49 protein-coding genes (1 of these 49 running past the window's edge) are annotated in these 56,939 nt (G+C 70.9%); 28 read left to right on the top strand and 21 right to left on the bottom strand.

Annotated elements, in window-relative coordinates:
- Both B2W79_RS06110 and B2W79_RS06105 read left to right on the top strand, forming a co-directional pair.
- Nucleotides 1-32 carry the end of an amino acid ABC transporter substrate-binding protein/permease gene (locus B2W79_RS06110; RefSeq protein ID WP_292787909.1) on the top strand. It extends 1,453 nt beyond the left edge of the window, so only the last 32 of its 1,485 coding nucleotides appear in the window; the start codon falls outside the window, past its left edge; it ends in the stop codon at nt 30-32.
- Nucleotides 29-757 carry an amino acid ABC transporter ATP-binding protein gene (locus tag B2W79_RS06105; RefSeq protein WP_060922441.1) on the top strand — a complete coding sequence of 243 codons (729 nt, stop codon included), beginning with the start codon at nt 29-31 and terminating at the stop codon, nt 755-757. The genes B2W79_RS06110 and B2W79_RS06105 overlap by 4 nt, the downstream gene beginning before the upstream one ends.
- Before the next feature lie 69 nt (nt 758-826).
- Here the strand turns inward: B2W79_RS06105 and purD are convergent, their stop codons facing one another.
- Together purD and B2W79_RS06095 are read right to left on the bottom strand one after the other, a co-directional pair.
- Nucleotides 827-2,104 carry a phosphoribosylamine--glycine ligase gene (gene purD / locus B2W79_RS06100; protein ID WP_292787907.1) on the bottom strand — a complete coding sequence of 426 codons (1,278 nt, stop codon included), beginning with the start codon at nt 2,102-2,104 and terminating at the stop codon, nt 827-829.
- A gap of 47 nt (nt 2,105-2,151) precedes the next feature.
- A complete protein-coding gene (locus tag B2W79_RS06095) occupies nt 2,152-2,826 on the bottom strand; it encodes an NUDIX hydrolase (protein WP_062766139.1) in 675 nt (224 codons plus the stop codon).
- A 49-nt stretch (nt 2,827-2,875) separates the two neighbouring features.
- On the opposite strand from B2W79_RS06095, the gene B2W79_RS06090 reads away from it, so the two are divergent.
- Nucleotides 2,876-3,244: a sterol carrier family protein gene (locus tag B2W79_RS06090; RefSeq protein WP_292787904.1), complete on the top strand. Its 369-nt coding sequence runs from the start codon at nt 2,876-2,878 to the stop codon at nt 3,242-3,244.
- Here B2W79_RS06090 and B2W79_RS06085 read toward each other — a convergent pair.
- The 3 genes from B2W79_RS06085 to B2W79_RS06075 are packed head-to-tail and all read right to left on the bottom strand — an operon-like array spanning nt 3,241 to nt 6,190.
- Complete coding sequence (locus tag B2W79_RS06085) at nt 3,241-4,014, bottom strand: heme ABC transporter ATP-binding protein (protein ID WP_071327798.1); 774 nt, start codon at nt 4,012-4,014, stop codon at nt 3,241-3,243. The two genes, B2W79_RS06090 and B2W79_RS06085, sit on opposite strands and share 4 nt — an antisense overlap.
- The gene (locus tag B2W79_RS06080; protein ID WP_292787902.1) at nt 4,011-5,084 is read right to left on the bottom strand and encodes a FecCD family ABC transporter permease; all 1,074 of its coding nucleotides are present in this window, start codon (nt 5,082-5,084) and stop codon (nt 4,011-4,013) included. Before B2W79_RS06080 ends, B2W79_RS06085 begins: the two co-directional genes overlap by 4 nt.
- The gene (locus tag B2W79_RS06075) at nt 5,081-6,190 is read right to left on the bottom strand and encodes a heme/hemin ABC transporter substrate-binding protein (protein WP_292787900.1); all 1,110 of its coding nucleotides are present in this window, start codon (nt 6,188-6,190) and stop codon (nt 5,081-5,083) included. Before B2W79_RS06075 ends, B2W79_RS06080 begins: the two co-directional genes overlap by 4 nt.
- 163 nt (nt 6,191-6,353) lie before the next feature.
- Here B2W79_RS06075 and B2W79_RS06070 point away from each other — a divergent pair, with 163 nt between their 5' ends.
- Both B2W79_RS06070 and B2W79_RS06065 read left to right on the top strand, forming a co-directional pair.
- Complete coding sequence (locus B2W79_RS06070; RefSeq protein WP_292787898.1) at nt 6,354-9,416, top strand: HtaA domain-containing protein; 3,063 nt, start codon at nt 6,354-6,356, stop codon at nt 9,414-9,416.
- A gap of 94 nt (nt 9,417-9,510) precedes the next feature.
- Complete coding sequence (locus tag B2W79_RS06065) at nt 9,511-9,846, top strand: potassium transporter Trk (RefSeq protein ID WP_292787896.1); 336 nt, start codon at nt 9,511-9,513, stop codon at nt 9,844-9,846.
- Here the strand turns inward: B2W79_RS06065 and B2W79_RS06060 are convergent.
- Entirely contained in the window at nt 9,843-10,448 is a 606-nt protein-coding gene (locus B2W79_RS06060) for a zinc-binding alcohol dehydrogenase (RefSeq protein WP_083391632.1), read from the bottom strand. The two genes, B2W79_RS06065 and B2W79_RS06060, sit on opposite strands and share 4 nt — an antisense overlap.
- Before the next feature lie 456 nt (nt 10,449-10,904).
- Here B2W79_RS06060 and B2W79_RS06055 point away from each other — a divergent pair, with 456 nt between their 5' ends.
- Nucleotides 10,905-11,189, top strand: a complete 285-nt coding sequence (locus B2W79_RS06055; RefSeq protein ID WP_292787893.1) for a hypothetical protein — start codon at nt 10,905-10,907, stop codon at nt 11,187-11,189.
- A gap of 63 nt (nt 11,190-11,252) precedes the next feature.
- Here the strand turns inward: B2W79_RS06055 and B2W79_RS06050 are convergent, their stop codons facing one another.
- The 4 genes from B2W79_RS06050 to B2W79_RS06035 all read right to left on the bottom strand — a co-directional run bounded on the left by B2W79_RS06050 (nt 11,253) and on the right by B2W79_RS06035 (nt 16,410).
- A complete protein-coding gene (locus B2W79_RS06050; RefSeq protein WP_071327792.1) occupies nt 11,253-12,047 on the bottom strand; it encodes an enoyl-CoA hydratase/isomerase family protein in 795 nt (264 codons plus the stop codon).
- 5 nt (nt 12,048-12,052) lie between these two features.
- Nucleotides 12,053-13,345: a hypothetical protein gene (locus tag B2W79_RS06045; RefSeq protein ID WP_292787891.1), complete on the bottom strand. Its 1,293-nt coding sequence runs from the start codon at nt 13,343-13,345 to the stop codon at nt 12,053-12,055.
- Entirely contained in the window at nt 13,342-14,868 is a 1,527-nt protein-coding gene (locus tag B2W79_RS06040; RefSeq protein ID WP_292787889.1) for an amino acid adenylation domain-containing protein, read from the bottom strand. Before B2W79_RS06040 ends, B2W79_RS06045 begins: the two co-directional genes overlap by 4 nt.
- A 144-nt stretch (nt 14,869-15,012) precedes the next feature.
- A complete protein-coding gene (locus B2W79_RS06035) occupies nt 15,013-16,410 on the bottom strand; it encodes a DUF5979 domain-containing protein (RefSeq protein ID WP_292787887.1) in 1,398 nt (465 codons plus the stop codon).
- A 304-nt stretch (nt 16,411-16,714) separates the two neighbouring features.
- On the opposite strand from B2W79_RS06035, the gene purM reads away from it, so the two are divergent.
- From purM to B2W79_RS06020, 3 genes are read left to right on the top strand one after another with little or no spacing between them, the layout of a single operon-like run.
- Nucleotides 16,715-17,827: a phosphoribosylformylglycinamidine cyclo-ligase gene (gene purM, locus B2W79_RS06030; protein WP_292787885.1), complete on the top strand. Its 1,113-nt coding sequence runs from the start codon at nt 16,715-16,717 to the stop codon at nt 17,825-17,827.
- A gap of 6 nt (nt 17,828-17,833) precedes the next feature.
- Complete coding sequence (gene purF / locus B2W79_RS06025) at nt 17,834-19,306, top strand: amidophosphoribosyltransferase (protein WP_071327787.1); 1,473 nt, start codon at nt 17,834-17,836, stop codon at nt 19,304-19,306.
- Entirely contained in the window at nt 19,306-20,628 is a 1,323-nt protein-coding gene (locus B2W79_RS06020; RefSeq protein ID WP_292787883.1) for a CynX/NimT family MFS transporter, read from the top strand. Before purF ends, B2W79_RS06020 begins: the two co-directional genes overlap by 1 nt.
- Before the next feature lie 9 nt (nt 20,629-20,637).
- On the opposite strand, the gene B2W79_RS06015 is transcribed toward B2W79_RS06020, so the two are convergent.
- Complete coding sequence (locus tag B2W79_RS06015; protein WP_071327785.1) at nt 20,638-21,672, bottom strand: LacI family DNA-binding transcriptional regulator; 1,035 nt, start codon at nt 21,670-21,672, stop codon at nt 20,638-20,640.
- Between the two features lie 93 nt (nt 21,673-21,765).
- Here B2W79_RS06015 and B2W79_RS06010 point away from each other — a divergent pair, with 93 nt between their 5' ends.
- From B2W79_RS06010 to B2W79_RS06000, 3 genes are all read left to right on the top strand, one after another.
- Entirely contained in the window at nt 21,766-23,583 is a 1,818-nt protein-coding gene (locus B2W79_RS06010) for a glycoside hydrolase family 35 protein (protein ID WP_292787880.1), read from the top strand.
- A gap of 184 nt (nt 23,584-23,767) precedes the next feature.
- A complete protein-coding gene (locus B2W79_RS06005; protein ID WP_292787878.1) occupies nt 23,768-28,951 on the top strand; it encodes an endo-alpha-N-acetylgalactosaminidase family protein in 5,184 nt (1,727 codons plus the stop codon).
- Nucleotides 28,952-29,106: 155 nt separating this feature from the next.
- Nucleotides 29,107-29,340 (top strand): hypothetical protein, encoded by a 234-nt coding sequence (locus tag B2W79_RS06000; protein ID WP_292787876.1) that lies wholly within the window; start codon nt 29,107-29,109, stop codon nt 29,338-29,340.
- Nucleotides 29,341-29,366: 26 nt separating this feature from the next.
- On the opposite strand, the gene B2W79_RS05995 is transcribed toward B2W79_RS06000, so the two are convergent.
- From B2W79_RS05995 to B2W79_RS05980, 4 genes are all read right to left on the bottom strand, one after another.
- Nucleotides 29,367-30,287, bottom strand: coding sequence for a carbohydrate ABC transporter permease (locus tag B2W79_RS05995; RefSeq protein ID WP_071327783.1), 921 nt, complete (start codon nt 30,285-30,287; stop codon nt 29,367-29,369).
- Nucleotides 30,284-31,258 carry a carbohydrate ABC transporter permease gene (locus B2W79_RS05990; RefSeq protein ID WP_083391629.1) on the bottom strand — a complete coding sequence of 325 codons (975 nt, stop codon included), beginning with the start codon at nt 31,256-31,258 and terminating at the stop codon, nt 30,284-30,286. The genes B2W79_RS05995 and B2W79_RS05990 overlap by 4 nt, the downstream gene beginning before the upstream one ends.
- A gap of 89 nt (nt 31,259-31,347) precedes the next feature.
- Entirely contained in the window at nt 31,348-32,661 is a 1,314-nt protein-coding gene (locus B2W79_RS05985) for an ABC transporter substrate-binding protein (protein WP_292787873.1), read from the bottom strand.
- A gap of 289 nt (nt 32,662-32,950) precedes the next feature.
- Nucleotides 32,951-33,142, bottom strand: a complete 192-nt coding sequence (locus B2W79_RS05980) for a DUF3073 domain-containing protein (protein ID WP_025104705.1) — start codon at nt 33,140-33,142, stop codon at nt 32,951-32,953.
- Nucleotides 33,143-33,291: 149 nt separating this feature from the next.
- Here B2W79_RS05980 and B2W79_RS05975 point away from each other — a divergent pair, with 149 nt between their 5' ends.
- The gene (locus B2W79_RS05975; RefSeq protein ID WP_025104704.1) at nt 33,292-33,834 is read left to right on the top strand and encodes a universal stress protein; all 543 of its coding nucleotides are present in this window, start codon (nt 33,292-33,294) and stop codon (nt 33,832-33,834) included.
- Nucleotides 33,835-33,897: 63 nt separating this feature from the next.
- Here the strand turns inward: B2W79_RS05975 and B2W79_RS05970 are convergent, their stop codons facing one another.
- Both B2W79_RS05970 and B2W79_RS05965 read right to left on the bottom strand, forming a co-directional pair.
- Nucleotides 33,898-34,524, bottom strand: coding sequence for a PadR family transcriptional regulator (locus B2W79_RS05970; RefSeq protein ID WP_292787870.1), 627 nt, complete (start codon nt 34,522-34,524; stop codon nt 33,898-33,900).
- Nucleotides 34,521-35,360 (bottom strand): DUF4097 family beta strand repeat-containing protein, encoded by an 840-nt coding sequence (locus B2W79_RS05965; RefSeq protein WP_292787868.1) that lies wholly within the window; start codon nt 35,358-35,360, stop codon nt 34,521-34,523. The genes B2W79_RS05970 and B2W79_RS05965 overlap by 4 nt, the downstream gene beginning before the upstream one ends.
- Nucleotides 35,361-35,574: 214 nt before the next feature.
- On the opposite strand from B2W79_RS05965, the gene B2W79_RS05960 reads away from it, so the two are divergent.
- The 3 genes from B2W79_RS05960 (at nt 35,575) to B2W79_RS05950 (ending at nt 37,716) form a co-directional block, all read left to right on the top strand.
- On the top strand, nt 35,575-36,408 hold the full coding sequence (locus B2W79_RS05960; protein ID WP_071327777.1) for a MerR family transcriptional regulator: 834 nt from the start codon (nt 35,575-35,577) through the stop codon (nt 36,406-36,408).
- A gap of 113 nt (nt 36,409-36,521) precedes the next feature.
- The gene (locus tag B2W79_RS05955) at nt 36,522-36,905 is read left to right on the top strand and encodes a hypothetical protein (RefSeq protein WP_071327776.1); all 384 of its coding nucleotides are present in this window, start codon (nt 36,522-36,524) and stop codon (nt 36,903-36,905) included.
- 4 nt (nt 36,906-36,909) lie between these two features.
- A complete protein-coding gene (locus tag B2W79_RS05950) occupies nt 36,910-37,716 on the top strand; it encodes a nitroreductase family protein (protein ID WP_071327775.1) in 807 nt (268 codons plus the stop codon).
- A 1-nt stretch (nt 37,717) separates the two neighbouring features.
- Here the strand turns inward: B2W79_RS05950 and B2W79_RS05945 are convergent, their stop codons facing one another.
- A complete protein-coding gene (locus B2W79_RS05945) occupies nt 37,718-39,247 on the bottom strand; it encodes an FAD-dependent oxidoreductase (protein WP_071327774.1) in 1,530 nt (509 codons plus the stop codon).
- Nucleotides 39,248-39,334: 87 nt separating this feature from the next.
- On the opposite strand from B2W79_RS05945, the gene B2W79_RS05940 reads away from it, so the two are divergent.
- The 9 genes from B2W79_RS05940 (at nt 39,335) to B2W79_RS05900 (ending at nt 49,491) form a co-directional block, all read left to right on the top strand.
- On the top strand, nt 39,335-39,709 hold the full coding sequence (locus B2W79_RS05940) for a FluC/FEX family fluoride channel (protein WP_292787864.1): 375 nt from the start codon (nt 39,335-39,337) through the stop codon (nt 39,707-39,709).
- Nucleotides 39,706-40,065, top strand: coding sequence for a fluoride efflux transporter FluC (locus tag B2W79_RS05935; protein ID WP_292787862.1), 360 nt, complete (start codon nt 39,706-39,708; stop codon nt 40,063-40,065). The genes B2W79_RS05940 and B2W79_RS05935 overlap by 4 nt, the downstream gene beginning before the upstream one ends.
- 113 nt (nt 40,066-40,178) lie before the next feature.
- Entirely contained in the window at nt 40,179-41,441 is a 1,263-nt protein-coding gene (locus tag B2W79_RS05930; RefSeq protein WP_071327771.1) for an ABC transporter substrate-binding protein, read from the top strand.
- 4 nt (nt 41,442-41,445) lie between these two features.
- Complete coding sequence (locus tag B2W79_RS05925; protein WP_292787860.1) at nt 41,446-42,408, top strand: carbohydrate ABC transporter permease; 963 nt, start codon at nt 41,446-41,448, stop codon at nt 42,406-42,408.
- A complete protein-coding gene (locus B2W79_RS05920; protein WP_292787858.1) occupies nt 42,401-43,291 on the top strand; it encodes a carbohydrate ABC transporter permease in 891 nt (296 codons plus the stop codon). The genes B2W79_RS05925 and B2W79_RS05920 overlap by 8 nt, the downstream gene beginning before the upstream one ends.
- A gap of 3 nt (nt 43,292-43,294) precedes the next feature.
- A complete protein-coding gene (locus tag B2W79_RS05915; protein ID WP_292787856.1) occupies nt 43,295-44,350 on the top strand; it encodes a LacI family DNA-binding transcriptional regulator in 1,056 nt (351 codons plus the stop codon).
- 40 nt (nt 44,351-44,390) lie between these two features.
- Nucleotides 44,391-45,578, top strand: a complete 1,188-nt coding sequence (locus tag B2W79_RS05910) for a Gfo/Idh/MocA family protein (RefSeq protein ID WP_292787854.1) — start codon at nt 44,391-44,393, stop codon at nt 45,576-45,578.
- A gap of 168 nt (nt 45,579-45,746) precedes the next feature.
- Nucleotides 45,747-46,334 carry a TetR/AcrR family transcriptional regulator gene (locus B2W79_RS05905; protein WP_292787852.1) on the top strand — a complete coding sequence of 196 codons (588 nt, stop codon included), beginning with the start codon at nt 45,747-45,749 and terminating at the stop codon, nt 46,332-46,334.
- A 16-nt stretch (nt 46,335-46,350) separates the two neighbouring features.
- Nucleotides 46,351-49,491: an efflux RND transporter permease subunit gene (locus tag B2W79_RS05900; RefSeq protein ID WP_292787850.1), complete on the top strand. Its 3,141-nt coding sequence runs from the start codon at nt 46,351-46,353 to the stop codon at nt 49,489-49,491.
- A gap of 96 nt (nt 49,492-49,587) precedes the next feature.
- Here B2W79_RS05900 and B2W79_RS05895 read toward each other — a convergent pair whose 3' ends face one another.
- Nucleotides 49,588-50,484 carry an aldose 1-epimerase family protein gene (locus tag B2W79_RS05895; protein ID WP_292787848.1) on the bottom strand — a complete coding sequence of 299 codons (897 nt, stop codon included), beginning with the start codon at nt 50,482-50,484 and terminating at the stop codon, nt 49,588-49,590.
- A gap of 273 nt (nt 50,485-50,757) precedes the next feature.
- Here B2W79_RS05895 and B2W79_RS05890 point away from each other — a divergent pair, with 273 nt between their 5' ends.
- Nucleotides 50,758-52,824 (top strand): DEAD/DEAH box helicase, encoded by a 2,067-nt coding sequence (locus B2W79_RS05890; protein WP_292787846.1) that lies wholly within the window; start codon nt 50,758-50,760, stop codon nt 52,822-52,824.
- A 70-nt stretch (nt 52,825-52,894) separates the two neighbouring features.
- On the opposite strand, the gene B2W79_RS05885 is transcribed toward B2W79_RS05890, so the two are convergent.
- Both B2W79_RS05885 and B2W79_RS05880 read right to left on the bottom strand, forming a co-directional pair.
- The gene (locus B2W79_RS05885) at nt 52,895-53,434 is read right to left on the bottom strand and encodes a YaeQ family protein (protein WP_292787844.1); all 540 of its coding nucleotides are present in this window, start codon (nt 53,432-53,434) and stop codon (nt 52,895-52,897) included.
- A 43-nt stretch (nt 53,435-53,477) separates the two neighbouring features.
- Nucleotides 53,478-54,572: an Rv2578c family radical SAM protein gene (locus B2W79_RS05880; protein WP_292787842.1), complete on the bottom strand. Its 1,095-nt coding sequence runs from the start codon at nt 54,570-54,572 to the stop codon at nt 53,478-53,480.
- A gap of 74 nt (nt 54,573-54,646) precedes the next feature.
- On the opposite strand from B2W79_RS05880, the gene B2W79_RS05875 reads away from it, so the two are divergent.
- Together B2W79_RS05875 and B2W79_RS05870 are read left to right on the top strand one after the other, a co-directional pair.
- Nucleotides 54,647-55,576, top strand: coding sequence for a M15 family metallopeptidase (locus tag B2W79_RS05875; protein ID WP_292787840.1), 930 nt, complete (start codon nt 54,647-54,649; stop codon nt 55,574-55,576).
- Between the two features lie 162 nt (nt 55,577-55,738).
- The gene (locus B2W79_RS05870) at nt 55,739-56,902 is read left to right on the top strand and encodes an acyl-CoA dehydrogenase family protein (RefSeq protein WP_292787839.1); all 1,164 of its coding nucleotides are present in this window, start codon (nt 55,739-55,741) and stop codon (nt 56,900-56,902) included.
- Nucleotides 56,903-56,939: the final 37 nt, after the last annotated feature.

Here is a 56,939-nt window from a genome sequence, read left to right as displayed (position 1 = left end):
CGAACCGCCTGGAGAGGAAGGCCAACGCATGAGCAAGATCGAGGTCAGGGACCTGCACAAGTCCTTCGGCGACAACGAGGTGCTCAAGGGCATCGATCTCACGGTCGAGGACGGCGAGGTCATCGCCGTGATCGGCCCCTCCGGCTCGGGCAAGTCGACGCTGCTGCGCTGCCTCAACAAGCTCGAGGAGCCGACGTCGGGGCACGTGATCATCGACGGGGTCGACCTCACCGACAAGAGCGTGAAGCTGGATGAGGTGCGCCAGCGCATCGGCATGGTGTTCCAGCACTTCAACCTGTTCCCGCACATGACCGTGCTGGAGAACATCACGCTCGCCCCGGTCGAGCTCGGCCGCATGACGAAGGCCGAGGCCCGCGACCGCGCTCGGTCGCTGCTCGAGCGCGTCGGCCTGTCGGAGAAGGCGGACGCGAAGCCCGCGTCGCTCTCCGGCGGTCAGAAGCAGCGCGTGGCCATCGCCCGTGCACTCGCGATGGACCCGGAGATCATGCTGTTCGACGAGGCCACCAGCGCCCTCGACCCGGAGATGGTCGGCGAGGTGCTGCAGGTCATCCGCGACCTCGCCGAGGGCGGCATGACGATGGTGCTCGTGACCCACGAGATGGGCTTCGCCCGCGAGGTGTCCGACCGCACGGTGTTCATGGACGGCGGCGTCGTGGTCGAGGAGGGCACTCCCGCCGACCTGTTCGGCGCCCCCAAGAACGAGCGCCTCCAGGACTTCCTGTCGAAGGTTCTCTGACCCCGTTCGAGTCGCTCAAATGGCTGCATTCCCGGCTGGGATGCAGCCATTTGCGCTACTTCAACGCGGTCAGCGAGCGACGCGGGCAGCGATGTCGGTGCGGTGGTGGGACCCCTCGAGGCGGATGCGGCCGAGGGCGTCGTAGGCGCGGTCGCGGGCGGTGCGGAAGTCCGGGGCCACGGCGACGACGTTCAGCACACGGCCACCCGTCGCGATGAGCGAACCCCCCGGGGCGTCGGGACTCGCGGTCGCGGCGTGCACCAGTCGGACCCCCTCCACGGCGGCCGCATCGTCCAGACCCTCGATGGGACGCCCGGTCTGCGGCGCCTCCGGATACCCCTCGCTCGCCAGGACCACGGTGACCGCGACCTCATCGCGGAACACCGGCTCCGGCTGGTCCTCGAGGGTGCCGGAGGCGGCGGCGAAGAGGAGCTGCGACAGCGGGGTCTCCAGTCGCGGCAGCACGACCTGGGTCTCCGGGTCGCCGAAGCGCGCGTTGAACTCGATCACCCGCACGCCCTGCGGGGTGAGGATGAGACCGGCGTAGAGGAGGCCGATGAACGGGGTGCCCTCGGCGTCGAGCTGGCGGACGACCGGAAGGGCGACGTCGCGGGTGACCTCTTCCACGAATGCCTGCTCGCTGCCGAACTGCTCCGCGAGCCAGGGCAGGGGGGAGTACGCCCCCATACCGCCGGTGTTGGGGCCGGCGTCGCCGTCGAGGGCCCGCTTGAAGTCCTGTGCTGGGCTGAGCGCGCGCACGGTGTCGCCGTCGCTGAGGAAGAACAGCGAGACCTCGGGTCCGGACAGGAACTCCTCGACGAGGACGGGGCCGGCCGGGAGGTACTGCTCCGCGTGAGTCAGGGCCTCGGCGCGGTCGGAGGTGACGATGACGCCCTTGCCCGCGGCGAGCCCATCGGCTTTGACGACGTAGGGGGCGCCGAGGTCGTCGAACGCGGCCTCGACCTCGCCGACCGTGGCGGCCCGGACCGCGCGGCCCGTCGGCACGCCGGCGGCGTCCATGACCCGCTTGGCGAAGGCCTTGGAGCCCTCGAGCTGCGCGGCGGCCTTGCCCGGCCCGAACACGGGGATACCCCGTCCGCGGAGCTCGTCCGCGACGCCCGCCACCAGAGGGGCCTCCGGGCCGATGACGACGAGGTCGATCGCGTGCTCGTTCGCGAAGGCCGTCACCGCGGCGCCGTCCAGCGGGTCGAGGGCGACGGGTGTCGCGTCCTGCGCGATGCCGGCGTTGCCGGGGGCGACGAGGATCTCGTGCGCGGGGGACTCGGCGCGCAGCGCCAGGATGATCGCGTGCTCACGGGCACCGGAACCGAGGACGAGGATCTTCACCCGTCCAGCCTATCGAGGCGCGTGCGCGGGGTTCCGGTGGGTCCCGGTCAGAGCTCGATGGGACGCTCGTCCGCCGTGTCCCAGGGCACGGTCCAGCCGGTGGCATCGAACAGGGCGTCGAGCACCATGGCGGTGAAACCCCACACGATCGTGCCGTCGACGTCGAACGCGGGTCCGCGGAACGTGCGCCCGGCGCGGGACAGGGTCGAGGTGAAACGGGTCGCGGGGTCGAGGAGCTGGGCGACGGGGACGCGGAACACCTCGACGGTCTCCGCGTGGTCGACCGCGACGACGCGGGACGGCGACTGCCACCAGGCGAGCACAGGGGTGACGAGGTGGTTGCTCGCGGCGAGGGGGATCACGGGAAGCGTGGCGAGCACCTCGACTCCCGCGGGATCGAGGCCGGTCTCCTCCTCGGCCTCCCGGAGCGCGGTGGCGACCGCGTCGGCATCGGCCGCTTCGGCGCGTCCGCCGGGGAAGGAGACCTGCCCCGGGTGCGAGGAGAGGGTGGGCGCGCGGCGTTGCAGCAGCACGTCGAGGTCGCGGGCGACGGCCGCATCGACGGTCGGTGCGGGGATGCGGTCGAGGACGCCGAAGAGGATGAGCACCGAGGCGTCATGGGCGCGGCCCGGATCCGCGAGCGGAGGGATCGGCACGCTCCAGGAGTGGTCGGCCGCGGCGGCGAGCAGCTCGGCGCGGGCGCCCTGGGGATGCATGCTCATGCCATCGAGCTTATGACCGGGGCCGCCGCGGCGGATCTAGGGTGGGGGGATGGCCAGGAAGATCGACATCGTCGACGGACGCGCGGCGCTCGGTGCCGTGCGCGACGCGGAGGCCGCCGGGACGAAGCCGACGCGGCCGGAGCTCGCCACCGCGGTGCGCTACCTGCTTCAGCTGCTCGATGAGAAGGCGCCGGGCAACAGCGTCGAGGTGCGCGTCCCGCCGTTCGGAGCCGTGCAGGTGATCCAGGGGCCGCGGCACACGCGGGGGACTCCGCCGAACGTCGTGGAGATGGACGCCGCCACCTGGATCGCGGTCGCGACCGGCGCGGAGGCGTGGACGGATGCCGCCACGGCCGGACGCATCCACGCCTCGGGCACGCGCGCGGATCTCACCGGAGTCCTCCCGCTGCGCCCCTAGCGCCGGGCGACGACGAGCGGCACTCCGGTGTGCGGGTGCGGGAAGACGTCGACGGGCTGCCCGTAGACCTCCTCGATCCGTGCGGCCGTGAGGACCTCGGCCGGCGTGCCGGTGGCGGCGACCCGACCGCCCGCCAGCAGAGTGACGCGGTCGGCATGCGCGAGAGCGGCGTTGAGGTCGTGCAACACGACCGCGACCGCGACCCCGGCCTCCGCCCGTCTGCGGATCACCCGCATGACGTCTTCGTGATGCTTGAGGTCCAGGGCTGCCGTCGGCTCGTCGAGCAGCAGGATCCCGGTGTCCTGGGCGAGTACACGGGCCAGCGCCACCCGCGCGCGCTCACCGCCGGAGAGCGAGGGGACGGAGCGCTCCCGCAGCGCCGTGACCTCGGTCGTCGCCATCGCCGTCGCCACGACGCTGTCATCCTCTTCGGCGACCGGGCTCCGCGCCCACGGCGTGCGTCCCATCCGCACGACCTGCTCGACCGTGAAGGGGAAGGTGACGGCGTTCTCCTGCAGCAGCACGGCGCGTCGCCGGGCGAGATCGCGGGCGCGCGTCCCCGCGACGGGGCTGCCGTCGAGGAGGACGGTGCCGGACACCGGAGCGACGTCCCCCGCGAGCACGCCGAACAGGGTCGACTTGCCCGCGCCGTTCGGCCCGACGAGGGCGTGCACCTCGCCGGCGTGGATGTCGATGGCCGTGTCGTCGAGGATGGCGCGTCCGTCGCCGACGCGCACCGTGAGCCCCTGGCCCCGCAGGCGCGGGCTCACGCCCATCCTCCCGACTGCCGCCGCGTCCGCACGAGAAGCCAGAGGAAGAACGGGCCGCCCACGAGGGACGTGATCATGCCGATGGGGAGGTCCGCGAGCGGTACGGCCGTGCGCGCCACGAGGTCGGCGGCCGCGATGAGGAGGGCGCCGCCGAGGGCGGAGGCGATCACGAGCGGGAGGTGTGCGGGGCCGATCAGCATGCGCATGAGGTGGGGCACCACGAGACCGGCGAACCCGATGATCCCCGCGAAGGCGACTGCGGCGCAGACGAGCAGCGCCACCGTGACGATGACGACCATCCGCAGCAGCTCGACCGGCACGCCCAGATGTCGGGCGGTGCGCTCGCCGAGGGCGAAGAGATCCAGACCCGGCGCCACGATCAGGGCGACGACGACCCCGATCGCCACGAGCGGCGCGACGAGCTGGATGTTCGACCAGAGGGCGCCGTTCAGCGAGCCGAGCTGCCAGAACACGATCTGCTCGCGCGTCGAGGTCGTGCCGAGGAACGTGAGGAAGGCCATGCCGGCGCCGGCGATGGCGTTGATCGCGATGCCGGTGAGCAGCAGCGTGACCACCTCGGTGCGGCCCCCGGAGCGGCTCAGGAGGTAGACGGAGAAGACGGCCGCGAGACCGCCGAGGAAGGCGAAGGCGGGCGTCGTCCACATGCCGAAGGTGGCCAGGCCGAACGTGATGCTGGCCGCCGCCCCGAGCGCCGCGCCGGAGGAGACGCCGACGACGCCGGCGTCCGCGAGGGGGTTGCCGAAGATGGCCTGCATGAGCACGCCGGAGACCGCGAGCGCGGCGCCGACGAGCAGGCCGAGGACCAGGCGGGGGAGGCGGAGGTTGTAGATCACGCCGTCGTCGGTCGCCGCGGCGGGAGTCCCGGCGGTGTCGATGCCGAGGCCGCGCAGGAGGACGTCCAGGAGCGCGGTCGGGGACAGGTCGTACTGCCCGCTGGTGATCGACGCGACGCCCGTGACGAGAAGGCCGATGACGAGGGCGACGACGACCGTCGCGAAGCGCAGTCCTCGATGCCGGGTCGGCGTCGGGGTGACGACCTCGCCGGTCACGAGGCCGCTTCCGGCGCGTACAGGGCCCGCGCGAGGGCGCTGATCACGGCGGCCGATCGGGGGCCGAAGCTGAGGATCTCGGCGTCCGCCATGTCGATCACGCGGCGATGTGCTCCTGCGGGGGTCTCGGCGATGGCGGGGATGCGTTCGAGGAGCCCGTCGACGCCGCCCACCGATTCCAACCCGTCCGTCATCATCACGAGCACGTCGGGCTGCGCGGCGACGAGTGCTTCCGCGGTCATCGGCTTCATGCCCTCCCAGCCGATCTCCTCCGCGACGTCGACACCGCCGACCGCATCGATGAGGGAGTCCGCCCCGGAGTCCTCGCCGAAGATGTAGTACACGTTGGCGCTCCCGCGCACGTACAGGAAGAGCATGCGGGCGCGGTCTGACTCGGCGGGCGGGGTGACGTCGGCGATCTCCGCGATGGCGGCGTCGAGCTCGGCGTCGAGGCGGGCGATGAGCGCCGCGCCGCGCGTCGGGACGCCGAGGGCCGTGGCGATCTCCGTCACGAGCGCGGCGGTGGTGTCGATCCGTCGGTCGCTGGAGATGACGACGACCGCGATGCCCGCATCCCGCAGCTGCTGGCGGACCTCTTTCGGGCCGATCGTGGAGTCGGTGAGGACGACGGTCGGGGCCAGCTCGAGGATCGCCTCCGGGTTGAGCGTGTGCCCGGTCTTGGTGACGACCGGAAGGTCCTCGGTACCGGGGAACTGCGTGGACGCGTCGCGTCCGACGACCTGATCGCCGAGCCCGAGCGCGAACACCGTGGCGGCGATCGTGCCGGCGATGTCGATCGGGAGGATGCGGTCGACATCCGTGATCTCGACCTCGCGGCCTTCGCTGTCGGTCACGGTGACCGGGAGCGCCGGGGCGGTGTCGTCATCGACGGGCGCGACCGCGTGACTCGCGAGGCACGCGGTCGAGGGGCCCGTCGCTGCGCGCACGTCGGCGACCAGGTCCAGATCGGCGAGAGGAGTCGAAGCCTGAGGGCAGGCGTCGTCGACAGGGGGTGCCGCCGACCCGGGGCCGGAGTCCGACCCGGCGCACGCGGCCAGTCCGAGGGCCAAAGCGGCGGCGAGAAGCAGGGCAGGAGCGCTTCGCATTAGGCAAGGCTATCCTAAAACTTGACGCCCTCACTGGCACCCCTCTACGCTCAGGATCGGCGGCTTGCTTAGCCAAGCCTAACCAAACTCCACCTTCGCCCGACTGCCGTGCGGCACCGCCGGGAGCGCACGATCGATCGCGCCCGGCGCGCCGCGGAGAACCGTGAACGCCACAGCACACACCCCATCAGCGAGCACACGCCTGCGTGTCCTGCTCGCCGCCCTCGTCTCCTTCGTCCTCGTCGCCGCCGGAGCGATGGTCAGCCCACCGGCCCACGCGGCTGCGGCGACCGTCACCGCGGCGGTGTCGTCCGCCGACACCAGCGGCCTCACCGTGCAGGTGCGGGCTGAGGGCCTGCCCGACGTGACGGGCGTCTATGCCGCACTGATCGTGTCGGGCACCGAGAGCGGCATCTCCGCCGGTGGTGGCTACGCCGCGTTCGCGCTGCCCTTCCCGAGCGTGCAGCAGGGGGCCGCTTCCTTCACGCTGCAGGCGCCAATCGCGTCCCTGGACCGGACGAAGACGTACGAGGTGCTCGTCTGGCAGCAGCACTCCGCGCCGTCAGCCGCCACGATCTACGGCCGCGGCGACGTCACGGTGACGCCGGAGCAGTGGGACACGATCTTCGGAACGACGCCCACCGCGCCGGGCGAGACGAAGCCGGGCGAGACCGCGCCCGGGGAGACGGAGCCGGGCGAGACCGAGCCGGGCGAGACCGAGCCCGGGGAGACGACTCCGGGTGAGACGGAGCCGGGGGAGACGGCCCCGGGTGAGACCGAGCCGGCGCCCGCCGAAGCCGCCATCGAGGTGTTCCTCGCCGACGGCACGACGCCCGCTGCGGGCGCTCGCCTCCAGGCCGGCGACGCGATCGTCGTCAAGGGCACCGGATACGACCCGACCGCGAACGTCGGCGGACGCGGCGTCCCGATCCCGTCGAACCTGCCCCAGGGCGCCTATGTGGTCTTTGGCAACTTTGCCGCGACGTGGCAGCCCTCGCAGGGGGCGCCGTCCTCGGCGCGTTCGGTCGGTGCTCAGGCCTGGGCGCTCGCCGAGGATGTGCTGACCCAGGTCCCGACGCAGTACCAGGGTGCGATCCGCGCACAGTGGGTGGACATCTCGCCCGAGGGCTCGTTCCAGGTCGCGCTGACGCTGAAGGACACCCCGGCGACGCCTGGCTCCTACGGCGTGTACACCTACCCGGCAGGCGGTGTCGTCAACGCCGACCAGGAGCGCAGCGTCGCTCTCGACTACCGCATCGCCTCGGGGCTGACGACCACCGTGAAGGCGGCGACGGCCGAGGACGGCCTCACGGTCACGGCCGCGGCGACGAAGCTCGGTGCCGTCGCCGGTGCCTACGCCGCGCTGATCGAGAAGGGCACGGAGGCCGATGTCACCGCCGGAGGCGGCTTCCTCGCGATGCAGTACGTGCGCGGCATCACCGGCGGCGGCTTCAGCGCCGACCTGACCGCGGCCGCGAGTGCTCTCGACCGGTCGAAGGCCTACGAGGTGATCGTCTGGCAGCAGCACACGATGCCGAACGCGGACACCATCTACGCACGCTCCACCGTCACCGTCACCGACGCGCAGTGGCGCGCACTCCTCGGTGAGAAGCCGACCGAGCCGAAGCCCCCGGTCACGCCGAAGCCCCCGGTGACGCCGACGAAGCCGGCCGCGAGCGTCCCCGGCGGGTCGCTGCGCTGGGCCATCTCGTCCTCGTTCACGAACTACATCACCGGACCGATCGCCCAGGGCACGATCACCGTCTCCGGGGGCGCCACGCGGTCCGGCGGCCAGTTCCAGTTCGGGCAGACCGTGGGCGGCGACTTCGACGCGGCTTCCGGACGCGGCAGTGTCGTCTACCGCGGCGCTGTGCGCTTCACCGGCCACCACGGGGTGCTCGACGTCACGGTCGCCGATCCGATGATCCGGCTCACCTCGGCGTCCTCCGCCACGCTGTTCGTGACGAGCGGGGGTGCGCAGGTGCCGTTCGCGACCCTCGACCTCTCCCGCGCCGTCCGCACCGCGGCCGGTGGCGCCGTCACCTACACGGCGGCACCTGCCGCCCTCACGGACGCCGGACGCGACCGCGTGCTCTCGGGGTACGGCACCACGCTCGCCCCCGTCTCGTTCACGATCGGCTCCGTCGCCGCCGCTCCGTCGGGCACGACGGGAACGGTCGCGGCGGCCGCGGTCGTCCCGAAGGCCACGCTCCCGACGACCGCGCCGACGGCGGCCGGCATCGAGGTCGACGAGGAGAACCTCGCCGCGCTCGCCGCCGGGAAGACGGCCACGGTCTCCGCCTCCGGCTTCCGTGCGAACGAGGAGGGCATCAAGGTGGTCGTGTACTCGACCCCGGTGCTGCTCGGCACGGTGACGGCCGACGCGGCGGGCGTCGCGACGTGGTCGGGTGCCCTCCCGGCCACACTCGCGGACGGCGAGCACACGCTCACCTTCCAGGGCTCGGTCGATCGCGGTCTCGCGTTCACGCTCGCCAGAGCGACCACGGAGATCGGCGTGTGCACGGTCGAGGGGGCGACCCTGCACTGGGGCTACAAGGAGTCGTTCCGCACGTACATCGAGGGCATCGCGCGGGGCGGCTGGACGCTCACCGACGTGGCCTACGAGTACCCCGCCTTCGTGTGGTCGAACGGCACCGGTTCGCTGGACGACGCGGCGGGCTCGGGCCTGGTCACCTACGGCGGCAGCATCACCTTCACGGGCCACGATGGGGCGCTGAACACGACGCTGGCGAACGCGCGGGTCGAGCTCACGGGCGACACCGGCTACCTCGTCTTCGACGTGACCGGGACCACTCAGGCTGGGGAGGCCGTGGCGCAAGAGGGCGTGCGTCTCGCCGAGTTCGCCCTCGCGGACGCCGCCGTCGTCGACGGCGCGCTGACCCTCGATGCGGTTCCCACGACGCTGACCTCGGCCGGTGCCTCCGCGTTCGGCACGTATGAGGCGGGCGAGGAGCTCGACCCGGTCTCCGCCGTGATCCCGGTCGACGGCGCCTGCGGCACTCCCGCCGACGAGGAGCCCGAGCCGGAGGCCGAGGCGGACGCGGCGGTGACCGCGATCAGCGCGCCGGTCGCCACCGAGGAAGCTCCGGTGTGGCCCTGGATCGTGGGCGGTCTGGTGGTCGTGGCGCTGGCCGCGACGGGCGGGGTACTGATCGTGCGTCGCACTCGGAGGGGGGAGCCGGCCGAGACGACGACCGAGGTCTGAGTCCGGCGGCTATCGGAACCGCCCTCCCCGGTGATCGGGGAGGGCGGTTCCGTGTGCGGCTGCGTACGCCCGCAGAGGGTGGGACAATGGAGGCATGCCCTCCCACGACACCCACCAGACCGTCGAAGCGACCGTGCGCCGTGTGCCGCGGTACGGCGTGCTCATGGGCATCGGGGTCGTGCTGGGCGTCATCGCCGCCGGCATCCTCACGATGGTCGGCAGCTTCGAGCAGTCGCAGGCGCTCGACGTCGTCTACCCGCCTGGTCAGGTCTTCGGCTTCCTGCTGCTGTGGACCGTGCCGATCGGGCTGGCGCTGGGTGGCGTGGCAGGCCTCATCCTCGAGCGGATCGCCCGCCGCCATGACCGCGTCGTGAGGGTCGACCGGGAGACCGTCATCGACGAGGACGACACGACGACCGACCGCGCCTAGGCGAGCTCGGCGATCACGGGACGGATGGCGGAGTCGAACGCCACGACGTCCCGGCGCAGGCCGTCGGTCACCGCGACCGTGAGGTCGCCGATCCACCAGATCCCGCGCTGCGACAGCGGCAGCACCTGCACGTTCAGCTCGAACGAGTGCGCGCGGCGTCCGATGTCACGCTCGAACTCCGCGATCGCGCTCGCGTACGCCCGGTAGGCGTCCCCGCCGGTGTGGCTCTTCATCGACCCGACGTACCGGTCGTGCGCGGCGGTGGCGTACCGGAGGGCGGTTCCGGCATGCGGCCGGATCGCGGCGGAGAGCGCCTCGGCGCCGCTCGCCGGGAGGGCCACCAGGGTGTCGAAGCCGTCGATCAGTTCCAGGGGCACACCGGAGTGATGAGCCCGGGGCTCCACGGTCATGTCCCAGTACCCCTGCCACTGCGCTTCGACCTCGGGCGGGGCATCCGCCGCATCGGGGGCACGCACCGAGAGGTCGCGGAGGGACGGAAGGTCGAGCGGCGCCCTGATGCCCAGCAGCTGGCGCAGCGCGAGCGCGACGAGCACCGGAACGCTCGCGTCTTCGCGGATGAGCCACTGCGGCTTGTCGGCCATGGCCCCCATCGTAGGCGGGTGCGGCAACCGTGCGGAGTCCTGGCACGGTAATGCCCTCCGTGAGCCGCGTCACCGTCCGGACCGCCGCGCACGAGGCCGCGCGCGTCGCCGACACAGCGAAGGGCCAGGCCGCGGACGTCGTCGCCCACGAAGCGAAGGATCAGGTGCGAGACCTGTACCACCAGACCAAGACGGAGCTGTCGGAGCAAGCGGCGGTGCAGCAGCGCCGGGTCGCTGACGGACTCCGTTCCGTGGGCGGGGAGCTGGGCACGATGGCGGAGCGCTCCGACGGTGGTGTGGCCGCCGACGTTGTTCGTCAGGCGTCGAGGCGGATCCAGGGCATCGCCGGCTGGATCGGCGACCGCGACCCCGGGTCGCTGCTCAGAGCTCAAGCAGTCGGCCACGCGTGCCGGCGGCGGGGCGGGGATGCTCGGCGGGGCGGGATACGGCGCATTCATGATGAAGGGCGCCGTGCGCTCGAGGGTCGACCGGGTCATGGGCGCTGCCGACGACGCCGGGGATTGGCTCGGCGATGCCTCCTCCTCGGTCGCCGATGCGGGGCGGCACACCGTCGCCAAGGCCCAGGGGAATCCGCTGGCGGTGGGCCTGATGGCCTTCGCCGCCGTCAAGGAGGAGGCCGCCGGCGCTGCTGCGCATGTCCGCGACGACGCGACCCACGCCGTCGACGAGGTGAAGAGCAGCGCGCAGGACGCCCGCGACAACGTCGCGGGCCAGAGCTGACATCCTTCGCCGTGCCGGAGCCAGGGCCCGACTCGCAGCGCCGAGTCGGGCCCTGGCCACGTTTCAGAGGCTGTCGGTGGGGAACGACGGCGGGCGCTTCTCGAGGAACGCCGCGATCCCGTCCCTGCTGTCGGCGAGCGCGAACGCGTCGCCGTACAGCCGGGTCTCCTCGGTGAAAGCTGCGGCGCGGCTCTCCGCGACGGCTGCGCGCAAGGCGGAACGTGCCAGCGCCGTCGCGGCCCGCGAGCGGGGCCTGCCTGCTGTGAGGGCGGAGAGGGCCTCGTGCTGCAGCGCCGCCGGCGTGACCAGACGTGTCGCGAGCCCGTGGGTCAGCGCCTCACTGCCGTCGAGCGTCCGACCGATCATCACCATCTCACTCGCGAGGGCCGGGCCCACCCGTTCGAGGAGTCGGCGCACACCGCCGAACCCCGGAATGAGGCCGAGCGTCGGCTCCGGCAGGGCGAAACGCGAGTCGGCAGTGGTGAAGATCGTGTCGCAGGCGAGCGCAAGCTCCAGGCCTCCGCCCATCGCCGCGCCGTGTACGCAGGCGATCGTCGGGAAGGGGACGCTCTCGATGAGCGTCATCAGACCCTTCGCCCGCTCCGCGACGGCTCGCCCCGCGGCGCCGGGGTCGAGCGATTCCCGCCCCGCGCGGAGCTCGCGGAGGTCGGCACCGGCGGAGAAAGCCGTCCCGGAACCGCTGAGCACGACGCCCGCGAGAGAGAGGCCGGCCAGGTGGTCGACCGCATGCACGAGCTCCGTGATCATGAGCTCGGACAGTGCGTTCCTCTGCTCCGGCCTGCACAGCCGGACCTGAGCCACGGCATTCGCGATGGTGATGTCGATGGTCTCGTACATGGTTTTCATGAGTCCCAGATCGCTCCGAAGGCGGGGACGCCCTCTCGTTCGAGTCCCTCGACGAGGGACCAGGTGGTGGTGGCGTTGGAGATGCAGATGACGGCTTCGGCACCGCTCGTCCGGACGGCCTGGCGTACCAGCGCGAGCAGATCCGGTTTGCCGTCGGCTCGCGTGTCCCAGATCAGCGCGTCAGGCACCGCGTCGCGGATCTCCGTCACGAGGGACGGACCGTATGTCTCGACGGGTGATCGCGCCGACCACACGAGGTGCGCGGGCGCGGTGCGGGCGAGCAGATGAGGCAGGCACGGTCCGATGCCGCTGCCGGTGGCGACCCAGACCACCTTGGTGAAGAGGCGGTCGATGTTGCCCACTCCCGCGGTCGGGATTCCCTTGACCCACAGGTGTCGGGGCTTGTCATCGATGAGCCGACTGGTCCAGTCGCCCGCGCGCGAGATCGCCAGTCGGAAGCCGGACTGCCCCGGCGCGGGGATGTTGGCGAACGCATGCCATTCCCGGAGCGGGCTGCGGCTGATCGCGGTCGACGATCCGGCGAACGGCGTGACCCCGTAGTCGAAGCGGGCGATCGCGACATGCCCGGAGGGTGTCTCGATCTCGACCGGCACGCGACGCAGCCGCAGCCAGGGGAGGGCGATGCTCACGGTCGTCGCCGCGAGCAGCCAGAGCGGAGCGGAGCCGAGATACTGCTCCGGTGTCGCCTGGGTCTGCGCGAGCATGCCGATGGTCTGCACCCATACGAGCAGGAGGAGCATCCACCCGCCGAAGCGGTGAGTGAGCTCGAACGCGTCGTGGTGGCGCGCGCGGGCAGAGGGAAGAGAGGTGACGAGCATCGACAGAAGGATGAGGGAGGCGACAGAACTGGTCGTCAGGAACAGCGCGGACGCACTCGCGGCGAAGGTGCCGACGGTGAACACGACGTACCAGGCGGTCGCGCCGATCGCTGCTCCGACGTGCACCCCGCCGAAGCTGTAGATCTTGCCGAGCGCCCACCGGGTGCGCAGGGGGAGCGAGTGGGGTGCCCCGGTCGCCAGGCGGAAGAGCAGGTTGATGACGTACTGCTGCCGGACGAGCGCCGCGACGAACACGTTGATCCCGGCCGCAGTGAAGGCCTGCTCCGGTGTCGGCTGCGGAAGGAGCGCGAACGCGAGCGCGTTGCCCGCGACGACCAGAGCGGCGAGCCGGTTGTACGGCTTCAGATACCGGGAACGGCGCAGGCGTGCCCACCGGGAGGCGGGAGCTCGGCGGCGGTCGAGTCGTGTCGCGGTGGTCGATGCGGTCATGCGGCCGCCCTCGTCGTGGTCGCGGCGGCCGCATCGAGGAGGCGCAGCACGGCCTCACGATCGACCTTCCCGCGCGGAGTCAGAGGAAGCCGATCCGCCGCCACGACCTCTGTCGGCACACAGTAGTAAGGAAGCAGCTCCGCGACGGCCGTCCGGGCCGCGTCGGGATCGACGGTGGCCGGGACGACCACCGCGGCGAGGTTGCGGGCGTCCCGGCGCACCGTCACCGCGGCGCTGCAACCGGGAGCGGATTCCAGAGCGCGGGAGACGGAGTCGAGTTCGACGCGGAATCCCCGCACCTTCACCTGATCGTCGGTGCGGCTGAGGTGCTCGAGTTCACCCCGCGGGGTCCAGCGCCCCACATCCCGGGTGCGGAACATCCGGCTGCCGTCCGCCGCGAACGGATCGGGGACGTATCGCTCCTCGGTGAGGTGGGGGTTGCCGATGTATCCGGCGGTGACTCCGGCGCCGCCGACCCACATCTCGCCGCTCTCGCCCTCCCGCACCGGCCGAAGGTCCGGGTCGAGGACGTACACGCTGGTCCCCGGCACCGGAGCGCCGATCGTGAGCGGGCGACCAGGGTGGTGCTCCACGAGCGTGTTGATGATCGTGATCTCGGTCGGACCGCACGAGTTGAGGAATCGATGCTCTCGAGCCCACTCGTCGGCCAGGGCCTGCGGGCAGCGTTCCCCGGCGACGACGACGGTGCGTGCCGTGCTGCGATGGGAGGAGAGCGTGGCGAGAATGCTGGGCGTGGCGACCAGCACGTCGACGCGCTCCGCGGTGGCGGCGATGTCCGTGCCGCGGATCACCAGCGTGCCGCCGTGCACGAGGGCGCCGAACATCTCCCACATGGCCATGTCGAAGGCGATGTTGAGCACCTGCCCCACGCGTGTGCCCGCGGTGATGCCGAGATCGCCGGGAGCCTGGGTGAGGAGGTTGACGAGGTTGCCGTGACTCACCTGCACGCCGTTGGGGACTCCGGTGGTGCCGGAGGTGAAGATGACAGCGCAGGTGTCGGACGGGGCGGACGCCACGGAGAAGGCAGGCGACGTGGCCTCCCGCGGCTCGTCGATACGGATCACCTCCAGTCCCTCCGGCATGGTGCCGACGAAGCGCTCGGTGGTGAGCACGACGCGCATCCTCGCCTGCTCCGCGATCCGGCCCAGTTGCGCGCGCGGCGAGATGCGCGCGTCCTGCGGTGCGTACGCGGCGCCGGTCTTGAGCACCGCGAGGATGCCGATGACCATGGCGATCGAGCGTTCGAGGAAGACGCCGACCACGTCTCCTCTGCCGACCCCGCGCTGCCGGAGGTGCTGCGCCAGCCGGGAGGAGGCATCGTCGAGCTCGCCGTAGGTGAGTGAGGCTGAGAGATGCTCCACCGCGCATCGATCCGGGGCTTCCGCGGCACGGGCCTGGATCAGCGCGGTGATCGAGGTCGACGGCGCGGCGCTCGGCGCGCCGAAGGAGGGCGAAGGCAGGCGCGGTTCGTCGGGGCGCTCGGTGGGAATCGGTTCGATCATCGCTGGTCCTCTCTGTCCGGGACCTCGCATCGGGACCGGGGTCGCGATGCGAGGAGGGACCGCCCACGCTAAGCAGCCGCGAAGGCGGGCGGCGGACTTCTTTCGGGACCGTAAGGAGTGGCGACTGCGCGCGCCCGCGAGCTGCTATCCACGGCGCGTCCCCGCACGACGACGGAGCACGGCCCCGGCCGCCAGCGCGAGCACCGCCCCCGCGGTGAGCCCGATGAGACCGCCGGTGTCACCGCCGGTCGCGGCCAGCCCTGCGGGCGGAGCGGGCGGCGTCGGCTCCGACGGGGAGGGCGGCTCCGCGGTGGTCGGGGGCGTGCTCGGGGAGGGCGGGGAGAGCGTGGTCGGGTTGGTCAGCTCGACCGCCGCGACCGATCCCGCGCCGATCGTGAGCCGTGCGCCTCCTTCGGTCGTCGTCACGCCGTCACCGCGGAACTGCGGGCGTCCCCACACGACACCGGGCACGGCCTCCGCGGTGTGCTCGGACAGCGTCACGACCGCGCCCGCTGGGATCTGCGCGACCTGGCGGGCGGTGCCGTCCGCGGGCAGCGTGAGCGTGCCGGTCACCAGGCCATCCGCGGTGGGGTAGGAGTAGTCGACGGCGAACGTCGTATCGACCGGGACGAGGCGTGCCCCGTCGCCGACGATCCGTTTCGCGACCGAGAACCCGCCGCGCCCGTCCCCTGCGCCGTCGCCGCCCGCCACGCTCGCCGTCACGGTGGCCGTGGTGGTCGTGACGCTCGACCCGGAGACGGTGTTGGCGAACACCTGGCCGTCGTGCGCATCCGCCGGCAGCTCGGTCCGATACGACAGCCGATACAGGCGGTCGGCCTGCGCCGGCGCCGTGAGCTCCACGGTGAACGCCGAGCTCGCGGGGCCCGGAGTGAGGATGAAGTCGGATCCCGCCGCGAGCGGGTGGAAGTCCGCCGGGTCGAACAGGCCGCCGGCCCACGCGTCGGTGGCGACCGAGCCGATGGCCACGGTGTCCGGTAGCAGAGTCAGCCCGGGCGTCGCGGTGTCGGTGAGGGTCGGCCGCTCTCCACTGAGGAGTCGTCCGGGCACCCAGATGTACCACTCGATCCTCCCGTCGGTGGTCTGCACGCCCGACTTGGTCGCGTCCGTCGGCACCGGCTCGGGACGCTGCGGGCCGACGCCGCCGCCGGGGATCTCCACGGTGATCGGATCCCCGTCCCCGGTGGTGAAGGTCACGGTGTCGACGTCGGTGGTCTCCTCCGCCTTCACCTGGAAGAACAGGGTGCCGCGGACGTTGTCATGGGTGAGGACGTAGTCGCTCAGCGTGCACGTGATCGCGCTCGCCGTGACGGTGCAGGTGCCGACGACGGCACCGTCCGGATCCCGCAGCGGGAATGTCGAGGAGACGCCGACGAGGCGGGGCGTCGTGGGAAAGGCGAGCGAGAAGGTGTCCCCCGGTTGCGCGCTGTCCGGAACCGCCCACGTGCCCTCGAGTCGGAGCGTGTCGTACAGGTGGATGTCGCCTGTCGGTTCCACCACCGTCACCGCTGTGATGGCATCCAACTCCGCCGCCTGCGCCGCCGGCGGCACCGCGAGCCCGACGAGGGCGAGGAGGGCGACGGCGCTGCTCGCCGCGCCCCGCCTTCTCCCGTGCCGTCGCTCCGTTCTCTTCGTCCGTATGCGCACAATCCACCTCTCCTGTTCTTTCCGGGACACCCGATCGTCGAGCCCGCCCGATTCGCCGACAGACTCTCACATGTGCGGATGATTACGCTACAGATGAGGACGTATTGATGGCGCTCGATCCACCCTGCCCGCGAAGAGGGCCGCGAGCCGACGGGGCGCCCGCGGGCGGTAGGCTGTTCGAGTGGCTGCCTCCCCCACCAACCCCTATTCCGAAGCCGGCGTCGACACCGCGGCGGGTGATCTCGCCGTCGAACTGATGAAGTCGTCCGTGCGCGCGACGCACGGCCCCGAGGTGCTCGGCGGTGTCGGCGGTTTCGCCGGTCTGTTCGACGCCAGCGCGCTCCGCGACTTCCGGCGTCCGCTGCTCGCGACCAGCACCGACGGCGTCGGCACCAAGGTCGCCATCGCGCAGGCCATCGACAAGCACGACACGATCGGCCAGGACCTCGTCGGCATGGTCGTCGACGACATCGTCGTGGTGGGCGCCAAGCCCCTGTTCATGACCGACTACATCGCCTGCGGCAAGGTCGTCCCCGAGCGGATCGCGGACATCGTGCGCGGCATCGCCGAGGCGTGCGCCGCGACGGGCACCGCGCTCGTCGGCGGCGAGACGGCGGAGCACCCCGGTCTCCTGGGTCCTCGCGACTACGACGTCGCCGGCGCGGCGACGGGTGTGGTCGAGGCCGACGCCATCCTGGGCGCGGAGCGTGTGCAGGACGGCGATGCGGTCATCGCGGTCGCCTCCAGCGGCCTGCACTCCAACGGCTACTCGCTCGTGCGCCACATCATCACCCGTGCCGGGATCTCGTACGGCGACAACGCCGAGGACTTCGGTTCGACGTGGGGCGAGGCTCTGCTCGAGCCCACGCGCCTCTACACGCTGCCGCTGCTGCGCTTGATCGAGGCCTCCGGCGGGGTCCACGCCCTGAGCCATGTCACCGGCGGCGGCATCGCGGCGAACCTCGCGCGCGTGCTTCCGCAGGGGAGCTGGGTCGAGGTCGACCGCAGCACGTGGTCGCCGAGTCCGGTCTTCCGCGTGCTGAGCGACATCGCCGGTTCCACGCTGGAGTCCGCCGAGGGCACCTGGAACCTCGGCATCGGATTCCTGGCCGTGGTGGCGGCGGACAAGAAGGACGTCGCGATCGCGGCGCTGAACGCCGAGGGCATGCCCTCCTGGCAGGTCGGCACGGTGGGCTTCGGCTCGCGTCCGGACGGCGAGTTCGAACAGGGCGCCAAGGGCGTCGATGGTGGAGCAGTGCGCCTCGTCGGCGCCTACGCGGACGGAGCGAAGTAAGAGCCCATGTGCGGCATCGTCGGAATGGTGGGCTCTGCCCCGGTCAATCAGGACATCTACGACGCCCTCCTGCTGCTGCAGCATCGCGGGCAGGACGCGACGGGCATCGCCACCGCCGAGGCGAACGGCGTCATGCACAACGCCAAGGCCCAGGGGATGGTGCGCGAGGCGTTCCGCACCCGCGACATGCGCGGACTGCTCGGCAACGTCGGTCTCGGCCACGTCCGCTACGCCACCAAGGGCACCGCGTCCAGTGAAGAGGAGATGCAGCCGTTCTACGTGAACGCGCCCTACGGCATCATCCTCATCCACAACGGCAATCTGACGAACACCCGCGAGCTCGCCGCCGACATGGCGCAGCGCGACCGTCGGCACCTGAACTCGTCCAGCGACACCGAGCTGCTGCTCAACGTGCTCGCCGGCGAGCTGCAGGCCACGACCTCCACGGTCGACCTCGACCCGGACCGGATCTTCGAGGCCGTCGCCCGGACGCACGACCGCATCGAGGGCGCGTACGCGGTGATCGCCGTCATCGCCAACTACGGCCTGCTCGCGTTCCGCGACCCGTTCGGCATCCGTCCGCTGATCCTCGGGCGTCGTCCGTCGGTCGTCCCCGGGGCCGAGGGCAAGGACGAGTGGGTCGTGGCGAGCGAGTCCCTCGTGCTGGAGAACGGCGACTACGAGGTCGTGCGCGAGGTCGAGCCCGGCGAGGCCGTGTTCATCACGAACGATGGCGAGCTGTTCACGAAGCAGTGCGCCGCCGAGACGCACCTCGCCCCCTGCGCCTTCGAGTACGTCTACCTCGCCCGTCCGGACTCCGTCATGAACGGCATCTCGGTGTACGAGTCCCGCCTGCGGATGGGCGACAAGCTCGCCGACACGATCGCGAAGCACGTGCCGATGGACAAGATCGACGTGGTCATGCCGATCCCCGACTCGTCGCGCCCTGCCGCGATGGAGGTCGCCCGCAAGCTCGGCATCGAGTACCGCGAGGGCTTCTACAAGAACCGCTACGTCGGCCGCACCTTCATCATGCCAGGGCAGGCGGTGCGCAAGAAGAGCGTGCGTCAGAAGCTCAACGCCATGTCCACGGAGTTCCAGGGCAAGAACGTGCTGCTGATCGACGACTCCATCGTGCGCGGTACCACCTCGAAGGAGATCATCCAGATGGCGCGGGACGCCGGAGCCGCCTCGGTGACCTTCGCCTCCGCCGCCCCGCCGGTCCGGCACCCGCACGTGTACGGGATCAACATGCCCTCCCGGCACGAGCTCATCGCCCACGGCCGCACGATCCCCGAGATCGCGGAGGAGCTGGGCTGCGACCACCTCGTGTACCAGGAGGTCGACGACCTGAAGGCCGCGATCACCGAGGGCTCCGCGCTGGAGGACCTCGACATGAGCTGCTTCGACGGCCGCTACGTCACCGGAACCGTCACCGACGAGTACCTCGCCTGGGTGGAGGGGTCGCAGACCTCTTGATGTCCGGGTCCCCGAGTGCGCCGCAGGGCCGACCCCTCTGGCAGGGGCGCGCCCTCGCGTTGATCGGGATCGTGCTGGTCGCGTTCTCGCTGCGGTCGGCGGTCGCCTCGCTCTCTCCGGTCCTCGATCACGTCGCCGAGGACTTCCCGGTGGCCCCCGTGATCGTGGGGCTGATCGGCGCCGCTCCGCCCGTCTGCTTCGCGCTGTTCGGGCTGCTGACCCCCCTGTTCGAGCGCCGGTTCGGGCTGGAGCGGATGGCGGTCGTGGCCATCGTGCTGATGGCGGCGGGTATGCTGCTGCGCGGCCTCGCCCCCGACTCCTGGAGTCTGCTCGCGGCGACCGCGGTCGTGTTCGCCGGCGTGGGGTCGGGCAACGTCCTGCTGCCGCCGCTGGTCAAGAAGTACTTCGCCGACCGGCTCGGCGTCATGATGACCGCGTACTCCACGACGCTCGCGGTCTCAACCTTCCTCCCGCCGCTGGTCGCCGTCCCCGTCGCCGACTCGCTCGGCTGGCGGATCTCACTCGGCATGTGGGGTGTGGTGGCCGCCCTCGCACTCGTGCCCTGGGTCACGCTGCTGGTGCGCTCGCGCGGCGACGACCGCCCGGTGCCGACGGAGCTCCTCGTCCCCGACCCCACCGACGGCGTGGACGATGTGCGCGACGCGGTCGCCGCCTCGACCGGGCCGATCACGACCCAGTCGGCGAGTCCCCGCGTCTTCGGCCGGCTCTGGCGACTGCCGCTGGCGTGGGCGCTCGCCCTCGTGTTCGGCACGTCGTCGACCATGGCCTACGTCGCCTTCGCCTGGCTGCCGACCATCCTCGTCGACCTCGGCGGGGTGACCCCGGCGACCGCCGGCTTCCTGCTCTCGCTGTTCGCTCTCGTCGGACTGCCCTGCTCCATGCTCGTGCCGGTGCTCGTCGTGCGGTTCCAGGCCACCCGCCCGCTGTTCTTCGTGGCCGTGGTCGCCGGCCTGGTCGGGCTCGGCGGACTGCTGCTCTTCCCGACCATCGCGCTGCCGCTGTGGGTGGCGATCTTCGGGCTCACCGCGATCATGTTCCCGCTGAGCCTCGTGCTCCTGAGCATCCGCGCCCGCACGCCGGAGAGCGCCGTCGCCCTCAGCGGCTTCGTGCAGAGCATCGGCTACGCGATCGCGGCGGTGTTCCCGCTCCTCGTCGGCCTCCTCCACGACACCAGCGGAGGGTGGCAGGTGCCGCTTCTCGTGGTGGCGGGGGTGCTGGTCGTCTCGGTGCCCGCGGGGATCATCGCCGGTCGGCGCCGCACGATCGAGGACGAGTGGGAGCGGCGTCACGGCCGCTGGTGACGATCGCCGTCAGCGCGTGACGCGCGGTGGCGCGGTCGAGGAGCGCACGATGAGCTGCGGGTCGGTGGAGGGCATCTCGCCGATCGGGTCGTGGCCCTCGATCTGGGTGATGAGCCGCAGCGCGGCGGCGCGGCCCATGGCCTCGAACGGCTGACGGACGGTGGTCAGGGCGGGGGAGGCGTAGGCGGCGAGGGCGATGTCGTCGACGCTCACGACGGAGATGTCCTCCGGCACGCTGCGCCCGGCCTCGTGCAGGGCGCGGATGAGGCCGAACGCCATCTCGTCGCTGCTGACGAAGACCGCGGTCGCCTCGGGGATCGCGGCGATGGTCCGCCCGGCACGGTACCCCGACTCCGGGGTCCAGTCCGCCGGGATCACGGGCGGCGGGACGATGCCGCGCTCGCGGAGCGTCTGCTCCCAGGCCTCGCTGCGCTGCTGCGTCTCCGTCCAGTAGTCGTCGCCAGAGACATGCCATACGGTCTCGTGGCCGAGGTCGAGGAGATGCTCCACGGCGAGGCGGGCGATCGCGCGCTGGTCGACCGCGAGCGGGGCGTCCTCCTCGAGGGAGGTGCGCTCGCTGCGGGTGGCGGGTGTCCGCTCGGTACGCGCCCGCATCGCCGGCGTGTCCAGGGCGATCGGCACGCCGAGGATGATGCCCTCCGCTCCCTGCCTCTCCAGACGATCGAAGGCCTCGAGGAATGCGTCGTCCGAGGCGTGGTCGGCCACCGCCGCCGTGGTCACGGTGTAGCCGTTCGCCGCCGCGGCCTGCTGGATGCCGACGCCGAGCGCGGCGGAGGAGTAGCGGTCGGTCGAGACGACGATCACGCCGAGCACGCGGGTGCGGCCCGAGGCGAGCGACGCCGCCGCGGCGTGCACCCGGTAGCCGAGCTCCTCGACCGCGGCGAGCACTCGTCGCGCGGTCTCCGGCCGCACGTTGTCCTGCCCGGACATCACGCGCGAGACGGTCTGCGTGGAGACGCCGGCGAGGCGGGCGACGTCGACCTGGCTGGGGGCGCGGTCGTCTTTCGGACGGCGAGGTGACATAGCCCAATGGTAGCGATCCATCGGCGGAAAACCAGGGAGCGCGGACCTCGGCGATGCGATAATGTGAACGCAAACAATTCAGCTGGGAGTGCAATGTCCGACCTTCTCGCCGCGGCTTCCGACGGCTCCTCCACCGCCGTCGCCGCGCCGACCGCCGCCGCTGTCTCCGGCGCTCCCGCCCTGTCCTGGCACGACGGGGAGATCCTCCGCGACGGTGTGCCGCATCGCATCCTGTCCGGCTCGATCCACTACTTCCGCGTGCACCCCGACCAGTGGGAGGACCGCCTGCGCCGGCTCGCCGCGATGGGCGCGAACACGGTCGACACCTACGTCGCCTGGAACTTCCACGAGCGGGTCGAGGGGGACATCCGCTTCGACGGCTGGCGGGACGTCGAGCGCTTCGTGCGGCTGGCGGGCGAGGTGGGCCTGGACGTGTTCCTCCGGCCGAGTCCCTACATCTGCGCGGAGTGGTCGAACGGTGGGCTGCCCTTCTGGCTCACCGGCAGGGTCTCGGCGCTGCGGACGAGCGATCCCGCGTTCCTCGCCGCCGTCGACGCCTGGTACGACGCGCTGCTCCCGCGGCTCGTGCCCCTGCAGGCGGCGTACGGCGGGCCGATCGTGGCGATCCAGGTCGAGAACGAGTACGGATCGTTCGGCAGCGACGCCGCCTACCTCGCCCACCTGCGTGACGGGCTCCGCCGACGGGGGATGGTGGAGATGCTGACGACCGCCGACGGGATCACCCCGGACATGATCGCGCACGGGAGCGTGCCGGGTGCGATGACGACGTTCACGTTCGGCACCGGGGTGCCGGTGGCGGCCTCCCTGCGTCGGCACGGGGAGGCGCTCATGTGCAGCGAGCTCTGGGGCGGCTGGTTCGACCACTGGGGCGAGCGGCACCACGTGCGCTCGGCGGACAGCATGGGCGGGACGATCCGAGAGCTCCTCGACGAGGGCGGCTCGGTCAGCCTCTACATGGCGCACGGGGGCACCAACTTCGGCCTGTGGAACGGCGCGAACCACGACCTCGTGCTGCAGCCCACGGTGACCAGCTACGACTCCGACGCCCCGATCGGCGAGGACGGCACGCTCGGGGAGAAGTTCCATGCGCTTCGCGCGCTCTTCGCGCCCTTCCACGCGGACGGCCTGCCACCGGTTCCCGACCAGCCGCGGCGGCAGTCCGCGGCCTCCGCCCCGCTGGAGCCACGGGCGGGCCTGCTCGACGTCGTGCGGGCGACCCCTGCGGTGGGCGCGCTCTCGCCCCGCCCGCTCACCTTCGAGCAGCTCGGGGCGGAGGACGGCCTTGTCGCCTACGAGGCTGACGTGTCGTTCCCCGACGACGCGACGCTGACCGTCGACGGCCTGCACGATCGCGCGATCGTCTTCCTCGATGACCGCCGGCTCGGTGTGCTCGAACGGGACGGTGAGACGTCCCTCGCTCTCCCCGTGGACGGCGGCTCCGGTCGGCTGACGCTCGTCGTCGAGAGCCTCGGACGCATCAACTACGGGCCGTACACCGGCGAGGGCAAGGGCATCATGCGCGGGGTGATGATCGGCCGCCGCCTCGTGAACGGCTGGACGCATCGCCTCCTGCCGCAGACGGCACCGGTTTCGGACACCGTCGGGTCGGGCGGAACGGACGGCCTCGCCGTCGCCGAGTTCGATATCGCTGAACCCCTCGACGCGTGGCTCGCCTTCCCCGGTGGCGGCAAGGGCCTGGTGTGGCTGAACGGATTCCTGCTCGGACGCTACTGGAGCGTGGGCCCGCAGGAGACGCTCTACGCCCCCGCGCCGCTGTGGCGTGCCGGCCGCAACGAGATCGTGGTGCTCGACACCGACGGCCTCGGGGCGATGGTGGAGATCCGGGAGGCGCCGTCCTTCGGGGAGACCGAGGAGTTCATCGGCTCCTGAGTGCCACACGGGCGCGGGTGGTGACCTTCGGCCAATGTTTGCGCATATTTAGCGCTCGACTCTTGTCTTAAGCCACAAGGTCGCTCTACGGTGATAGCGCAAACATCGGTTCCGATCGATGATCCACCTGCGGCGCACCGGGGCGTCCTTTCCTCCGGCCGTCGCACCGTTCGAGAGGCAAGACGTGTCGACACCTTCCCGACCGCCGCGCACCGCCGTCGCCGTCAGCTCCCTGCTGGCGACGGCCCTCGCGCTCGGCGGAGCGCTCCTCCCCGCGACCGCGGCACAGGCCGCCGATCTCGTCCCCGTCCCGCACGCGGACTACCGGCTGCACGCGGTGTCCAGTGAAGCCGACCCGTATCCGGCACCGCCTTCGCTCGACGGCACCGCTCTCGGGGCCTTCGACGGCGACTACTCGACCCAGTGGACGTCGCGGTACTCGGCCAACGCCCCCTTCCCGCACTGGATCTCCCTCGATCTGCAGCGGTCCCTCTCGGTGAAGGCGCTGGACTACTCGGTCAAGCGCGGCCAGAGCGTCGCGGCGAAGACCGTCGAGGTGTACGTCACGGATGACGCCGACGCCGCGCGCACTTCGCCGGCCGATGGGGGATGGGGCGCCGCCGCCGCGGCCGCGACGCTGCACGCGCCCACCGCGAACGACGAGAAGCAGCGCATCACGCTGGACACCGCGAAGGACGGCCGGTACGTCGCCCTCCTCATCATCGACGCGCAGGGCACCACGGGCGGCGGCGCCGGCGAGATCCAGGTGCTCTCCGACGAGGAGCTCCCGCCGATCGTGACCGAGCCGGAGACGCCGGAGCAGCCGGAGCCCGGGGACACCGTCGAGATCGCCGCGGGCGGCACCACGGCCACCGTCTCCTCCGCGTTCCCGCAGATCCTCGGCTACCGCGTGGGCGATGACCGCCTCGGCGGGCAGAAGAGCTCCCCGCGCACCTGGGCGGTCAACGGCACCGCCTATGCGTCGACCACCACCTCCACGGCGACGGCGACCGGCGTCGACTACGTCTCGACCCTGACCGGCCTCGACGTCACGGTGCGCAGCAGCATCCGCGTCGCGGCGAACGGCACGGTCGAGTTCGCCGTCACCGGAGTCGACGGCTCCGCCGCGGTGAACACCCTGGCGCTCCCCGACAACGCGTTCCTCTCCGCGACGGCCGCAGACGGCGCCGTCCTCGACCGCACCGTGATCAGCCCGAACAGCACCACGAACGCCGATGAGCACATCGCGGTGGGTGCGGCGACGGCCACTGGCACGAAGGGCGCGGCCTTCGCGTTCCTCGGCGACGGGACCCTCGCCGGCAGCGTGATCACGAACGCGACGACGCAGGCGTCCGGCGGCACCGCCTCGTGGAACACTCGGCTCACGACGCGGGTGACCGCTGCCGACGGCCGGACCGCGGAGATCGGCTCGAACACCTGGCTCATCCATCCGACCACCGCCGTCGACAGCCGGGTGACGACCTACGCCCTGCCGAAGGTCACGGTGCTCCTCACCGCCGACCGCAACGGCGACGAGACCGTGGACTGGCAGGACGCCGCGATCCGCTACCGCGAGGTCGACGCCCCGCGCCTCGGTGCCGACCGGGTGGCCGACCGCGTGGTCAGCCGCATCCCGTTCAACTTCGCCTCCAGCGCCACGAACTACTTCGACCTCGTGCTCGACAACACCAAGCGCATCGCGAACCAGACCGACGGCCTCGGCCAGTGGGTGCTCAACAAGGGCTTCGGCAGCGAGGGACACGACTCCGCGAACACCGACTACGGCGGGAACTACAACGAGCGTGCCGGCGGCCTCGCCGACCTCAACCGCCTCGTCGACGAGGGGGCGAAGCTCAACGCCGACATGAGCGTGCACGTCAACGCCACGGAGATCTACCCGCAGGCGGACGCGTTCGACGCGGCGATCCTCGATGGCACCCCGCCGTACAAGCCCGGCTGGAACTGGCTCGACCAGTCGTACTACATCAATCAGCAGACCGATCTCGGCACCGGACGCGTGCTCGACCGCTTCCAGCAGCTGCGGGACGAGGTGCCGGGACTCAGCGGCGTCTACATCGACGTGTACTACTCCAACGGCTGGGTGGCCGAGGAGCTCGCGGACGAGCTGAACGCCATGGACCTCGAGGTCGCGACCGAGTGGGGCGACAAGTTCGTCGACAGCACGGTCTGGTCGCACTGGCCGAACGACCTCGCCTACGGCGGCAAGGACAACAAGGGCATCAACTCCACCATGGTGCGGTTCATCCAGAACGCGCAGGCGGACGTCTGGAACGACGACGTCCTGCTGGGCCAACAGCGTCTCGTCGATGCCGAGGGCTGGGTGGGCAACCGCAACTGGGACGGCTTCATCGGCAACATCTGGTCGCAGAGCCTGCCGACGAAGTTCCTGCAGCACTTCGACCTGCAGACGTACGAGTCGGGGGTCGAGGCGACGTTCACCGACGACGTGGTGGCGCGGCTCGACGGCGGCACGCGGGTCGTCACGATGGACGGCGCGACCGTCCTGCGCGGCGACTCCTACCTGCTGCCGTGGCAGTCGCTGGAGTCGAGCGCCGAGTCCGGATCGCCCGTCGACGCGGACAAGATGTACTTCTTCACGGCCTCCGGCGGCGAGAAGACCTTCGGTCTCACGGACGCCTTCCGCGGCAACACGACCTTCGACGTGTTCGCACTCGGAGACCAGGGCCGCGAGAAGGTGCGCACCGTCACCGCGGTCGACGGCGAGCTCACCCTCTCGGGCGAGAAGGGGACGGCCTACGTCGTCGTGCCCCAGGGCGGGGCGCAGCGGGCGGCGATCGAGTACCGCGACGCCGGTCTGACCGATCCCGGGTTCAACGCGGGCGCGCTCGACGGCTGGAACCCCCGGGGAGAGGTGACCATCGAGCGCACGGACCTCGGGGCGGCGAAGAACGCCTCGCGGGGCGACAACATCGCGGTGTTCGGCTCGTCCGCCTCCTCGATCTCGCAGACCGTCACCGGCCTCACCCCCGGGGAGCGCTACGCGTTCTCCGCGCAGGTGCAGATCGATCCGACGGCCACGCGGGACGTGAGCGTCGCGGTCGACACCGGCGGCGGCGTCGTGAGCCGCACCTGGAACCTGTCCCCGACGTACAACTACATGCGCGCCGACTCCAAGGCCGGGCAGTACTACCAGCGCGGATCGGTGTCGTTCGTCGCTCCGGCCTCCGGCGAGGTGACCGTGTCGGTCTCGGCGGTCGCCGGCGACGCGGCGGTGCGGATCGACAACGCCAGGGTGATGGCGGACACGACGGCACCCACCGCGTCCGGCACCGTGTACTCGAACGACTTCGAGGGCAATCAGCCCGGGTGGGGCCCGTTCGTGAAGGGCGACGCCAACGGCATCGACGACCCGCGCACGAGCATCTCGCGGCGACACGACCCGTACACGACGAGCGACTGGCGCAACACGGCCAAGCCGTTCGACAGCGGAGCCCTCGCGGGGCTGGCGGTGGACAGCACCCTCACCGGTGAGCACTCGCTGATGTCCCACTCCGAGAACTCCGGCGTCGTCTACCGGACCGACCCCACGCTGGTGCCGCTGCAGGCCGGGCACACCTATCGCATCGGGTTCGACTACCAGGCCGGCGCGAGCGGGGCCTACCGCTGGCTGACCGGCACCGACGCCGTGCTCGACGGGGAGATCTCCTCGACGACCCTGCGTCGCACCCCCGTCGTGCAGGCCCTGGAGACCACCGCGTTCCAGGAGGACGTCATCGTGGGCTGCGGCGACTACACGTGGGTCGGCCTGGAGCGCGTGGGCGGCCCGGACGTCGACTTCGTCCTCGACGACTTCACCGTCACCGACCTGGGTCCGACCGAGGGCGGCACCCCGTGCGCCACGGTATCCGGCGAGGCCGTGACCCTGAGTCCCGGGGCGCAGACACCCTTCACCACGACCTTCACCAACAGCGAGGACATCCTGGCGGAGAACGTCGGTGTGCAGCTCGACCTCCCGGAGGGCTACACCGTCGAGGTCGCAGACGGGTCGTCGAACCTGTTCGCGAAGGTCGCCCCCGGCGAGAGCGTGACGACGGACTGGCTGCTCACGGCACCGGCGTCGGCCGCGGGTTCCGCCGTCAGCATCGGGATCGCGGCCACCTATCTCGTCGACTGCGACGTGCGGACCGTGCAGACGGCGCAGGAGGCGGCGGTCGCCTCCCGTGCCCGCATCCCGAACGCGCAGATCACCGCGACCGCGAGCTCCGAGGAGACCGCGGGTGAGGACGGCACGGCGGCGAACATGCTCGACGGCAACGCCGGGACGTTCTGGCACAGCCGCTGGAGCAGCGACGCCCCCGGGTATCCGCACGTGCTCACGTTCGACCTCGGTTCCGCGGAGACGGTCGACGGCATCTCCTACCTCCGGCGCGGCGCGAACCAGAACGGTCCCATCAAGGGGTTCCAGGTCGCGGTCTCCACCGACGGGCAGACCTTCACCGACGTCGCGGCGGGAGAGTGGAAGAACGTCGCGGAGTGGCAGGATGTCGACTTCGCCGCGACGACCGCGCGATACGTGCGGGTGACGGCGACCTCGTCCATCTCGGGCACGCCGTTCGCGGCCGTGGCGGAGATGGCGGTGTACGGCGTCACGTCCCCGCAGGCGGGGCACGCCCCGGAGAAGCGACCAGCAGACGACCTCGGGGCGTGCGCCCCGGAGACCGATCCGGTGCTCACGCTCGGCGCGGATTCCGTACGGGCAGGGGAGACGGTCGAGGTCGTGCTCTCGGGCTTTGCGCCCGGCGCCGCCGTCTCGTTCTGGCTGGACGGCGTGCGGCTCGCGGACGCGACGGTCGATGCGCGCGGCGCGCTGACCACCCGCGTGCTCATCCCCGCGGATGCGACGGTCGGGAAGCATCGGTTCCTCGTCAAGGACGCCTCCGGCGCCGAGGTGGCCGGCGCCGCCCTCAAGGTCAAGAAGGCGAAGCCGGCGAAGGCGGCGGTCCTCACCCCGTCGGTCGGTACCGCGGCGGCCGGAGACTCCCTCCGCGTGCAGCTCCGCGGCTTCGACCCCGAGTCCGTCGTGCAGCTCTGGCTCCACTCGGAACCGGTCAGGGTGGGCGAGGTGACGATCGCCGCCGACGGCAGCGCGGTCGCGACCGTCCTCATCCCGGCGGCCACGCCCGCGGGTGCCCATGCGCTCGTCGCGACGGACGCCGCGGGCGCCGAGCTCGCTCGTGCGGATCTCGCGGTCACCGGCGCCGCGACGGGTGCCGGCGGGGTTCTGGCCACGACCGGCGCCGACGGGATGACCTGGCTGGCGGTGGCTGCCGGGGCCCTCGCGCTGAGCGCCCTCGGCGCAGGGCTCTGGCGGCGGCGACGTAGCTGAGTCCCTCTGCTGCACACGAGAGGCCCGGGGTTCGCCCCGGGCCTCTTCTGCACGCGGCGGGGCGTTTCGCAGTTCTCCACGGGTCGGGGGTCCGGGGCCGAAGAGGGTGCCTGCGGTCCCCGATACTCGAGGGGTAGCCACGAAAGGAGCCGCACATGCCGAATGTACTCATCCGCGATCTCGACCCCGGCGTGTATTCCGTGCTCACCGCGCGAGCGCAGGAGCGAGGACAGTCGCTGCAGCAGTACCTCTCGGGAGAGCTCGCCCGTATCGCCGCCCGCCCGACGCTGTCGGAGTCCCTGAGCCGACGACCGCGGCAGCCGGAGGTGACCGCGCTCACCCCGGCGCGTATCGTGGCCGCCGTGAGCGAGGGGCGCTCCGGGCGGTGATCGCCGTCTGTGCGCGGTCGAGGTGCCTAGCCCTTGACGGCGCCGGCGGCGAGACCGGAGCGCCAGTACTTCTGCAGCGTGAAGAACAGGGCGATGAGCGGGATCACGCCGAGCAGTGCTCCGAGCATGACGGCGCCCTTGTCGGGGGAGAAGTAGCTCATCATGCCGTAGAGGCCGAGCGTGACCGGCTTGAGGTCGGGGCTGGAGATCATCATGAGCGGGAGGAGGAAGTTGTTCCACGTGGCCACGAAGATGAACAGGAAGATCGTCACCATCGCGGGGCCGAGCAGCCGCAGCACGATCGTGAAGAAGATCCGGGCCTCACCGGCACCGTCGATGCGGGCGGCCTCCAGCAGCTCCGTCGGCACCGACGACTGCGCGTAGACCATGCCGAGGAAGACGCCGAACGGCGAGACCGCCGAGGGGATGATGATCGCCCACACCGTGTTCGTGAGGCCGAGCGCCTGGAACTCGATGTACAGCGGCACCGTGAGCAGGGCGACGGGCAGCAGGAGCCCCGCCATGATGATGCCGACCGCGAGCTTCTTCCCGGGGAAGGCGAACTTGGCGATCGCGTAGCCGGCCATCACGGCGAACAGCGTGCCGATGATCCCGGCGCTGAGCGAGTAGAACAGGGAGTTGCCGACCCAACGCCAGAACAGCCCCTGGGTCCAGCCCATGAGGCTGTCGTAGTTGGCGGCGAGGTTCGGCTCGGCGAACCAGAAGCCGAACGTCGACGTGAGGTCGGCGTTGTTCTTCGTCGAGGCGACCACGAGCCAGAACACCGGCACGAGGAAGTACACGGTGGCGACGACGAGGGCGATGATGCCGAACGTGCGCGCGGCGGGGCCGGGAGCGATCGACGGGGGAGGGGCGTCCGCCGCCTGCGGCCTGCGAGAGCGCCGCTTCGTCGGCGGAGCCACGGTGACGAGTCGTGTGGTGGTCATGCGTCGCCCTTCCGCCGCTGGAGCAGTGCGTACACGATCGCGAGCACGCCCGCGATGCCGGCCATGAGCAGCGAGTATGCCGACGCCGGACCGCTGCCCGACGGCGACAGCTCGCCCATCATCGTGTTGTAGGTGAGCATCATCGGCGTGAAGTCCTTGCCCATCCAGGAGTTCGCGGCTTCCAGGATGACCGGCTCGTTGAACAGCTGGATCGTGCCGATGATCGACAGCAGCACGGCCAGCAGGGCGGCACCGCGCACGAGCGGCACCTTGATGCGGGTCGCGATCTGGAATCCGCTCGCGCCGTCCAGGCGAGCGGCCTCGTAGAGGTCGCGGGGGATGGCCTGCAGGGCGCTGAGGAAGATGAGCATGTTGTAGCCCGTGTAGGTCCACGTCGTCATGTTGGCCATCGAGAAGAGGATCGTCTGCGGCGACATGAGGTCGGTCCCCTCTGGCAGATACGGCAGGAAGGGCGACACCTCGGGCGTGTAGAGGTAGAGCCACATCATCGCCGCGATGATGCCGGGGACCGCGTACGGGAGGAAGAAGGCGAGGCGGAACAGGGCGGGGCGGCGCACGATGAACGAGTCCAGCAGCAGGGCCAGGGCGAGGGCCGCGATGATCATCACCGGGATCTGGAACGCCGCGTAGAGCACGACCCGTCCCATGCCGGCCCAGAACGCGCCGTCCGTCGCCGCCGCGGCGAAGTTGTCGAGGCCGACGAAGGTGTCGACGAGCTCGCCGCCGCCGTACAGGCCGCCGCCGGCGGGTACCTGGGCGAAGAACGACGAGCGGACCGACACGATGATCGGGATGAGGAAGACGACGGCGAACAGCAGCGCGAACGGCGCCATGAACAGCCACCCGGTCAGCCCCTCCCGCCGGATCCGCGATCGCCTGGTCGACGGGGCGACGGGACGGCGCGCGGGAGGGAGCGTCGCCGCTGCCCTCGTCTCGGTCACTGTGGCCATGATGTGCCTCTCGCTCTCACGACGACGGCGGAGTGCACGATCGCCCGTGCACTCCGCCGTCGTTCATCCGATGATGCCGTCCGGTCCGGTCATTCCGCGACCGGGAGGCCGAGGTCCTTGAGCGACGCGACGGCCGTGTCCTGCGCCGTCGTGAAGATGTCGGCGACCGTGGCGGTGCCGCCGGCGGCCGCGGCGGCCGTCTCGTTCATGTTGGCCAGGGTCGAGAAGCCGGGGGCGTAGGGGAAGTCGGGGTTGAGGTTCTCGGTGGCGGTGCCGAGCTCGGCCAGCACATCCTGACCGCCGAACTGACGCAGCATCTTCTCGGGCGTCTCCACCTCGCCCTTCGCGGCGACGACGAGGCCCTGGGAGGCGAGGTCGTCGACCTGCGTGTTGAACCAGTCGTTGAACTCCATGGCGGCCTCGGGGTTCTCGCAGCCCTTCATGACCGAGACGCCGGAGCCGCCGTCGGGGCCGGTCATCGCCCCGGCGCCGAAGTCGGGGAGCTGGGCGACGCGCCACTGCCCCTCGGCCGGGGTGCCGTCCAGGGAGTCGAGGAGGAAGCCGGCCTCCCACGCCGCGCCGACGTGGCCGATCAGGCTGCCGTCGTTCAGTGCCGCCGTGAAGCCCTCGCCCCAGCGCTCGGTCGCGAGCGTCTGCTTGCCGTCGAGCAGACCCTGCCAGAAGGCGGCGACCCGCTCGGAGCCGGCGCCCTCGGCGTCCACCTTCCATTCCTCGCCCTCGGTGGAGAACCAGGTGTCTCCGGCGGCAGCCGCCTGTCCGGAGAGCCAGTTCTGCGCCTCGTCCGGAGTGAAGGCGGTGACGAACTTGCCGGCGGCGGCGGCCGTGGCGGAGGCGGCGGTCAGCTCGTCGAGCGTGGTCGGGGCGTCGAGGCCGAGCGCCTCGAACTCCGCGGTGTTGTAGAAGTAGACGAGGGGTCCGGTGTCCTGGGGGAGGCCCACGATGGCGTCGCCGACCCGCATGCCGCTGAACGCTCCGGCCGAGTAGTGGTCCTCGTACTTCTCGGCTTCCGCGGCCACGTCCTCCAGCAGACCCTTCACGTAGAGCTGCGGCACCTCGGAGTATCCGGTCTGCGCGAGGCATGGGCCGTTCCCGGCCTTGATGTCGGTCTCGAGCTTGAGGATCATGTCGCTGGCCTTGCCGTCGAACTTCGTGGCCTTGACCTGGATGCCGGGGTGCTCCTCGTTCCAGCGGTCGACGATCTCCGCGACCGTGGTCATGCCCTCGCCGTCGGGGAGGCGGTGCATGTACTCGATGGTGACGGGCTCTCCGCCGGCGTCGCCGCCTCCGGATGCGGCCGGAGCGCAGGCCGCGAGTCCGAACGCCGACACCGCGCCGAGGGCGACGACCGCGGCGACGCGGGGGGTGCGTGAGGTGGGTGCCATGCTGTTCTCCTCTTTGAGGTCATGTTCCTGCGGATCGCCCGAAGCGGGGACGCGGCGAGGGTGCGCCGTCGATCACATGCACATCAAATCAGAAAATGTTTGCGCTCACAAGACGCGGATCAGCGGTCTGGCGACGCATTCGCTTCGCCTGGCGGGAGCGCTGACATCGCCGCAGAGCCGAGCGCGGGTGGCAGTCGCACGCTCGACGGCCGGCGATCTCGTTCCCCGATCGCCGCCCGGGAACGACGAAACACCCGCACGAGCCGTGCGGGTGTTTCGAACCGAGGGGCTACGCCTTCTCTAGTTCGTCTTCGTCTTCGTCCGCGTACTCGTCGGCCCACTTGTCGACGTAGGCGTCTTCGTCGGAGTCGCTCGAATGCGCGAGCTCGCGCTCCAGCGCCGAGTAGTTCACCGACGGACTGTACGCCTTGAGTTCGCGGGCGATCTTGGTGTGCTTCGCCTTCTGACGGCCACGGCCCATGCCTGAGACCCCCTCACGAGTTAAGCTGCGGGCAGACGGGCGCCCGAGTCATTCACGACACCGGCTCGAGGCCGGTAAGAGTAGCATTCAGGATAGCACGCGGGGAACAGACCCTGGCCGCGGCCAGGCCGGCGAAGGGAGCGATCTCCATGACCGACAGCACCTCCACTCCGTCCGACGAGGCCACGCAGAACGCCGCTCTGCAGAAGGCCGTGATCGTCGGGATGCAGCTCGACCAGGACCCGCACGTCCTCGATGAAGCCGTCCGTTTCGCCCGGCTGCTGAACGCCCCGCTCGTGGTGGCCCACGTCGACATCACCCGCTTCGTCACCTATGAGGATCCGGACGGCTACGTGCACTCCGCTCCCATCGACATCAACTTCGACGCGGGGGCTGCCGAGTTCGAGGCCGTCGAGGCGGCTGCGGCCACCATGCTCGACGGGAAGGGCGTCACCTGGACGGCGCGGCAGCTCGTCGGCGACCCGGCACTGGCCATCAAGCAGCTCGCCAACAAGCTCGACGCGCAGCTCATCGTGGTCGGCACCCGCAAACGCGGCATCGGGGAGTCGATCCGGGAGTTCTTCACCGGCTCCGTCGCGGCGCGGCTGGCGCATCGCCAGCATCGCTCCGTACTCGTCGTCCCCCTCGGGGAGTCCGTGCCGGACGAGCAGAAGGAGATCTGGCCGGAGTGATCCGTACGCGACGAGGCCCCGCCGACGGATGTCGACGGGGCCTCGTGCGGTCATGCCGGGGGCTCAGGAGCCCGGTCGGCTCAGCGCCACCGTCACGCTGCGGGCGGCCTGATCCAGTGCGTTCTCGAGGTCGGTGACCACCGACGCCGGGAGGACGCCGCCCTGGGCGACGTGGGTGCGCAGGTCGGTGCGGATGCGGGCGCGAAAGGCGTTCACCACGGCGTCGGCGCGGTGCAGCTCCTCGCGGCTGGTCAGTCGTGCCTCCTCGCTCGGGGTGCGCGGCTTGTTCTTCGCCGCCGCCCTGTCGTCCTTCGTCGCCGTCGCCAGGTCGGCGCGAAGGCTCTTCATCGCCTCCTGCACGCTTTGGCGCACCTCGTTCGCGATGAGGCGGACCGTGTCCGTGATGCCCGCCTCGATGTCGGCGAGGTCGCTCTCGCGGGAGGCGAGTTCGGCGCGTCCGGCTTCGGTGATCGCGTAGATCGTCGTGCGTCCGTCGACGGTCTTGGTGACCAGCCCCTCCTCCTCCAGCTTCGCGAGGCGCGGGTAGATCGTGCCGGCGCTCGGCGTGTACGTCCCGCCGGTGCGATCCGTGAGGGACTGGATGATGCCGTAGCCGTGCTGCGGGGACTCCGCGAGCAGCGACAGCAGGTACAGCCGCAGGTCGCCGTGGGAGAAGACCGCGGGACTCATGCTTCCCACTCCGGGTCGTTCTCGATCGTCTGCGGAGCGCGGCGGAGGACCGTCACCCCTCCGGAGACGGAGTTGGCGCGGAGATCGACGAACCGTCCCGCGAGCTCCCCGGTGGTGCCGTTGTAGGTGCTCGGGCCGGAGGAGCTGCGCTCGACGCCGTCGATGAGCAGGCGGCCGCTGAGCGAACGGATGACGTAGTTCGCCGCGAGGGACTCGTCGAGCCGCACCGTGGTGCCGCCGGAGACCGAGTTCACGGTGATGGTGTTGACGTCGCCCGCCGCGTCCACGAGTGTCGCGCCGGAGACGATGTCGACCGTGGCCTTGCGGATGGCTCCCGTGACGGCCACGTCACCGGAGACGCTGTTGGCGTTGAGCGAGCCGGTGAGGTTGCGGATCTGCACGTCGCCGGAGACCGAGTTCACGCTGAGGTCGCCGATGAGGGTGTCGACGATGATGTCGCCGGACACCGTGTTGAGACGGGTGTCGTTGCGGATGCCGGACACGAGGGCGCCGGCGCTCACGACGCCGAGGGTCAGGGCGATGCTGCGCGGGACGGCCACACTCACCTCGGCGCGCGGGCCGCCGGAGCCGAAGTTCCGGAACACCTCCAGGAAGTTGTCCCAGCCGAGCTGCGGGTGGTCGATCTCGACCTCGCCGTCGCGGGACTCGATCCGGAGGTCTTTGGTGGTGACGCCGTGCACCTCGATCCGGATGCCGGGTTCGTCGTGGGCGATGACGTCGACCTGTCCGCCGACGAGGCCCACCTTGAGCCGGGTCGCGGAGGCGATGTCGATGACGCGTTCCTCGCCGGGGGCGATGAGCCACTTCTCGGTCATGTCTGCTTCTCCTGTGTCGAGGGATTCACGATATATCGTGTTGCCGTCACCATAACACGATATATCTCGATCCCGTCACCCCCCCCTTCCTTCGAATCGCCTGATTGGTCCCACTTCGGCCGGAAATCGAGCCAATCAAGCGATTCGAAGGGGGTTGACCTTGACGTAACGACAACTTCTACGGTGGAGGGGAACGACACGGAAGGGTGGGGGGATGAGCGAGCGGGACTGGTCGATCCAGGAGATCGCGCGATTGGCGGGAACGACGAGCCGGACACTGCGGCACTACGACGACATCGGGTTGCTGGCGCCGTCGCGCATCGCGGCCAATGGCTACCGGCACTACGACGCGGCGGCGCTCGTGCGGTTGCAACGGATCCTCCTGCTGCGGGAACTCGGGCTCGGACTGCCGCAGATCGCGGAGGTGCTGGGCCCTTCGACTGGCTCAGGGACCCAGGGCGCGGGCTCAGGGACCCGGACGGCGACGGAAGCGGCTGCACTGGAGACGCATCTCGCGCTGCTGCGCGAGGAGCAGACCAGGCTGGCACGGCAGATCGCGTCGGTCGAATCCACCATCACGGCATTGAGAGGAGGTGAGAACCTCATGGCAGAGAACATGTTCGACGGCTTCGACCACACGCAGTACAAGCAGGAGGTCGAGGACCGCTGGGGGACGAAGGCTTACGCCGACGGCGACCGCTGGTGGCGCGGGATGAGCGACACCGAGCGCGCCGAGTGGCAACAGCGCGTGGCCGACCTCGGACGCGACTGGATCGCCGCGGCGGAGAGCGGTATCGATCCCGCGTCCGCCGAGGCGCAGGAGCTGGCGCGCCGTCACGTGGCCTGGCTCACGGGCATTCCCGGCACTCCGGCCGCCGCGCTCCGGCAGGGACCGGACGCGGGCGCCAAGGCCTACGTGATCGGTCTCGGCGAGATGTACGTCGCAGATCCGCGCTTCGGCGCGAACTATGCGACGTCCGCGGGCGGCACCCACGGTGCGGAGTTCGTCCGCGACGCGCTCCGCATCTACGCGGAAGCCTCCCTCTGATCTGTCGAGCCACCCCCTTGCGTGCGACCCACCCCGCTGCGGTCGTACTCAAGGGGGTGGCTCGCACGCAAGGGGGTGGATCGGGGGAGGAGGGGAGGGCGTAGGGTCGTGCCATGACGGGGCGACGGAAGCGGGGGCGCGACGACCGCCCCGCGGCTGGAGCCTTCGCGGCGGCGGCGACGGCCTATGGGGCGAACTGCGCCCTCGGGCTCGCGGTGGCGGCCCGGCTCATCGACACGCGCCGCTTCCGCTGGGTGCACCACGCCCTCTACATCCTCACCTGCGCGACGACGGGACTCGCCGTCGTCGTGGGCCTCGCCACCCGCACCCCACGCACCCGTCGCGCCGCCCTCGCGCTCCTCCCCGCCGCCGTCCCCCTGGCCGCGATCCCCTACGCCGGGACGCACACCCGGCGGCACCCGCTCGTCGCCCTCATGGCAGCCCCCTTCGTCCTCGCGGGCCTCGTGGTCTCGCGCCTCCCCTCCGACCGGAAGTGACCGCATGGAACTCCTCGACGCCATCCGCCGCCGCAAGACCACCAACGGAGCGTTCCTGCCCGACCCGGTCTCCGAGGAACACCAGCGCATCCTCCTGGAAGCCGCCGGCCGCGCGCCCTCGCAGCTCAACAGCCAGCCGTGGCGCTTCGTCGTGATCGAGAACCGCGACACGATCGACGAGATCGCGCGCATCTCCGGCGAGAGCATGACGGAGGCGATGTCGAACGGCACGTTCTTCGAGCGGTACAAGCCGTACTTCCGCTTCAGCCAGGAGGAGATGGAGGAGAAGCGCAGCGGCATGCTGTTCGACAAGCTCCCCGCGCCGCTGCGGCCCTTCACGTCGCAGGTGTTCACCAAGCGCGGCCAGACTCTGATGAACACGTTCGGGGTGCCGAAGACCCTGGGCTCGGAGAACCGCAAGCTCGTCGCCGGATCGCCGCTGCTCCTGGGCGTCATGCTCGACCGCAGCGAGTACCGGCCAGGGCAGCTGTCGTCGTTCTACTCGGTGTTCAGCATGGGGGCGGCCATGGAGAACGTCTGGCTGACCACGGTCGAGCTGGGCATGGGCATCCAGTTCATCTCGTTCCCGATGGAGGTGCCGGGGCGCTGGGACGAGATCGTGCGGCTGCTGCGGGTGCCCGACGACCTGGAGCTCATGGCCGTCTACCGGCTGGGCTACCTGCCGCCGGAGCAGCGACGCCCGGCGATCGACTGGTCCAGCAGTCAGCGCAAGCTCGTATCGCAGTACGTGTTCCGCGAGGACTGCGACACCCCGCAGCAGGGCTGGGACGCGCCGCCGACCCGGTCCTGAGTCAGGAGCCGCCGGCCGCCCGCCGGACCTCGGGGAGATCGTTCAGCGCCGGTCCCTCGATGCGCGTGCCGTCCGCGGCGAACCGCGACGCGTGCAGCGGGCAGTCCCACGTGCACTCAGCGTCGTTCCAGTCGAGGATACCGCCGAGGTGCGGGCACACCGCGCTGACCGCTCGGGTCACGCCGTCGACCGTGGAGATGGCGACCGGGCGACCGCCGCGGTTCGCCACGACGCCCTCGCCCTCCGCGGGCTGCGGCACGGGGACCGGCGTGGTCTCGGCCTCGACCCAGCCTCTCGTGGCGGCGGCCGCCACCTTCGCGCCCTCGACGGCGCCGCGCGCGAGATCGGCGGGGACGGTGAGACGGGTGCCGAGGCGCAGCATCCAGGACGGACGCTCGCGGCGCTTCGTCCCGATGATCTCCTCGGTGAGCCGCAGGGCCGCGGCGGGTGCGTTCGACAGCCCCCACTTCGCGTAGCCGGTGGCGATGCGGATGCGTCCGAGGCCGCGGGGCAGGGCGCCGACGAAGGGGATGAGGTTGTGCGACTGGTAGTCCTGCGCGGACCAGCGGTGCGTCTCCTCGGCATCCGGGAAGTGCAGACGGGTCCAGTCCACGAGGTCGTCGATCGCCGCGGTCTCGCCGTCCGAGCGGCCGACCGGATGCCCGTTGCCGCCGACGACCAGCTGCGCGGTATCGGCCGGGCCGTCGGCGGCGGACACCGGTCGGATGGACCGCGTCGGGCCGTCGGCCGAGATGAACGTCCCCTCCGGCACTCCGCCGGAGACCCGGAACGAGACGCAGTACGACCGCATCCCGGCGACCTTGGAGAAGTACAGGCCGCGGTCGAGGATCGGGGTCCCGGTCGCGAGGACGATGTGCTCGGCGAACATCGGCCCCGCCGTGGTCTCCACCCGGGGCTCCGGGAGGGCGTGGGCGCCGATCACGCGGACGCCGGTGTGCAGCGTGCCGCCCCCGGCGAGGAACTCCCTTGCGAGCGCGTCGGCGACGGCGACCGGGTCGATCGTCACCTGGGAATCGAGCGCCACCGCGCCCGCGACGGGGAACGGCGTCGACAGCTCGCTCGCGGTGAGCAGCCGCGTCGGCAGTCCCGCCTCCTGCGCGGCGGCATGCTGGGCTCTGACCGCCTCGAGCCCGTCCGGACTTTGGGCGTAGGTGTGGTCGGTCCGCTCGGTGTAGCTCAGGCCGGCGGTGTCGGCGAAACCGGTGAGCCACTCCATGCCCGCCCGGTTGGCATCGACGTACGCCTGGACGAGTGCCGCCGGATGGTGCTTTCGGATGGTGGCGAGCTGCTGTCCCTGGAGGAGGGAGAGCTTGCCGGTGTTGCCACCCGTCGACAGCTCCGCCACGTCCCCCGCATCCACGACAACGACGTCGAGTCCGGCGCGGGTCAGGAGCACCGCGGTCGAGAGGCCGGTGAGCCCCGCCCCCACGATCAGCACGTCGTGCGTCGCGCCGGGATCGAAGGCAGTGCCGTGGGGTGCGTCCTGATCGACCTTCCAGAGGGGCTTCATGCCGACAGTCAACGCCTCTCCCTGCCCCCACCCCAACGCCTTGACATCCGACGATCACGCTGTCATGCGGCGACTACAGTGGCGAGCGTGAGTCTCCGTTGTGTCCTGCTCGTCGCTCTCGGCGGCACGCTCGGGACGGCGGCGCGTCTGGGACTCGGGCTCGTCGTGGACGAGCCCGGTGGGTTCCCCCTCGCGGTGCTGCTCGCGAACGTGCTGGGTGCCCTGCTCATCGGTGTCGTGGCGGCGCGGCTCCCGGCCTCCGCGGAGCTGCGGCTGCTGCTGGGCACCGGCGTCCTCGGTGGCTTCACGACCTACAGCGCCTTCATGACCGGGACGCTGGCACTGTGGGGATCGGCACCGCTCCTCGCCGCCGCGTATGCCGCGGGCAGCCTCGTCCTCGGTCTCCTCGCGGCAGCCGCGGGGCTCCGGCTGGGGCGGCCACGCCGGGGAGGGGTGTCGTGAGTCCGCTGCTGTTCCTCGCGGCCGCGCTCGCCGGGGGCGTCGGCGCCGTCCTGCGCTATCTCGTCGACCTCGGCGTCGCGCGGCTCGCCGGCCGACGGTTCCCGTGGGGGATCCTCATCGTCAACCTCACCGGCTCGTTCGCGCTGGGACTCGTGACGACGGCGCTGCCCGACGCGGCGTTCGTGCTCGGCGCCGGTCTCCTCGGGGGGTACACGACCTTCAGCACCGCGATGCTGGATGCGGTCGCGCTGTGGCGCGACGGCGAGCGCGGCGCCGCGGTGTTCGACGCGGTCGGCATGCTCGTCCTCGGTCTCCTCGCCGCGGGACTGGGGCTGGCGCTGGGGGCTGCGCTCTAGATCGACGCTTGCGAAGAGCCGACGTGCCGCGCTACTCTCGCTGCTAATCGTTTAACGCTAAACGGTTAACATCGCGCACCCGCCTTCTCGTGCACCCGTCAAAGGAGACCTCGATGCCCCGCACCTCTCGCCGCGCCCTGGGCGCCCTCGCCGCCTCCGCGGCCGCCGTCCTGGCGCTTTCCGCCTGCTCCTCCTCCGCGACCGGGGAGTCGTCGGGCGGCGACGTCACCCTCAGCTACGCGATCTGGGACGAGAACCAGAAGCCCGCGATGGAGGACATCGCCGCCGCGTACACCGAGGAGCACCCGAACGTCACGATCGAGATCCAGGTCACGCCGTACAAGGAGTACTTCACCAAGCTCCAGACCGCGGTGACGGGCGGCTCGGCCGCCGACGTGTTCTGGATGAACGGCCCGAACTTCCAGCTCTACGCCTCGAACGGACAGCTCGCCCCGCTCGACGACGTGGACGCCGCCGACTACCCCCAGGGGCTCGTCGACCTCTACACCTACGAGGACGCGCTCTACGGCGCCCCCAAGGACTTCGACACCGTCGCGCTCTGGTACAACAAGGCGCTGTTCGACGCAGCGGGGGTGGAGTATCCGAGCGCGGGCTGGACCTGGGACGACTTCCGCTCCGCGGCCGCGAAGCTGACCGACCCGGCGAAGGGCCAGTTCGGCGTCGCCGCGAGCCAGTACGGCCAGGAGAACTTCTACAACTCCATCGCGCAGGCAGGTGGAGAGGTCATCTCCGCGGACGGCACCCAGAGCGGATACGGCTCCCCCGAGGCTCTCGAGGGCATCGAGCTGTGGACCGACCTCATCGCCGACGGCTCCTCGCCCACGGCGCAGCAGATGACGGACACGAACCCGGAGGACTTCTTCCTGTCGGGCAAGGTCGCCATGTTCCAGAACGGCTCCTGGGCCGCCATCGCCTACGCGGACAACGCGGACATCGGCGGCAGTGTCGACGTGGCCCCGCTGCCGGCGGGTCCGGAGGGCAATCAGAGCGTGATCCACGGCGTCGGGAACGTCGCGAACGCCAAGAGCGCGCACGTGGAGGAGGCCAAGGACTTCGCCGCCTTCGCGAGCGGCGAGCAGGCCGCGAAGATCCAGGCCGAGACCGGCACCGTGATCCCCGCGTACAACGGTACGCAGCAGGCCTGGGTCGACGCCCTCCCGCAGTACGACCTGCAGGTCTACATCGACGCGCTGGAGACGGCTGTCCCGTACCCCGTGTCGAAGAACACCTCCGCGTGGACGAGCATCGAGAGCGAGGTGCTGTCCCAGGTGTGGTCCGGAGCGGTCTCCCCGAAGGACGGCCTGCAGGATCTCGCCGCGCAGATGCAGACCGCGCTGGACGCCGAGCAGGAGTGACCGGATGACCGTCCTCGCGCCTCGCGCGGTCGCCCCCGCCGCCGGACGGACCCCGGAGGCCCCGCCCTCCGGGGTCCGCCGGCGGCGCCGCACGCCCGGTGCCTCGCCGTGGTGGGCTCTGGTGTTCCTCGGGCCCACCGCCCTGGGCCTCGCCGTGTTCTACCTGTGGCCGACCGTGCGCACGCTCATCATCTCCTTCACGAAGTCGGGGCCGTTCGGCGGTGCGGAGTGGATCGGGTTCGAGAACTACGTGCGGCTGTTCCAGGATCCGGAGCTCTTCGGCGCTCTCCGCAACACCGCGGTCTACACGGTGATCGCGCTCATCGGCATCCCCCTCGCGGTCGGGATCGCCGCGCTGCTGAACACCACCGGCCTCAAAGGCCGCAGCGCCTACCGCACGCTCTACTTCATCCCCGTCGTCACCATGCCCGCGGCGATCGCGCTCGTCTGGCGCATGATCTACAACGGCGACTACGGCGTGCTGAACGCGGCCCTCGGCGCGGTCGGCATCGAAGGGCGGAGCTGGCTGACCGATCCGAACACCGCGCTGGTCGCGATCGCGGTCGTCGGCATCTGGGCCGGCCTCGGGACCAACATCGTCATCTTCCTCGCCGGACTCCAGGGCATCCCCGACACGATCATGGAGGCGGCCGACCTCGACGGGGCGGGCCCCGTGCGCAAGTTCTTCTCCATCACGATCCCGCTGCTGTCGCCCTCGATCTTCTTCGTCAGCGTCATCAGCGTGATCGGGGCGCTGCAGGTGTTCGATCTCATCTACATGATGCTCGGGCGCAGCAACCCCGCGATGCCGAACACCCGGACGGTCGTCTACCTGTTCTACGAAGCGGGCTTCCTCGACAACGACCGCGGCTACGCCGCCGCCGTCGCCTTCCTCCTGCTGCTGATCATCCTCGTGCTGACGATCGTGCAGTTCCGGCTGCAGAAGAAGTGGGTGCACTATGAGTGACGTCTCCCTCGACACCCGCGCGGTCGTCGGTGCCGCCCCCGCACGATCGCGGAGCGCGGGCACCCCACGGAACCGCGGACTGTGGATCGTGCACGTCGTGCTCATCGTCGGCGCCGCGCTCATGGTGTTCCCGTTCGTCTGGCAGCTGCTGACCTCGTTCAAGACGCTGTCCGACTCGGTGCAGGTGCCGCCGTCGTTCCTCCCGCGCGAGTGGGTGTTCACCAACTTCGCCGAGGTCTTCGACTCGATGCCGTTCGGGCAGATGTTCCTGAACTCCGTGCTCCTCACGGTCGGCCGCACGGTCGGGCAGGTCGCCCTGTGCACCATGGCGGGCTACGCGTTCGCGCGCATCGCCTTCCCCGGCCGGAACGCCCTGTTCGTCGTGTTCCTCTCGGTGCTCATGGTGCCCTCGCAGCTCTACCTGCTGCCGCAGTACGAAATCATCCAGGCGCTCGGCTGGCTGAACACGCTGCAGGCGCTCATCGTGCCCGGCATCTTCAGCGCCTTCGGGACCTTCCTGATGCGGCAGTTCTTCCTCTCGATGCCGGCCGAGCTGGAGGAGGCGGCGCGCATCGACGGGGCGAATCCGTGGCAGACCTTCTGGCGGATCATGGTTCCGCTCGCGAAGCCTGGCATCATCGCACTTGTGGTGTTCACCGTGCTGTGGTCCTGGAACGATCTGCTGTGGCCGCTGATCGTGACGACCGATCCGGCGAAGATGCCCCTGTCGGTCGGACTCTCGCAGCTCGTCGGCATCCACGGCACCGACTACCCGGTGCTCATGGCGGGTGCCCTGCTGGCGACCCTGCCCATGCTGGTGACGTTCATGATCCTGCAGCGGCAACTCATCCAGGGCATCGCGTTCAGCGGGACGAAGGGCTGAGACATGGCACAGCGTGAGCACGCCCCGAGCCGCCGCCCGACCCTGCGGATGGTGGCCGAACGTGCCGGAGTGTCGACCGCGACCGTCTCGTACGTGTTCTCCGGGCGCGCAGGGGCCAGCGGGGCGGGCGTGGCCGAGGCCACCGCGGCGCGGGTGCTCGCGGCGGCGGACGAGCTCAACTACCGGCCGAACACGGCCGCGAGGGCGATCCGCACGGGTCGCAGCGGCATGGTGCAGCTCTCCCTGCACATGCTGAGCGATCCGTGGTCGCTGGCGGTGGCCGACGCCGTGAACGCCGAGGCGAACCGGCACGGGCTGACGACGCTGATCCTCGCCGACGGCGACTGGCACGCGGCGCTCGACCGCGTCGAGAGCGACGTGGCGTATCTCGACGGCGTCGGCCTGGACGAGGAGGACGCGCGACGGCTGGGCGACCTCGTCAAGCGCGGCCAGCGCCTCGTGGTGTTCTCGGAGCACCTGGAGCCGGACGGCTTCGACGTCATCCGCTCGGACGCGATCCCGGGGTGCGAGCTCGCGATGGACCACCTGCTGGAGCGGCATACGGCGATCGGCTGCATCGCCGCCGAGGGGGCCGTCCGCCTCGCGGGAACCCAGGTCACGCGCTACACGCCGTATGTCGAGAAGCTCGCGGCGGCCGGCATCTCCGCGGATCCGGCGTGGACCGTGACCTATGCGGAGACGCAGGCCAGCGCCTTCACCGCCGCGATCGAGCTGCTGTCGCAGGAGAACCGCCCGGACGCCGTGTACGCGACGACCGACTTCGCCGCGATCGCCGCGATCAACGCCGCGCACATGCTCGGGCTCCGCGTGCCGCACGACGTCGCGGTGATCGGGGTCGGGAACACGCCGGACGCACGGCTCATCGCCCCCACCCTCACCACCGTCGGCCCCACGGACTTCTACGAGCGTCAGGCGCGGATCATCGTCGAGAAGGCGCTCGAGAACGAGCCCTCACCCGGTGCGCTGCACGAGTTCCCCTGGGCTCTCGTGCCCGGCGGGTCGACCGACCTCGACGCCCCGGCCTCCCGCGGCCGCTGAGCCTCCCTCCTTTCTCCCCCTCTGTCACGAAGGACTTCTGTTGGACCTCCACATCGGCATCATCGGCTTCGGCGCGCGCTCCACTCTTCAGGAGGAGGTGCACCGGCCGGGGCACGGCTCCCGCATCACCGCCGTCTGCGACCTCGCCCCGCGCGCCCGCGAGGACGCCAGGGCGCTCGTCCCCGACGCGCTCATCACCGACTCCCTCGACGAGCTGCTCGCGTCCGGTGTCGACGCGGTCATGGTGCTGACGCCGGACGACACGCACGCCGCCCTGACCATCCGCGCGCTGGAGGCCGGGGTGCCCGTCTTCTGCGAGAAGCCCCTCGCGATCGATCTGGCCGACGCCGACCGCATGCTGGAGACCGCGCGACGCACCGGCACCCGGCTCTACATCGGGCACAACATGCGGCACATGCCCGTGATCACCCTCATGCGCAGGCTCATCCAGGACGGGCGCATCGGGCAGGTGAAGGCCGTGTGGGTACGGCACTTCGTCGGGCACGGCGGCGACTTCTACTTCAAGGACTGGCACGCCGACCGGAGCCGCACCACCGGACTCCTCCTGCAGAAGGGGGCGCACGACCTCGACATCATCCATTGGCTGGCGGGCGCGTACACCGAGCAGGTGGCGGCGATGGGCGGCCTGAGCGTCTACGGCGACATCGCCGACCGGCGGGACCGCACGGGGGAGCGGATGCCCGATTGGTTCAGCATGGACAACTGGCCGCCGACCGCGCTCACCGGACTCCACCCCGTCGTCGACGTCGAGGACATCTCGATGGTGAACCTGAGGCTCGAGGGCGGGATCTTCGCGTCGTACCAGCAGTGCCACTTCACCCCGGACTACTGGCGGAACTACACCGTGATCGGCACCGAGGGGCGCATCGAGAACTTCGGCGACGTGGCCGGCAGCGAGGTGAAACTGTGGAACCGTCGGCATGCCGGGGCGGCCGACGCGGACGAGGTGTTCATCGTGCCCGAGGTGCCGGATGCGGGGCACGACGGTGCCGATGCGCTGCTCGTGGCCGAGTTCCTCCGGTTCGTGCGGCACGGCGGTCTCACGGCGACCTCGCCCGTCGCGGCGCGGGAGGCCGTGGCCGCCGGGATCCTCGCGACCGCGTCCCTCCGCGGCGATGGCTCCGCGATCTCCGTCCCCCCGCTCGACCCCGATCTCGTCGCCTACTTCGAGCGCGGCCAGACCCCCTCTCCCTCCCCCGTCGCCTGACCCCCCCGCCCCCGGCAGGGGAGTGCAAAATGGCACCCGAACCGCGGCTCCCAGGCACGTTTCTGATCCCGCAGTGAGGGGGGAGGGGGAAGAGGGGCGGGGCTCTCAGGGAGTTCACACCGAAGCGAATGTACAAACGTACATGTACGGGTGTCCAGGGGGTGAGCGATGGCGGAGAGCGCGCGTCGGCGGCGTGATCCCGAAGCGCGCCGCCGGGAGATCGTCACCGCGACCGCTGAGCTGATCGTCGAGGTCGGGGCCGACGCCATCACGCACCGCATGGTCGCCGCCCGCGCCGGAGTGCCGCTCGGGGCGACCACCCAGTACTTCGACACCCTCGACGACCTGCGCGGCGCCGCCTTCCGGGCCCTCGCGGACGAGATCGAGTGCCGGCTCGACGGGGTGCGGCAGACCCTCGCCGAACGCGGGGCCGGGGCCGACGTCATCGCCGCGCTCGTCCACGACAGCATCCACGACGGACACGCGGTGCAGGCGGATCGAGCGGTGGTCACGGCGGCCGTCCACGATCCGCGTCTGCGCGAGCTCGCGCGCCACCTGTCCGACCGCCTCGTCGACCTCCTGGAGCCGACCTATGGCGCCGACCGAGCCCGAGCGGCGATGATCTTCATCGACGGCGTCATGTGGAGCACGCAGATCCGCGACGTCGATCTCGAACAGTCCTTCCTCGAATCCGCACTGGCGCGGATCCTCGGAGAACCTCTCTCCCTCCCATCCGCAGCGACCGCCATCCCCTGACACCGAGGACCCCGCCTTGTCGAAACTCGCCATCCTCAGCCTGAAGAACCGCGCCCTCATCGCGCTCGTGACGATCGTCGCCGCGGTGTTCGGCGGGCTCGCGCTGACCAACCTCAAGCAGGAGCTCATCCCGTCGCTCGAGCTGCCGGCGCTCGTGGTCATGACCACGTACCCCGGCGCCTCGCCCGAGGTGGTCGAGAACGACGTCTCGACGCCGATCGAGTCGGCCATCCAGGGGGTTCCCGATCTGGAGTCGACCACCGCGACGAGCACGACCAATGCGTCCATCGTGCAGGCGATGTTCTCGTACGGCACGAACCTCGCGACCGCGGAGCAGAAGATCCAGCAGGCGATCAACCGGATCTCCTCGCAGCTGCCGGAGGACGTCACGCCGCAGGTGCTCTCGGTCTCGATCGACGACTTCCCGGTGATCCAGGTGGCGGTCACCGGCTTCGACGACGCGGACAACGCCCAGGCGCAGCTCGAGAGCGTCGCGATCCCCGATCTGGAGGACGTCGACGGGGTGAACGCGGCCGAGATCGTCGGCGGCGTCGGACAGCGCATCACCATCACCCCCGACCTCGCGAAGCTCGCCGCCGCAGGGCAGAGCAGCGAGGCGATCAGCACGGCGCTGCAGCAGAACGGCACCCTCTTCCCCGGTGGCGAGATCACCGAGGACGGCGAGACCCTCACGGTGCAGACCGGAGCGAAGATCACCTCGGTCGACGAGATCGCCGCCCTGCCGCTCGTCGGCACCGCGGTCACCATCGGCGACGTCGCGACGGTGGCGCAGGTGTCCGACCCGGTGACCTCCATCTCCCGCGTCGACGGCGAGGACGCCCTGTCGATCTCCATCACGAAGCTCCCCGCCGCCAACACGGTCGAGGTGTCGCAGGGGGTCATCGCGGCCCTCGACGAGATCGGGGAGGCGCTTCCGGACGCGGAGTTCACGGTCGTGTTCGACCAGGCGCCGTTCATCGTGCAGTCCATCGACACCCTCGCCACGGAGGGTCTGCTCGGCCTCGTGATGGCCGTGCTCGTGATCCTCGTGTTCCTCATGTCGGTGCGCTCGACCCTGGTCACCGCGATCTCGATCCCGACCTCGGTCCTCATCACCTTCATCGGGCTGCAGGCGTTCGGCTACTCCCTCAACGTGCTGACCCTCGGGGCGCTCACGATCGCGATCGGCCGCGTGGTCGACGACTCCATCGTGGTGATCGAGAACATCAAGCGCCACTACGTGGGAGATGCGGACAAGGGCGACGCGATCCGTCTCGCCGTGCGCGAGGTCGCCGCCGCCATCACCGCGTCGACCATCACGACCGTGGCGGTGTTCCTGCCGATCGTGTTCGTGGGTGACATGGTGGGCGAGCTGTTCCGCCCGTTCGCGATGACGGTCACCATCGCCATGGTCGCGTCGCTCTTCGTGGCGCTGACGATCGTGCCGGTGCTGGCCTACTGGTTCCTCAAGCCCGGCAAGCCGCTCCTCGACGACCAGGGGAACGCGATCGACCCGGAGGACCCGGCGGCCCCGCCGACGCGGCTGCAGCGCAGCTACCGCCCCATCCTCGGCTGGACGCTGAAGCACTCGGGCATCACGGTCGCGCTCGCGGTGGTGGTCCTCGCCGGGACCCTCGCCGCCGCCCCGCTGATGAAGGTGAACTTCCTCAGCGACTCCGGACAGAACACCATGACCGTGACGCAGGACCTCGGGCCGACGGCGAGCCTGCAGGCGAAGTCCGACGCCGCCGTCCCCGTCGAGGAGGCCCTCCTCGACATCGACGGCATCGAGCACGTGCAGGCCTCCATCGGGTCGAGCGGCTCCGCGCTGCGCGACGCGTTCTCCGGCGGCGCCGGGATCACCTACTCCGTGCTCACCGACGGCGACGCCGATCAGGAGAAGCTGCGCGCCGAGGTGCAGGACGCCATCGACGGTCTCGGCGACGAGGTCGGCGAGGTCACCGTCGCGGCGTCCGCCGGCTTCGGCTCCAGCGACATCGAGATCACCGTGTCGGCCGCGAGCGGCGACGACCTCGCCACCGCCACCTCCGCCGTGGTGGACGAGCTCGACGGCCGCGAGGGCATCGGTCAGGTGACTGACAACCTCGCCGAGGCGCTGCCGTACATCGCCGTGGTTGTGGACCGCGAGGCCGCCGCCCAGGTCGGGCTGTCCGAGGTCGCCGTCGGGTCGATCGTGTCGAACACGATGCGTCCCCAGCAGATCGGCTCGGTCGAGATCGACGACACCGCGCTCACCGTGTACCTCGTCAACCCCGAGCCGCCCACGACCGTCGCCGCCCTCCAGCAGCTCGCGATCCCCACCGCGGCCGGTATCGTGCCGCTGGAGGACATCGCGACCGTCGAGCAGCGCAACGGTCCCACCTCGATCACCACCGAGCAGGGACGCCGCACCGCGACCGTCACCGTGCCGCCCGCATCGGACAACCTCGCGGTCGCCACCCAGTCGGTCACCGAGGCGCTCGCCGCGGCTGACCTTCCGGACGGCGCCTCGGCCGAGGTCGGCGGCGTCGCCTCGCAGCAGGCCGACTCGTTCGCGCAGCTCGGCCTGGCCATGCTCGCCGCGATCCTCATCGTGTACGTGGTGATGGTGGCGACGTTCAAGTCGCTGCGTCAGCCGCTGCTGCTGCTGATCTCGGTGCCGTTCGCGGCGACCGGCGCCATCCTGCTGCAGATCATCACGGGCGTACCGCTCGGCGTGGCATCGCTGATCGGCGTGCTGATGCTCATCGGCATCGTGGTGACGAACGCGATCGTGCTCGTCGACCTCGTGAACCAGTACCGGGAGAAGGGACTGTCGACCGCGGAGGCGGTGATGGCGGGAGGGGAGAAGCGTCTGCGTCCGATCCTCATGACCGCGCTCGCCACCATCCTCGCCCTCACCCCGATGGCGCTCGGGATCACCGGGCACGGCGGCTTCATCTCGCAGCCGCTGGCCATCGTGGTGATCGGCGGACTCGTCTCCTCCACCGTGCTGACGCTCATCGTGCTGCCGACCCTGTACAACCTCGTCGAGGGGGCGCGGGAGCGCCGCCGGGCGCGGAAGGGCGAGCCGCACGACGATGGCGCCTCGGTCCCCGTCCACGCGGACGGCACGCCGGTCAGCCGGCGCGAGCTGCGCGAGAACCACGGCGAGTAGCCGCGCGTCCACAACTCAGGAGAAAGGCCCCGGTCCCGTCCGTAGGACGAGGATCGGGGCCTTTCGGCGTCGGTTCTCCGGAGTTGTGGACCGCGGTCAGGCGAAGGAGAGGCCCCACTCCACGGTCCAGGTCTCGCCGGGAGCGAGACGGCGCAGACCGCGGCCGCTGTTGAACGCGTCGGCCGGCGCGGTCATCGGCTCGATCGCGACCGCGAGCGGGGTATCGGGGTAGTTCGTAGCCGTGTACACCTGCACGAAGTCGAAGCCCTCGCCCTGCCAGAGCGTGACGGTCCGGCCGTCGGGCGCGGTGAGGGTGTGCCGCACCCGGCCGTCCGCGTCGCGCTCCAGGTCCGTGAACCCGGTGTCGAGCGAGACGTCGCCGACGCGGATGCCGTCGCGCAGTTCGGGATCGGCGGGACGGGTGCCGATCGGGAGCATGCGGTCGTCCGTCTGGAAGGCGGTGCGGGCGGGCACACGGAGGACGAGGTCGTGCGGGTCGACGTCGCCGATCGTGGGGAACGGGTGAGTGCCGACCGCGACGGGTGCGGGGGAGTCGGACCAGTTGGTGAGCGTGTGCGTGACCGTGATGCCGTCGGCGGTGAGGACATACGCGACGGACGTCTCGATCAGGTACGGATAGCCGGTCTGCGGGAAGACGGTCGCCCGCAGCGTCGCGGCCCCCTCCGTCTGCTCGATCGCATACGCCGTGAAGCGCAGCAGGCCGTGACTGGCGTTGTCCGTCTTCGGCTCGGTGATCGCGAGCTGGCGCACGGTGCCCTCGTCGTCCCAGCGGCCGTCGCGCACCCGGTTGGGCCAGGGCGTCAGCACGACACCCGAGCACGACGGCGTCGGGATGTCGAGCGGATACGGGGAGATGAGATCGACCTCGCCGATCCGGAGGGCACGGAGAGAGGCGCCGACTTGGGCGATCTGCGCGGTCACGTCGCCGAGGCGGAGGTGGACCTGGGTGCCGGTGGGAGAGACGGAGTTCACCTCGACATCGTAGTGCCGCGGGCCGCCGGAGTGCGGGGGTCTCCCAGGGATGCCGGGTAGACTGAGACGGTCGGCTTCGGACACCCGCGCAGGGCGCGGACGTTTTTCAGTGTGTGAAGTGTGAGTCCAGGGGCCGATGGTGCGCGTCGATCGACGCGAATCAACCATCACAGGAATGGCCCCGGCCGCAGATCGTCCGGACTCCGCTGGATCGGAGTGCTCGCGCGTGCGCGCAGCGCTGTTCTCGTGCGAGAACGCAAGAAGGACACCCGAATGCCCAAGAACAAGAAGCCCCGCGGCGGTCGCGCCGCCGCGAACTTCGAGCCGCGCTACGGCGCCAAGAAGACCTCGTTCCACGACCGCCACCGTCCGGCCGGCGGTCGGGACACGGCTCGGGACGAGCGTCCCGCGCGCGACGACCGCGAGGGTCGAGCGACCGGCGGGTACGACCGCCGCCCCGGGAGTCGCAGCCCGGGACACCGAGGCTACCGCCCGGAGGAGACCGAGTCCGGTGCTCCGAAGCGTCGCTGGAGCTCCCAGGAGCGCGCCGGTCGCGACGAGGCCCGCAGCATCCGCAACCGTGCGGAGTCCGGGCGTCGCGAGGCCCCGCACCGCCGTGACGATCGTGCCGGCGGCGGCCGGTTCGACGACCGCGCCGAGCGTCCGCGGTACAACGACCGGGCCGGCGCCGGACGGTTCGACGACCGCCCGCGGCGCGACGACCGCGGCGGCTCGCAGCGACAGGGGTTCCGCGACGGCGACCACCGCGGCGGCGGACGCCCGCGCTTCGACGACCGCCGGAACGAGCGTCCGCGCTTCGACCGCGACGACCGTCCGCGGCGCGACGACCGCGGCGGCGACCGCACCCGCGGCAACGGCCAGGGGACCGAGCGTTCGTACGACGCCGCCCGTGCGCGCCGTGCCTTCGACCGCGACCGCACGCAGCGCTCCTTCGAGGGCGGGCGCGAGCGTCCGTCGACCGGAGGGGCCTACCGCACCGAGCGTCCGCGTCGGGACGAGCGTCCCCGTCGCGACGAGCGTCCGACCCGCAGCGACTGGAACGCGAAGCCGAAGGCCGCGTTCGAGCAGACCGACGACGTCGTCCACGAGCGCCTCGAGGCACAGGCCGTGCAGGCCGTCGAGGTCGAGGGCGTCACGTTCGCCGACCTCGGCCTGGGCTCCAACATCACCGAGACCCTGAACAACATGGGCGCCGCGACGCCGTTCCCGATCCAGGCGGCGAGCATCCCGGCCGTCCTCGAAGGGCGCGACGTGCTCGCCCGAGGACGCACGGGTTCCGGCAAGACCATCGCCTTCGGGGCACCGCTCGTCGAGCGGGTGCTGCAGTCGCAGGCGGGCAAGCGTCGCGAGTTCGGCCGTGCGCCGCGTGCGATCATCCTCGCTCCGACGCGCGAGCTCGCGCTGCAGATCGACCGGACCATCCAGCCGATCGCCCGCAGCGTCGGCCTCTTCACGACGCAGATCTACGGCGGTGTGCCCCAGGGGCGCCAGGTGGGCGCGCTGAAGAAGGGCGTCGACATCGTCATCGGCACCCCCGGTCGTGTCGAGGATCTGATGAACCAGGGCAAGCTCGACCTGTCCGACTGCCGCATCGCGGTGCTCGACGAGGCCGACCACATGTGCGAGCTCGGATTCGTCGAGCCCGTGCAGCGCATCCTCCGCCGCACGGCCGAGGGGAGCCAGAAGCTCCTGTTCTCCGCGACCCTCGACCGCGAGGTCGCGGCGCTGGTGGACGAGTTCCTCGTCGACCCCGCCGTGTTCGAGGTCGCGGGCGAAGACCAGGGCTCCAGCACCATCGAGCACCGGGTGCTCGTCATCGAGCACCGCGACAAGGCGGACATCCTCACGTCGCTCGTCGACCGCGAGGGCAAGACGCTCGTCTTCGCTCGCACGCGCGCCTACGCCGAGATGCTGGCCGATCAGTTCGACGACGCGGGGATCCCCGCGGTGTCGCTGCACGGCGACCTCAACCAGGCCAAGCGCACGCGCAACCTGGAGAAGCTGACCTCGGGTCGGGTGAACGTCCTCGTGGCCACCGACGTCGCCGCGCGCGGCATCCACGTCGACGACATCGACCTCGTGGTCCAGGCCGACGCGCCGGACGAGTACAAGACCTACCTGCACCGCTCCGGTCGCACGGGTCGCGCCGGGCGCTCGGGCCGGGTCGTCACGCTCATCACGCGGCAGCGTCAGCGCCGGATGACCGAGCTGCTCGGTCGCGCCGAGATCGAGGCCCCGTTCGAGCAGGCCCGCCTGGACGACGACGTGATCGAGGAGATCGCCGGGCGCGCGCCGTCCGCCGCCGAGCTCACTTCCTGACGCGTTCGGGATCAGAAAGGCCCCGGAGACCTCGGTCTCCGGGGCCTTTTCGCACTCTGCACCGGGCGGGTCAGGGGAGGGTGTGCTCGTGGAGGGACGTCGTGAGGGCGGTGCCGTTGAGGTCGAGGTAGAGGACGCGCTCGGTGACCGTGAGGGTCAGGGTGTTCCGGCGGGCGAGGTGGGGCGTGGCGGTGTCGACGAAGCCGGGATCGAAGCTGTAGACGCGGATCTCCTCGGCCCGGTGGATGCGCTTGTCGGCCCACGGTGCCATGACCTTGGCGGGATCGCGGTGCGTGTAGACCACGGTCCGGTCCGCGAGGCGGGAGGCGTGATGCAGCCGCGCGGCATCGGGAGCGCCCACCTCGATCCAGACCGTGACCCGGCCCGTGAGGTCGCGCACGAGCACCGCAGGCTCCTCGGTGTCGGAGACGCTGCCGCCGAACGCGATGCCCTCCGCGAACTCGAGTCCGTAGGCGAGCACCCGCGTGAGCATGTACGCGTCGGTCTCGGACGGGTGCCGGGCGGCCCGGAGCGACACGTCTTCGTAGACCCCGCGATCGGTGTCGGCGAGCTGCATCTCGAACGTGTGGACTGTCGAACCGATCGCCATGATCCTCGAGCCTACGCGGAGCTGCGCCCTCCGGCCGACCGGGTCAGAACAGCATCGGCTGCGGCGGGGTGGCGGCTGCGGCGCGACCGCTCGGCGTGAACATCACCGGCCCGGCCGCCGGGGTCTCCGTCTGCACGTGGCCCTGTCCGGGGCGGAAGCCGCGCCGCGGATAGTCGTCTTCGTGCCGCCCATCGAGCCCGTGCATCCGGATGAGCGGACGAGCGCGCTTGGCGAGCCACTGCCGATACGGCTTCGGCGCCTCGACCGACGCTCCGGGATAGAGGCCCCGATACGACGACACGAGGTCGGGACGGTTCTCGCCGAGCCACTGGAAGAACCACGGCTTGACGCCGGGACGCAGGTGCAGGGCTCCGTAGATCACGCTCCGCGCTCCGGCGGCCTTGATGCGGCGGAGAGCGTCGTCGATCGCGGCGAGGGAGTCGGTGAGGTGCGGCATGATCGGCATGAGGAACACCGTGACGGGGAAGCCGGCGTCGGCGAGCGCGCGGACGGTGTCGAGGCGGGCCTGCGTGGTCGGGGCGCCCGGCTCGATCGCCTTCTGCAGCGTGTCGTCGTACATCGCGATCGACATCTGCACGTCGACCGGCACGCGCAGCGCCGCCTTCTTCAGCAGCGGGATGTCGCGGCGGATCAGCGTGCCCTTCGTGAGGATCGACATCGGGGTGCCCGACGCCGCGAGCGCCTCGATGATGCCGGGCATGAGGGCGTAGCGCCCCTCGGCCCGCTGGTACGGGTCGGTGTTCGTGCCGAGGGCGACCGTCTCGTGCTGCCAGCTCCCGCGGCGCAGCTCCCGTTCGAGCACCTCGACGACGTTGACCTTGACGACGATCTGGGTGTCGAAGTCGGCGCCGCCGTCCAGGTCGAGGTACTCGTGCGTGCCCCGCGCGAAGCAGTAGGTGCAGGCGTGGGAGCAGCCACGGTAGGGGTTGATCGTCCAGGCGAAGGGCATGCGCGACGCCCCGGGGACATGGTTGAGGGCGGACTTCGACAGCACCTCGTGGAATGTCATGCCGGCGAACTCCGGCGTGGTCACGGTGCGGAGGACGCTGGACCGGTTCTCGAGGCCGGGCAGCGCCGCCTCGTCGCTGTCCGCGAGCTTCTGTCCCTGCCACCGCATCGTCCTATTCGAACAAAGAACCGAATCGAAGTCAAGCGAGTGTGGCATCAATGTTCGAATGGAAGAATGGGCGCATGCCCACCTCGCCGCACGCTCAGCATGCGGCGCCGCGTTCCCCGATCCTCGGCCCCGCTCTGCCGGTCGGGCTGGCGGTGACCGCGCTGGGGGTGGTGCTGTCCCTCACCGGCGCGGCCGCGACCCCCGTGGCGTCGGAACCGCTCCCGCGCCCTGTCGCGGTGATGCAGGTGCCCTCGGTGCAGAACGCGGCGACACCCGCGGCCGATCCCTGCGCCGACACCGCGGTGCAGGAGGCGATCGCCGCGGGCGACGACGCCACCACGGTGGCCGCCTTCGGCGGCGGGGTGCCCTTCCGCGAAGCCGTGGTCGCCGGGAACGCGCCCTGTGTCTCGCTCAGCGATCCCGCCCGGATCTGGGTGGTGGTGAACAAGGGGCGCCCGCTCGATCCGGCCGCCTACGAACCCGCGGAACTGGGCCAGGTGCCGCTGCAGATGACGACGCCGTCGGGCCGCGTGCGCGCGGAGGTCGCCGACGCGGTCGGGCGCATGGCGGATGCTGCCGCCGCCGCGGGGGTCGGGCGCATCGGCGCGAACAACGGCTACCGTTCCTACGGGCTCCAGGTCGCGACCTATGGCGCCCACGTGCGGGACCAGGGGCAGGCCGACGCGGACGCCGGCTCGGCACGCCCGGGGCACAGCGAGCATCAGACCGGTCTCGCCCTCGACGTCGTGGCCTGCGATGCCGGGTGCGGCGGCCTCGACGGCTTCGGGGCGACGCGGCAGAGCGAGTGGGTGGCCGCGCACGCCTGGGAGTACGGGTTCATCGTGCGCTATGAGCAGGTCGGCACCCCCGTCACCGGCTACGCCCCCGAGCCCTGGCACCTGCGCTACGTCGGCACGGAGCTCGCGGCGGCGTACCACGAGGGCGGCTTCCACACCCTCGAGGAGTTCTTCGGCCTGCCCGCCGCCCCCGACTACGCGCACTGAGGGCGCGTCCGCGGTGTCGTCCGGCGTGCTCTGAGGCATCCCACAAACGCGGTACCCAGTCCCACCCGGGATGGGATGCATTCTCACAATCGCCTGTCCTGCCCCGTGTTCCCGCCGTAGACTCGCCGGAGCAACGACGCACGACACGTTCGGGAGGACGGCATGGAACGCGACATCTACGAAGAGGATCACGAGGCCTTCCGCGACCTCGTCAAGGACTTCGTCAAGCGCCACGTCACGCACGAGGCCATCGAGAAGTGGGATGCCGCCGGCGAGGTGGACCGCGCCACGATGCGCGCCGCCGGTGAGGCCGGCATCATCGGGCTCTCCGTGCCCGAGGAGTTCGGCGGCGCCGGGATGCTGCAGGACTACCGCTTCCGCGCGATCGTGAACGAAGCGGTCATCGCGGCCGGGGCGGGCTCGCTCGCCGGGGCCTTCGGCATCCAGGACGACCTGGCCGTGCCGTACCTCGTGCACATGGGCACGCAGGAGCAGAAGGAGAAGTGGCTGCCCCGCATGGCCACTGGCGAGGTCGTCGGCGCGCTCGCCATGACCGAGCCCGGCGCGGGCTCCGACCTCCGCGGCATCAAGACCACGGCGAAGAAGGTCGACGGCGGCTACCTCGTCAACGGTGCCAAGACGTTCATCTCGTCGGGCGCGACCGCCGACCTCGTCGTGACCTTCGTCAAGACGGGCGAGGGCAACCGGCCGGACGCGTTCAGCCTCGTCCTCATCGAGAAGGGCATGGAGGGGTTCGACAACGGCAAGAAGCTCTCGAAGATGGGCTTCCACGGTCACGACACCGCCGAGCTGTCGTTCACCGACGTGTTCGTGCCCGAGGAGAACCTCATCGGCGGCGTCGAGGGCAAGGGCTTCATCCAGCTCATGATGAACCTCCCGCTCGAGCGCCTCTCGATCGGCGTGGCCGGAGCCGCCGCCGCGCAGGCCGCGCTCGACTGGACCGTCGCCTACACGAAGGACCGCGAGGCCTTCGGGGAGCGCATCATCGACTTCCAGAACAGCCGCTTCACCATCGCCGACATGTCCGCCACGGTCGACGCGCTGTGGGCCTTCATCGACCGCGCGCTGCTGGCCTACAAGGACGGCAAGCTCTCGGCCGAAGAGGCCGCGAAGGTCAAGTTCTGGGCGACCGAGCGGGAGTGGGAGGTGCTCGACGCCGGGGTCCAGCTCCACGGCGGCTACGGCTACATCACGGAGTACCCCATCGCCCGTGCCTTCCTCGACGCCCGCGTGCACCGCATCTACGGCGGCACGAACGAGATCATGCGTGAGATCGTCGGGCGTCAGATCGCCGGCAAGCGCTGACGTCTCCGGGCACAGCTTCGGAGATTCCCCTCGGCAC

The sequence above is a fragment of the Microbacterium sp. UBA7513 genome, from assembly GCF_002478345.1.
Classification (GTDB): Bacteria; Actinomycetota; Actinomycetes; order Actinomycetales; family Microbacteriaceae; genus Microbacterium.
This window is presented reverse-complemented; position numbering and strand designations above follow the sequence as displayed.

What these genes read in the sequence shown, in the direction of transcription:
- B2W79_RS05970 (WP_292787870.1), bottom strand. Translation starts at nt 34,524, where the DNA reads ATGAGTCCCGCGGTCTTCTCCCACGGCGACCTGCGGCTGTACCTGCTG.
- B2W79_RS05995 (WP_071327783.1), bottom strand. Translation starts at nt 30,287, where the DNA reads ATGACCACCACACGACTCGTCACCGTGGCTCCGCCGACGAAGCGGCGC.
- B2W79_RS05975 (WP_025104704.1), top strand. Translation starts at nt 33,292, where the DNA reads ATGACCGACAGCACCTCCACTCCGTCCGACGAGGCCACGCAGAACGCC.
- B2W79_RS06045 (WP_292787891.1), bottom strand. Translation starts at nt 13,345, where the DNA reads ATGACCGCATCGACCACCGCGACACGACTCGACCGCCGCCGAGCTCCC.
- B2W79_RS05985 (WP_292787873.1), bottom strand. Translation starts at nt 32,661, where the DNA reads ATGGCACCCACCTCACGCACCCCCCGCGTCGCCGCGGTCGTCGCCCTC.
- B2W79_RS06055 (WP_292787893.1), top strand. Translation starts at nt 10,905, where the DNA reads ATGATGAAGGGCGCCGTGCGCTCGAGGGTCGACCGGGTCATGGGCGCT.
- B2W79_RS05915 (WP_292787856.1), top strand. Translation starts at nt 43,295, where the DNA reads ATGGCACAGCGTGAGCACGCCCCGAGCCGCCGCCCGACCCTGCGGATG.
- purF (WP_071327787.1), top strand. Translation starts at nt 17,834, where the DNA reads ATGTGCGGCATCGTCGGAATGGTGGGCTCTGCCCCGGTCAATCAGGAC.
- B2W79_RS05875 (WP_292787840.1), top strand. Translation starts at nt 54,647, where the DNA reads ATGCCCACCTCGCCGCACGCTCAGCATGCGGCGCCGCGTTCCCCGATC.
- B2W79_RS06090 (WP_292787904.1), top strand. Translation starts at nt 2,876, where the DNA reads ATGGCCAGGAAGATCGACATCGTCGACGGACGCGCGGCGCTCGGTGCC.
- B2W79_RS06020 (WP_292787883.1), top strand. Translation starts at nt 19,306, where the DNA reads ATGTCCGGGTCCCCGAGTGCGCCGCAGGGCCGACCCCTCTGGCAGGGG.
- B2W79_RS05960 (WP_071327777.1), top strand. Translation starts at nt 35,575, where the DNA reads ATGAGCGAGCGGGACTGGTCGATCCAGGAGATCGCGCGATTGGCGGGA.
- B2W79_RS05885 (WP_292787844.1), bottom strand. Translation starts at nt 53,434, where the DNA reads ATGGCGATCGGTTCGACAGTCCACACGTTCGAGATGCAGCTCGCCGAC.
- B2W79_RS05980 (WP_025104705.1), bottom strand. Translation starts at nt 33,142, where the DNA reads ATGGGCCGTGGCCGTCAGAAGGCGAAGCACACCAAGATCGCCCGCGAA.
- B2W79_RS06105 (WP_060922441.1), top strand. Translation starts at nt 29, where the DNA reads ATGAGCAAGATCGAGGTCAGGGACCTGCACAAGTCCTTCGGCGACAAC.
- B2W79_RS06040 (WP_292787889.1), bottom strand. Translation starts at nt 14,868, where the DNA reads ATGATCGAACCGATTCCCACCGAGCGCCCCGACGAACCGCGCCTGCCT.
- B2W79_RS05905 (WP_292787852.1), top strand. Translation starts at nt 45,747, where the DNA reads ATGGCGGAGAGCGCGCGTCGGCGGCGTGATCCCGAAGCGCGCCGCCGG.
- B2W79_RS05870 (WP_292787839.1), top strand. Translation starts at nt 55,739, where the DNA reads ATGGAACGCGACATCTACGAAGAGGATCACGAGGCCTTCCGCGACCTC.
- B2W79_RS06000 (WP_292787876.1), top strand. Translation starts at nt 29,107, where the DNA reads ATGCCGAATGTACTCATCCGCGATCTCGACCCCGGCGTGTATTCCGTG.
- B2W79_RS06050 (WP_071327792.1), bottom strand. Translation starts at nt 12,047, where the DNA reads ATGTACGAGACCATCGACATCACCATCGCGAATGCCGTGGCTCAGGTC.
- B2W79_RS06065 (WP_292787896.1), top strand. Translation starts at nt 9,511, where the DNA reads ATGCCCTCCCACGACACCCACCAGACCGTCGAAGCGACCGTGCGCCGT.
- B2W79_RS05890 (WP_292787846.1), top strand. Translation starts at nt 50,758, where the DNA reads ATGCCCAAGAACAAGAAGCCCCGCGGCGGTCGCGCCGCCGCGAACTTC.
- B2W79_RS06015 (WP_071327785.1), bottom strand. Translation starts at nt 21,672, where the DNA reads ATGTCACCTCGCCGTCCGAAAGACGACCGCGCCCCCAGCCAGGTCGAC.
- B2W79_RS06010 (WP_292787880.1), top strand. Translation starts at nt 21,766, where the DNA reads ATGTCCGACCTTCTCGCCGCGGCTTCCGACGGCTCCTCCACCGCCGTC.
- B2W79_RS05965 (WP_292787868.1), bottom strand. Translation starts at nt 35,360, where the DNA reads ATGACCGAGAAGTGGCTCATCGCCCCCGGCGAGGAACGCGTCATCGAC.
- B2W79_RS05925 (WP_292787860.1), top strand. Translation starts at nt 41,446, where the DNA reads ATGACCGTCCTCGCGCCTCGCGCGGTCGCCCCCGCCGCCGGACGGACC.
- B2W79_RS05955 (WP_071327776.1), top strand. Translation starts at nt 36,522, where the DNA reads ATGACGGGGCGACGGAAGCGGGGGCGCGACGACCGCCCCGCGGCTGGA.
- B2W79_RS05920 (WP_292787858.1), top strand. Translation starts at nt 42,401, where the DNA reads ATGAGTGACGTCTCCCTCGACACCCGCGCGGTCGTCGGTGCCGCCCCC.
- B2W79_RS05945 (WP_071327774.1), bottom strand. Translation starts at nt 39,247, where the DNA reads ATGAAGCCCCTCTGGAAGGTCGATCAGGACGCACCCCACGGCACTGCC.
- B2W79_RS05880 (WP_292787842.1), bottom strand. Translation starts at nt 54,572, where the DNA reads ATGCGGTGGCAGGGACAGAAGCTCGCGGACAGCGACGAGGCGGCGCTG.
- B2W79_RS05930 (WP_071327771.1), top strand. Translation starts at nt 40,179, where the DNA reads ATGCCCCGCACCTCTCGCCGCGCCCTGGGCGCCCTCGCCGCCTCCGCG.
- B2W79_RS06060 (WP_083391632.1), bottom strand. Translation starts at nt 10,448, where the DNA reads ATGGCCGACAAGCCGCAGTGGCTCATCCGCGAAGACGCGAGCGTTCCG.
- B2W79_RS05950 (WP_071327775.1), top strand. Translation starts at nt 36,910, where the DNA reads ATGGAACTCCTCGACGCCATCCGCCGCCGCAAGACCACCAACGGAGCG.
- B2W79_RS06095 (WP_062766139.1), bottom strand. Translation starts at nt 2,826, where the DNA reads ATGAGCATGCATCCCCAGGGCGCCCGCGCCGAGCTGCTCGCCGCCGCG.
- B2W79_RS05990 (WP_083391629.1), bottom strand. Translation starts at nt 31,258, where the DNA reads ATGGCCACAGTGACCGAGACGAGGGCAGCGGCGACGCTCCCTCCCGCG.
- B2W79_RS06075 (WP_292787900.1), bottom strand. Translation starts at nt 6,190, where the DNA reads ATGCGAAGCGCTCCTGCCCTGCTTCTCGCCGCCGCTTTGGCCCTCGGA.